The 57,671-nt window shown below is 49.1% G+C and carries 55 protein-coding genes and 1 riboswitch (1 of these 56 running past the window's edge); of the genes, 23 read left to right on the top strand and 32 right to left on the bottom strand.

Features of this window, described 5'->3' with window-relative positions; all coding sequences use genetic code 11:
• The 9 genes from ABF87_RS01845 to tsaE all read right to left on the bottom strand — a co-directional run.
• Window positions 1–590, bottom strand: the 5' portion of a protein-coding gene (locus ABF87_RS01845; RefSeq protein WP_160827431.1) for a phytoene/squalene synthase family protein. 481 nt of this gene lie to the left of the window's left edge; the window shows 590 of its 1,071 coding nt (coding positions 1–590); the start codon lies at window positions 588–590; the stop codon falls past the left edge of the window.
• Between the two features lie 58 nt (window positions 591–648).
• Window positions 649–1,902, bottom strand: a complete 1,254-nt coding sequence (gene lysA / locus ABF87_RS01840; protein ID WP_160827430.1) for a diaminopimelate decarboxylase — start codon at window positions 1,900–1,902, stop codon at window positions 649–651.
• A complete protein-coding gene (locus ABF87_RS01835; RefSeq protein WP_160827429.1) occupies window positions 1,899–2,027 on the bottom strand; it encodes a lipoprotein in 129 nt (42 codons plus the stop codon). Before ABF87_RS01835 ends, lysA begins: the two co-directional genes overlap by 4 nt.
• 224 nt (window positions 2,028–2,251) lie before the next feature.
• Window positions 2,252–2,896, bottom strand: coding sequence for an ABC-type transport auxiliary lipoprotein family protein (locus tag ABF87_RS01830; RefSeq protein ID WP_160827428.1), 645 nt, complete (start codon window positions 2,894–2,896; stop codon window positions 2,252–2,254).
• Window positions 2,893–3,792, bottom strand: coding sequence for an MlaD family protein (locus ABF87_RS01825; protein WP_160827427.1), 900 nt, complete (start codon window positions 3,790–3,792; stop codon window positions 2,893–2,895). The genes ABF87_RS01830 and ABF87_RS01825 overlap by 4 nt, the downstream gene beginning before the upstream one ends.
• Window positions 3,765–4,574, bottom strand: a complete 810-nt coding sequence (locus tag ABF87_RS01820; protein ID WP_160827426.1) for an ATP-binding cassette domain-containing protein — start codon at window positions 4,572–4,574, stop codon at window positions 3,765–3,767. Before ABF87_RS01820 ends, ABF87_RS01825 begins: the two co-directional genes overlap by 28 nt.
• A gap of 4 nt (window positions 4,575–4,578) precedes the next feature.
• Entirely contained in the window at window positions 4,579–5,709 is a 1,131-nt protein-coding gene (locus ABF87_RS01815) for an ABC transporter permease (RefSeq protein ID WP_160827425.1), read from the bottom strand.
• A gap of 166 nt (window positions 5,710–5,875) precedes the next feature.
• Complete coding sequence (locus ABF87_RS01810; RefSeq protein WP_240143474.1) at window positions 5,876–7,342, bottom strand: N-acetylmuramoyl-L-alanine amidase; 1,467 nt, start codon at window positions 7,340–7,342, stop codon at window positions 5,876–5,878.
• The gene (gene tsaE / locus ABF87_RS01805) at window positions 7,306–7,812 is read right to left on the bottom strand and encodes a tRNA (adenosine(37)-N6)-threonylcarbamoyltransferase complex ATPase subunit type 1 TsaE (RefSeq protein WP_275689394.1); all 507 of its coding nucleotides are present in this window, start codon (window positions 7,810–7,812) and stop codon (window positions 7,306–7,308) included. Before tsaE ends, ABF87_RS01810 begins: the two co-directional genes overlap by 37 nt.
• Between tsaE and queG the strand changes: the two genes are divergently transcribed.
• From queG to ABF87_RS01790, 3 genes are read left to right on the top strand one after another with little or no spacing between them, the layout of a single operon-like run.
• A complete protein-coding gene (gene queG, locus ABF87_RS01800) occupies window positions 7,807–8,910 on the top strand; it encodes a tRNA epoxyqueuosine(34) reductase QueG (protein ID WP_160827424.1) in 1,104 nt (367 codons plus the stop codon). The two genes, tsaE and queG, sit on opposite strands and share 6 nt — an antisense overlap.
• A 5-nt stretch (window positions 8,911–8,915) precedes the next feature.
• Entirely contained in the window at window positions 8,916–10,127 is a 1,212-nt protein-coding gene (gene purT, locus ABF87_RS01795) for a formate-dependent phosphoribosylglycinamide formyltransferase (RefSeq protein ID WP_160827423.1), read from the top strand.
• 27 nt (window positions 10,128–10,154) lie between these two features.
• Window positions 10,155–11,066, top strand: a complete 912-nt coding sequence (locus ABF87_RS01790; RefSeq protein ID WP_240143473.1) for a D-hexose-6-phosphate mutarotase — start codon at window positions 10,155–10,157, stop codon at window positions 11,064–11,066.
• A 97-nt stretch (window positions 11,067–11,163) separates the two neighbouring features.
• Here ABF87_RS01790 and ABF87_RS01785 read toward each other — a convergent pair whose 3' ends face one another.
• The 5 genes from ABF87_RS01785 to ABF87_RS01765 all read right to left on the bottom strand — a co-directional run bounded on the left by ABF87_RS01785 (window position 11,164) and on the right by ABF87_RS01765 (window position 13,678).
• A complete protein-coding gene (locus ABF87_RS01785; protein ID WP_205012646.1) occupies window positions 11,164–12,300 on the bottom strand; it encodes a pentapeptide repeat-containing protein in 1,137 nt (378 codons plus the stop codon).
• 122 nt (window positions 12,301–12,422) lie between these two features.
• A complete protein-coding gene (locus ABF87_RS01780) occupies window positions 12,423–12,677 on the bottom strand; it encodes a BrnA antitoxin family protein (protein WP_345789862.1) in 255 nt (84 codons plus the stop codon).
• A 13-nt stretch (window positions 12,678–12,690) separates the two neighbouring features.
• Window positions 12,691–12,933: a BrnT family toxin gene (locus ABF87_RS01775; RefSeq protein WP_240143472.1), complete on the bottom strand. Its 243-nt coding sequence runs from the start codon at window positions 12,931–12,933 to the stop codon at window positions 12,691–12,693.
• Between the two features lie 145 nt (window positions 12,934–13,078).
• Complete coding sequence (locus tag ABF87_RS01770) at window positions 13,079–13,378, bottom strand: addiction module antidote protein (protein ID WP_160827420.1); 300 nt, start codon at window positions 13,376–13,378, stop codon at window positions 13,079–13,081.
• 3 nt (window positions 13,379–13,381) lie between these two features.
• Window positions 13,382–13,678 carry a type II toxin-antitoxin system RelE/ParE family toxin gene (locus tag ABF87_RS01765; protein WP_160827419.1) on the bottom strand — a complete coding sequence of 99 codons (297 nt, stop codon included), beginning with the start codon at window positions 13,676–13,678 and terminating at the stop codon, window positions 13,382–13,384.
• Window positions 13,679–13,805: 127 nt separating this feature from the next.
• On the opposite strand from ABF87_RS01765, the gene ABF87_RS01760 reads away from it, so the two are divergent.
• Window positions 13,806–15,179 carry an SLC13 family permease gene (locus ABF87_RS01760; RefSeq protein ID WP_160827418.1) on the top strand — a complete coding sequence of 458 codons (1,374 nt, stop codon included), beginning with the start codon at window positions 13,806–13,808 and terminating at the stop codon, window positions 15,177–15,179.
• Here ABF87_RS01760 and ampD read toward each other — a convergent pair.
• Window positions 15,148–15,723: a 1,6-anhydro-N-acetylmuramyl-L-alanine amidase AmpD gene (ampD, locus tag ABF87_RS01755; RefSeq protein ID WP_160827442.1), complete on the bottom strand. Its 576-nt coding sequence runs from the start codon at window positions 15,721–15,723 to the stop codon at window positions 15,148–15,150. The genes ABF87_RS01760 and ampD overlap by 32 nt on opposite strands.
• 74 nt (window positions 15,724–15,797) lie before the next feature.
• Here ampD and tmk point away from each other — a divergent pair, with 74 nt between their 5' ends.
• Together tmk and holB are read left to right on the top strand one after the other, a co-directional pair.
• Entirely contained in the window at window positions 15,798–16,424 is a 627-nt protein-coding gene (gene tmk / locus ABF87_RS01750; protein WP_160827417.1) for a dTMP kinase, read from the top strand.
• On the top strand, window positions 16,417–17,466 hold the full coding sequence (gene holB / locus ABF87_RS01745) for a DNA polymerase III subunit delta' (RefSeq protein ID WP_160827416.1): 1,050 nt from the start codon (window positions 16,417–16,419) through the stop codon (window positions 17,464–17,466). Before tmk ends, holB begins: the two co-directional genes overlap by 8 nt.
• 7 nt (window positions 17,467–17,473) lie before the next feature.
• Here the strand turns inward: holB and ABF87_RS01740 are convergent, their stop codons facing one another.
• Entirely contained in the window at window positions 17,474–17,992 is a 519-nt protein-coding gene (locus ABF87_RS01740; RefSeq protein ID WP_160827415.1) for a heme-binding protein, read from the bottom strand.
• 85 nt (window positions 17,993–18,077) lie between these two features.
• On the opposite strand from ABF87_RS01740, the gene ABF87_RS01735 reads away from it, so the two are divergent.
• Window positions 18,078–18,791: a dienelactone hydrolase family protein gene (locus ABF87_RS01735; RefSeq protein ID WP_160827414.1), complete on the top strand. Its 714-nt coding sequence runs from the start codon at window positions 18,078–18,080 to the stop codon at window positions 18,789–18,791.
• Window positions 18,792–19,005: 214 nt separating this feature from the next.
• Window positions 19,006–20,178: a glycoside hydrolase gene (locus ABF87_RS01730; RefSeq protein ID WP_160827413.1), complete on the top strand. Its 1,173-nt coding sequence runs from the start codon at window positions 19,006–19,008 to the stop codon at window positions 20,176–20,178.
• A 47-nt stretch (window positions 20,179–20,225) separates the two neighbouring features.
• Here the strand turns inward: ABF87_RS01730 and ABF87_RS01725 are convergent, their stop codons facing one another.
• The 5 genes from ABF87_RS01725 to ABF87_RS01705 all read right to left on the bottom strand — a co-directional run bounded on the left by ABF87_RS01725 (window position 20,226) and on the right by ABF87_RS01705 (window position 25,568).
• Window positions 20,226–21,410 (bottom strand): iron-containing alcohol dehydrogenase, encoded by a 1,185-nt coding sequence (locus ABF87_RS01725; RefSeq protein WP_160827441.1) that lies wholly within the window; start codon window positions 21,408–21,410, stop codon window positions 20,226–20,228.
• A gap of 2 nt (window positions 21,411–21,412) precedes the next feature.
• Window positions 21,413–21,709 carry an antibiotic biosynthesis monooxygenase gene (locus tag ABF87_RS01720; protein WP_160827412.1) on the bottom strand — a complete coding sequence of 99 codons (297 nt, stop codon included), beginning with the start codon at window positions 21,707–21,709 and terminating at the stop codon, window positions 21,413–21,415.
• A 166-nt stretch (window positions 21,710–21,875) separates the two neighbouring features.
• Complete coding sequence (locus ABF87_RS01715; protein WP_160827411.1) at window positions 21,876–22,415, bottom strand: Slp family lipoprotein; 540 nt, start codon at window positions 22,413–22,415, stop codon at window positions 21,876–21,878.
• Between the two features lie 65 nt (window positions 22,416–22,480).
• The gene (locus ABF87_RS01710) at window positions 22,481–23,743 is read right to left on the bottom strand and encodes a folate/biopterin family MFS transporter (RefSeq protein WP_160827410.1); all 1,263 of its coding nucleotides are present in this window, start codon (window positions 23,741–23,743) and stop codon (window positions 22,481–22,483) included.
• A 10-nt stretch (window positions 23,744–23,753) separates the two neighbouring features.
• Window positions 23,754–25,568 carry an ABC transporter ATP-binding protein/permease gene (locus ABF87_RS01705; RefSeq protein WP_160827409.1) on the bottom strand — a complete coding sequence of 605 codons (1,815 nt, stop codon included), beginning with the start codon at window positions 25,566–25,568 and terminating at the stop codon, window positions 23,754–23,756.
• A 192-nt stretch (window positions 25,569–25,760) separates the two neighbouring features.
• On the opposite strand from ABF87_RS01705, the gene ABF87_RS01700 reads away from it, so the two are divergent.
• Window positions 25,761–26,171, top strand: coding sequence for a hypothetical protein (locus tag ABF87_RS01700; protein WP_160827408.1), 411 nt, complete (start codon window positions 25,761–25,763; stop codon window positions 26,169–26,171).
• Window positions 26,172–26,328: 157 nt separating this feature from the next.
• Here ABF87_RS01700 and ABF87_RS01695 read toward each other — a convergent pair whose 3' ends face one another.
• The 3 genes from ABF87_RS01695 to ABF87_RS01685 all read right to left on the bottom strand — a co-directional run bounded on the left by ABF87_RS01695 (window position 26,329) and on the right by ABF87_RS01685 (window position 30,456).
• On the bottom strand, window positions 26,329–26,631 hold the full coding sequence (locus ABF87_RS01695; protein ID WP_160827407.1) for a hypothetical protein: 303 nt from the start codon (window positions 26,629–26,631) through the stop codon (window positions 26,329–26,331).
• 47 nt (window positions 26,632–26,678) lie between these two features.
• The gene (gene ybaL / locus ABF87_RS01690) at window positions 26,679–28,400 is read right to left on the bottom strand and encodes a YbaL family putative K(+) efflux transporter (protein WP_160827406.1); all 1,722 of its coding nucleotides are present in this window, start codon (window positions 28,398–28,400) and stop codon (window positions 26,679–26,681) included.
• A 148-nt stretch (window positions 28,401–28,548) separates the two neighbouring features.
• Window positions 28,549–30,456, bottom strand: a complete 1,908-nt coding sequence (locus ABF87_RS01685) for a DUF3510 domain-containing protein (protein WP_240143471.1) — start codon at window positions 30,454–30,456, stop codon at window positions 28,549–28,551.
• Window positions 30,457–30,808: 352 nt separating this feature from the next.
• On the opposite strand from ABF87_RS01685, the gene ABF87_RS01680 reads away from it, so the two are divergent.
• A complete protein-coding gene (locus ABF87_RS01680; protein ID WP_160827405.1) occupies window positions 30,809–31,045 on the top strand; it encodes a DUF2798 domain-containing protein in 237 nt (78 codons plus the stop codon).
• Window positions 31,046–31,074: 29 nt separating this feature from the next.
• Here the strand turns inward: ABF87_RS01680 and ABF87_RS01675 are convergent, their stop codons facing one another.
• Together ABF87_RS01675 and ABF87_RS01670 are read right to left on the bottom strand one after the other, a co-directional pair.
• Window positions 31,075–32,394, bottom strand: a complete 1,320-nt coding sequence (locus ABF87_RS01675; protein WP_160827404.1) for an AAA family ATPase — start codon at window positions 32,392–32,394, stop codon at window positions 31,075–31,077.
• Complete coding sequence (locus ABF87_RS01670) at window positions 32,394–33,116, bottom strand: OmpA family protein (RefSeq protein WP_160827403.1); 723 nt, start codon at window positions 33,114–33,116, stop codon at window positions 32,394–32,396. Before ABF87_RS01670 ends, ABF87_RS01675 begins: the two co-directional genes overlap by 1 nt.
• A 364-nt stretch (window positions 33,117–33,480) precedes the next feature.
• On the opposite strand from ABF87_RS01670, the gene ABF87_RS01665 reads away from it, so the two are divergent.
• Together ABF87_RS01665 and ABF87_RS15205 are read left to right on the top strand one after the other, a co-directional pair.
• Window positions 33,481–34,383 (top strand): SPFH domain-containing protein, encoded by a 903-nt coding sequence (locus tag ABF87_RS01665; protein ID WP_205012645.1) that lies wholly within the window; start codon window positions 33,481–33,483, stop codon window positions 34,381–34,383.
• Between the two features lie 323 nt (window positions 34,384–34,706).
• Window positions 34,707–34,796: riboswitch (cyclic di-GMP riboswitch) on the top strand.
• An 88-nt stretch (window positions 34,797–34,884) separates the two neighbouring features.
• Complete coding sequence (locus ABF87_RS15205; protein ID WP_160827401.1) at window positions 34,885–38,646, top strand: M10 family metallopeptidase C-terminal domain-containing protein; 3,762 nt, start codon at window positions 34,885–34,887, stop codon at window positions 38,644–38,646.
• Between the two features lie 217 nt (window positions 38,647–38,863).
• On the opposite strand, the gene hemH is transcribed toward ABF87_RS15205, so the two are convergent.
• Both hemH and hrcA read right to left on the bottom strand, forming a co-directional pair.
• A complete protein-coding gene (hemH, locus tag ABF87_RS01655; protein WP_160827400.1) occupies window positions 38,864–39,949 on the bottom strand; it encodes a ferrochelatase in 1,086 nt (361 codons plus the stop codon).
• 77 nt (window positions 39,950–40,026) lie between these two features.
• Window positions 40,027–41,046, bottom strand: coding sequence for a heat-inducible transcriptional repressor HrcA (gene hrcA / locus ABF87_RS01650; protein ID WP_160827399.1), 1,020 nt, complete (start codon window positions 41,044–41,046; stop codon window positions 40,027–40,029).
• A gap of 273 nt (window positions 41,047–41,319) precedes the next feature.
• Between hrcA and ABF87_RS01645 the strand changes: the two genes are divergently transcribed.
• Together ABF87_RS01645 and recN are read left to right on the top strand one after the other, a co-directional pair.
• Window positions 41,320–42,192: an NAD kinase gene (locus ABF87_RS01645; protein WP_160827398.1), complete on the top strand. Its 873-nt coding sequence runs from the start codon at window positions 41,320–41,322 to the stop codon at window positions 42,190–42,192.
• Window positions 42,193–42,214: 22 nt separating this feature from the next.
• Window positions 42,215–43,900, top strand: a complete 1,686-nt coding sequence (gene recN, locus ABF87_RS01640) for a DNA repair protein RecN (protein ID WP_160827397.1) — start codon at window positions 42,215–42,217, stop codon at window positions 43,898–43,900.
• A 24-nt stretch (window positions 43,901–43,924) separates the two neighbouring features.
• Here recN and ABF87_RS01635 read toward each other — a convergent pair whose 3' ends face one another.
• Together ABF87_RS01635 and ABF87_RS01630 are read right to left on the bottom strand one after the other, a co-directional pair.
• Window positions 43,925–45,469: a fused MFS/spermidine synthase gene (locus ABF87_RS01635; RefSeq protein WP_160827396.1), complete on the bottom strand. Its 1,545-nt coding sequence runs from the start codon at window positions 45,467–45,469 to the stop codon at window positions 43,925–43,927.
• Between the two features lie 9 nt (window positions 45,470–45,478).
• Window positions 45,479–46,786 (bottom strand): amidohydrolase family protein, encoded by a 1,308-nt coding sequence (locus ABF87_RS01630; protein ID WP_160827395.1) that lies wholly within the window; start codon window positions 46,784–46,786, stop codon window positions 45,479–45,481.
• A 524-nt stretch (window positions 46,787–47,310) separates the two neighbouring features.
• Between ABF87_RS01630 and ABF87_RS01625 the strand changes: the two genes are divergently transcribed.
• The 3 genes from ABF87_RS01625 to ABF87_RS01615 all read left to right on the top strand — a co-directional run bounded on the left by ABF87_RS01625 (window position 47,311) and on the right by ABF87_RS01615 (window position 49,306).
• Window positions 47,311–48,063 (top strand): hypothetical protein, encoded by a 753-nt coding sequence (locus ABF87_RS01625; RefSeq protein WP_160827394.1) that lies wholly within the window; start codon window positions 47,311–47,313, stop codon window positions 48,061–48,063.
• 108 nt (window positions 48,064–48,171) lie between these two features.
• Window positions 48,172–48,729, top strand: a complete 558-nt coding sequence (locus tag ABF87_RS01620; RefSeq protein ID WP_160827393.1) for a HEAT repeat domain-containing protein — start codon at window positions 48,172–48,174, stop codon at window positions 48,727–48,729.
• Window positions 48,730–48,838: 109 nt separating this feature from the next.
• Window positions 48,839–49,306 (top strand): hypothetical protein, encoded by a 468-nt coding sequence (locus tag ABF87_RS01615; protein ID WP_160827392.1) that lies wholly within the window; start codon window positions 48,839–48,841, stop codon window positions 49,304–49,306.
• A 100-nt stretch (window positions 49,307–49,406) separates the two neighbouring features.
• On the opposite strand, the gene ABF87_RS01610 is transcribed toward ABF87_RS01615, so the two are convergent.
• Both ABF87_RS01610 and ABF87_RS01605 read right to left on the bottom strand, forming a co-directional pair.
• Window positions 49,407–50,069 (bottom strand): PEP-CTERM sorting domain-containing protein, encoded by a 663-nt coding sequence (locus ABF87_RS01610; protein WP_160827391.1) that lies wholly within the window; start codon window positions 50,067–50,069, stop codon window positions 49,407–49,409.
• 176 nt (window positions 50,070–50,245) lie between these two features.
• On the bottom strand, window positions 50,246–51,004 hold the full coding sequence (locus ABF87_RS01605; protein ID WP_160827390.1) for a hypothetical protein: 759 nt from the start codon (window positions 51,002–51,004) through the stop codon (window positions 50,246–50,248).
• Window positions 51,005–51,500: 496 nt separating this feature from the next.
• On the opposite strand from ABF87_RS01605, the gene ABF87_RS01600 reads away from it, so the two are divergent.
• The 6 genes from ABF87_RS01600 to ABF87_RS01575 all read left to right on the top strand — a co-directional run bounded on the left by ABF87_RS01600 (window position 51,501) and on the right by ABF87_RS01575 (window position 57,652).
• A complete protein-coding gene (locus tag ABF87_RS01600) occupies window positions 51,501–52,229 on the top strand; it encodes a hypothetical protein (RefSeq protein ID WP_160827389.1) in 729 nt (242 codons plus the stop codon).
• A gap of 228 nt (window positions 52,230–52,457) precedes the next feature.
• Window positions 52,458–52,928, top strand: coding sequence for a hypothetical protein (locus tag ABF87_RS01595; RefSeq protein ID WP_160827388.1), 471 nt, complete (start codon window positions 52,458–52,460; stop codon window positions 52,926–52,928).
• 161 nt (window positions 52,929–53,089) lie between these two features.
• Window positions 53,090–53,488, top strand: a complete 399-nt coding sequence (locus ABF87_RS01590) for a TlpA disulfide reductase family protein (protein ID WP_240143470.1) — start codon at window positions 53,090–53,092, stop codon at window positions 53,486–53,488.
• A gap of 34 nt (window positions 53,489–53,522) precedes the next feature.
• Window positions 53,523–53,774 (top strand): DUF4266 domain-containing protein, encoded by a 252-nt coding sequence (locus tag ABF87_RS01585; protein ID WP_160827387.1) that lies wholly within the window; start codon window positions 53,523–53,525, stop codon window positions 53,772–53,774.
• A gap of 115 nt (window positions 53,775–53,889) precedes the next feature.
• A complete protein-coding gene (locus tag ABF87_RS01580; RefSeq protein ID WP_240143469.1) occupies window positions 53,890–56,568 on the top strand; it encodes a DUF3570 domain-containing protein in 2,679 nt (892 codons plus the stop codon).
• Window positions 56,569–56,746: 178 nt separating this feature from the next.
• On the top strand, window positions 56,747–57,652 hold the full coding sequence (locus tag ABF87_RS01575; RefSeq protein ID WP_160827385.1) for an FAD:protein FMN transferase: 906 nt from the start codon (window positions 56,747–56,749) through the stop codon (window positions 57,650–57,652).
• Window positions 57,653–57,671 lie beyond the last annotated feature (19 nt).

The following is a 57,671-nucleotide window of genomic DNA, read 5'->3' as shown; positions in this document are numbered from 1 at the left end:
AATCCTTGCCCAAAGGATACTGAGAGCTTCATCAGTACGGGTTTGTGATGATTGATTGTCGGGGAATAATCACAAAATAGCTCGGTTAGCATCTCACCCACCACGCCAGCGACAAAATAGCAGTACTGATTCATGGCGGATAAGTCCTTTAGGCCAGCCAGGGATTCAGTTTCCTGATAGTCGGCCATTCCTTTTGCCATGATCCGGACACAACGTTCCAGTGCGGCGCGCTGCGTCGGATTGAAACTGTGCGTGATCCGGATGACAGCAGCGGTATTCTTGATTAAATCGTGCTCTGCTGGAATGGTGTGATCCGAAAGAAGCGGATATAAAGTTTGGGAAAATTCTTCTGCGCAAGTGTTTCCGCTGACGACTTCAGAAAACATTTCGGATAATTGCCGGGTTTGTTCTGATGTGAGTGCATTGTCATCTTCTATGGTGTCGGTAATGCGGCACAGTAAATAGGCGTTCCCAATGACACGGCGAAGCGCTTCCGGTAACTGCGGAATGGTCAATGCGAAGGTGCGGGATACACCTTGCAGGATGAAATCCTGATATCGCTCATCTTCAGTGCTAGGAAGGTTGGTCATTACGAATTCATCATCGAGTGTTCGGGCGCTGCCGGTTTAAGCATGTTTGTCCTCTTCATCACGGCAATAAGCACTCGGAGCCTATCAATTGCTCTGTTGTTTCACGCCGGCGGATCAGGTGGGTGATCGATCCATCGACCATGACTTCAGCAGCACGCGGTCGAGTATTGTAATTTGAGCTCATGCTCATGCCATACGCTCCCGCCGACATGACTGCCAGCAAATCGCCTTGCGCGAGATGCAAATTGCGATCATGCCCAAGAAAATCGCCGGTTTCGCACACCGGCCCGACAATCTGATAATTCGTCGTTGCCTGCATATCTTTGATAACGGGAAGAATGTCATGGTAGGCATCGTACAGCGCCGGACGCATCAGATCGTTCATCGCGGCATCGACGATGGCAAAATTACGCGCCGGCGTATGCTTGAGATACCCGACTCGGGTGAGCAGGATGCCGGCATTCCCGATGAGGGAACGGCCGGGTTCGATCAATAGACGCTGACTGACAGATTGAGTACTTGCGCATAGTGCAGAGACATATTCCTTGATGGAGGGAGGTGATTCGTTGCGATAGCGAATACCCAAGCCGCCTCCCAGATCCAGATGAGTAATGGTCAGGCCTGCTGATTGAACGGTATTCAACAAGTCGAGTAGCTTGTTGCTGGCCTGCATGAACGGCGTCAGTTCAGTTAATTGTGAACCGATATGACAATCCAGACCGCTAAAGCGAACATGAGGATATGCATGCGCAGACTGATAAATCCTCATCGCTTCATCAGAAGGAACGCCAAATTTATTCTCTTTGAGACCTGTCGATATGTATGGGTGGGTTTTAGCATCCACATCCGGATTGACGCGCAGACTGACAGGGGCAATCTTGCCCATGCTGTTTGCAACGTGATTGAGTGCCACCAATTCTGCCTCGGATTCGACATTGAAGCACAGGATGCCGATATCCAGCGCCATTTTCATTTCATCGATGGTTTTTCCTACGCCGGAAAAAACAGTCTTGTGCGGATCGCCGCCGGCTCTGATGACGCGCTGTAATTCTCCTCCGGAGACGATATCGAATCCGCTGCCCAAGCGTGCCAGAAGGTTGAGTATCGCAATATTGGAATTGGCTTTAACCGCATAACAGATCAGGTGGTTGCGGTCCGCAAATGCGGAGTCGAATTCTTGATAAGCTTGAGTCAGGGCATTGCGAGAATAGACATAGCACGGTGTTCCAAACTTCTCGGCAATCTGTTTTAAAGGAACGGATTCAATGAAAAGCTCATCATTTCGATAGATAAATTCAGGGAATCCACTCATTTTTTTTCAGTTTCATTGGTCGAAGCACGATTGGGTTCGTCAGTTTGAGGCAGATACAAAGGGCCTTTCAGACCACAGCCACTGAATAAATAAGTTGCAAGCAATAGAGTAATGAATAAACGCACAACGAAGGTCTCATCTAACGGTCATGTGCGGGATACTAACATAACAGGACACAAATTTAATCAAACTTGCAATGGAGCAGGTCTTGAAAAAAGGCAGGGTGAAGGTCATGCTCGGTGAAATGGTTCAACACGTGCAATTCACGAAGTGCACATGAGCATTTTGGCCTCGATGCCGAAAAACCTGATGTGCAGCATTGGTTGAACGAAATTTTTGCAAAACTTCTTCAATGATGTCTTTTGGCCGGAGCGGCATTGGGCGGTAATTGCAAGGCGAGCCATTCGATCAATTCATCGATTAATTGATCGCTGGCCGCGCTCAACGCAAACACTGCGCCTTCCGCGTTGGCAGACGATGATTCTTGCTGAGCCTTGAAATCACTCTGAGCAAGGATCCGCCGAGTGCTGCGTTCGATCAAACTGACGCGTATCGCAATCATTCCATGACTGTCATCAGGCGTATCAAATACTTGAACGAGCTCATCCAAATCAATATGCAGGGTGTAATCGGCGTTGGCGATCGTGTTGCTTTTGATCACTTGTCCTTGAGTATCCGTGATGATGCGGTCACGGATTTTGGAAGTGAGCATTGCAGCGGGGGGGGCAATCCAACGGCTGCTGGCATAACTATAGGATTGCGCTGGATTGTGATAGCGCAGTCGATAATGAATAGCGGTGCTATCGAGCCACGTGGGCACCGTGGCATCGGTAATCAACAGACTTTTTTTCTGAGTCTGAAATGTTTTTGGGTTCTGATGAGATGCAGATTGCTGACTGAAATCATAGGTTGCAATAGCAACGGGCGCTTTTTGAATCGCGGCGCAGCCTGAAAAAAAGCAAACTGCGCAGACGGTCATTACTATTTTTTTCATGGGCGATTCTCCATCGGCGATACGAAACCCGTCTCCCCCGGCCCTGGGGCGGGCGGAGAACGACCAAACAACAAGCTTTGCGGGTTTTCTTCCAGCGATTGCAACACGCGCTCCAGCTTGGTGGATGTCCTGGTCACACTGGTGCTTGCCCGCTGAATTTCAGGTAGGGTTGACGCCAATTCCTGCACACTCAGCGACAAATTCTCAAAAATGCCTTCTTTTTGATTGGCTTTTGCGACTGCGAGATTGATTTCAGCCAATAACTGATCCAGGCGCTTGACCAGGGTCGCCGATTCAATGGTGAGATCGGTGAAGGATGACATCACGGGTTGGGCGTTTCCGGTAATCTTATCGATATTGTTGGTGGCTTTTTCAACATTCTTGAGAATTTGCGAGACATGGGTGCGATTCTGATCGTCAAGTAATTGATGCAATTTCAGGATCAGTTGATTGACATTGCTGAGCAAGTCCTGACCCGATCCTGCAACTTCCTCGAGCAACGAGCGCCGCATCGGAATGCGCTCATCACTCGACAATTTTTCGTTACCCACTTCGTTGTCATTCAATTGAATATAGGCCAAGCCGGTGACGCCCTGATAACCCAATTGCGCGTAGACGGTCTTGCTCAAGGATACATTTTCGTCGATTAATACATGGATGAGTATTTGTTGCGGGTTTTCAGGATCAAATTGGATGCTTTCGACTTTGCCGATATTCACGCCGCGATAAAGCACAGCCGATTGCGGATTCAGCCCACTGACAGATTCTTTCGTAACGACCCAGTAGCTGTTGCGTTTGACGTTGTTTCCACTGAACCACATCGCGACCAATGCGATCGTGATACTGAGAAAAATGACAAACAATCCGGCTACGAGGGCATGGGCGCGGTTTTCCATGTGGACTCCGAAGGATTTCGTTGATCGAATTTATGCCGTATGCTTTTGAAATAACTGCTGATGAAGGGATGATGATGCTGGCAGACCTCGCTCAATGTGCCGGCGATGATCACATGTTGATCTGCCAGGACCGCAATGCGATCCGATAAGGCGACCAACGTATCGAGGTCATGAGTTACCATGACAATCGTTAAGTCCATTTCGCTGCGTAGAGTCAGTATCAAATCCACGAAGCTCTCGCTGAGTTCAGGATCCAACCCGGCTGTCGGCTCATCCAGAAACAATAGTTCTGGATCCAACGCAAGGGCGCGCGCCAGAGCGACACGCTTGATCATTCCGCCGGAAAGCGTAGCGGGCATTTTATAGGCATGCTCTGGTGCTATCGCCACCATATCGAGTTTGATCATCACCAAATCATGAATGACGGGTTCACTGAGCGTATGCAATTCGCGCAGAGGCAACGCGACATTATCGAACACGGTCAGTGCGCTGAATAATGCACCCTGTTGAAACAGTACGCCAGAGCGATTGCGAATATGTTTGCGCTGGGGATTGAGGCTAGCGCCGCGCGCAGGCTTACCAAAAACTCTGACACTGCCATGAGAGGGTTTTTCCAGGCCGAGCATCTGGCGCAGCAGCGTCGTTTTACCACTGCCTGAGCCGCCGATGAGCGTCAGAATTTCCCCGCGATAGACAGATAGATTGATATCTTGATGAACGACATGATCGCCAAAACGCGTCTGAAGATCCTTAATTTCAACGATGTCATCAGTTTTTGTCATGGGTTTATGTCAATCCTACATCGGAAAATAATATAGCGAAAATCGCATCAATGATGATCACCATCGTAATGGCGGTCACCACGGACGTAGTGGTGCCTTCTCCCAGGCTCTCGGTATTGGGCTTGATGCGCAAGCCAAAATGACACGCAATCAACGCAATGATCATGCCGCAGACGACGCCTTTGCCTAATCCAAGCCATAAATTGGCGATTGGAACTGAATCCGGCAGTGCAGTAATGAAATACTGATAACTCAATCCCAATTGCAATTCTGCGGCAACCATGCCGCCCATTAAGGCGATTGCGCTCGTCCATATCACCAGCAATGGCATGGCGATGCCAAGACCCAGAATTTTGGGCAGGATCAAGCGCTGGCTATGGGAGATTCCCATGACCGTCAACGCATCGAGTTCCTGAGTGACGCGCATGACCCCAAGCTGTGCGGTCATCGATGATCCGGAGCGGCCGGCTACGAGGATTGCTGCGAGCATGGGCCCAAGTTCTCGGATGATACTGATGCCAAGGATGTTGATAATAAAAATATCGGCACCAAATAATTGCAATTGCTTGGACGATAAATAGCTCAGCACAATACCGATCAGAAACCCGACCAGCGCGGTAATGCCCAATGCCTGCGCGCCGGTTCGAAACAAATTCGCTGAAATTTCACGCCAGGGAATATTTATGGGATGCCGAGCCAAGTAGATCGCATCCATCAATAACTGTCCGATCAGTGTCACCAGTCCCACGGCATGCTGCCATAGCACCAACGCCAATTCTCCGAGGTGTGTGACTGGCCGCAGAAAGCTGCGGTCACCGGTTTCCGGTGGAAGTACCGGAGCTTGCTCCAATCGCGCAATCATCTTTTCGTGCTCTGGGCGCAATACTAAACTTGCCGGACGTTGCTCCTGCCAGACGCGCCATAACATCGCGATGCCGGCAGTGTCGATATGCTTGATGCCGGTTAAATCCCATCGTATATCAGGTTTGGCAGCTTGTTGGATCAGTTCGTTCGTCAACGCGCCCATCACATGTTCCAATGCCATCAGCGTATAGTTTCCAACCAGTACGATGCATTCAGTACCGTGGTCATTTTTCAATCGATACCAGTGAGTCGTCGGCTTATGGGTATGCATGAATCCTTGATTATTTTCAACGGAGTATCTCGTCCTTTTCGCAGCAATGCGGCGTTTTATTACGGTCATGATAACGCAGTAAAAGGATTTTCTACCGGAATTTAGTGTAGTGCTTGCATGGCATCAATGCAATTGCGGGGTGCTGCCGCCGCGATAGCGTAACGATTTATTTGGCTTGCGCCATTTCGGCGCGAGTCAGCGCCGGATTGTTTGAAAAGTAATTTTTGATGCCCAGAAAAACAGCATCTGCCATTTTATTTTGATAAGCAGTGTTACGTAATTTCTCTTCTTCAGTCGGATTGCTGAGAAAAGCGGTTTCCACCAGAATTGATGGAATATCCGGCGATTTTAGTACTGCGAAACCAGCCTGTTCGACATTCCGTTTGTGCAGGTGGTTGATGTCACCCAACTGTTTCAGCACATGCTCGGCCAGTTTGACACTGTCGTTGATCGTAGCGCTTAATGACAGATCGAGCAACAATTCTTTCATGTCTTTTGATTTTGAAGTGATATCGATTCCACCCATCAAATCGTTGTCGACGCTGTTTTCCTTGTTGGCCAGCCAACTTGCCGAAGTCGAGGTTGCGCCGTGTTCTGACAGCGTGAATACCGATGAGCCCCGTGCATGGGATTTTGGATTCGCATCGGCATGGATCGATACGAACAAATCGGCATTGGCGCGGCGGGCATTGATGCGCCGTTGCGGGAGGGAAACGTAATAATCACCATCGCGCGTGAGCATGGCGCGCATTGTCGATTCCCGGTCGATTCGCTCCTTGAGTTTGCGCGCGATTGCCAAGGTAACGTCTTTCTCGTGCGTGCCCTGATTCCCAACTGCGCCTGGATCCTTGCCGCCGTGGCCGGGATCGATGGCAATCACGATTATGCGGGGGATTTTGAGTGGCTTACGGTTTTTTGCTAACGACGAACTGCTTGGTTGCTTGGGCTGAGGTGTCGCGGTCTGCTTAGTCTGACGAGGCTGGGTATCTTTTGCGGGATCGGGTTTCTGAGCCGGTTTGGCATTGTGGGCCAGCGAAGTCACTAACTCATCGAGAATATCGCTTTCATGATCCAGGGCCTTTGCAGAAACTGGAGGTGTTGGATTCACTTTGATATCGGAATTGATTTTAGCTGCTTTATCAGGGTGATAAATGTCCAGAATCAATCGATGCCCCAGATTTTCCTTCGGCGCCACGAGGAAAGCGCGCGGCACCACATGCAATTTCAAGTCGAAGACTAACCGAACCACATCAGGTTTGAATTGCCCGATGCGAATCTTTTGGATGAAAGGATCGATGGCATCGATTTTCTGCGGTAATGAGGCCAGCGTGGGCGTGATCTTGATATTGCTCAAGTCGATGATTACCCGATGAGGATTATCGAGCATGCTCAGCTCATATTGCAGGGGTTGATTCGATTCCAGAGTGACTCGCGTGTAATCCGGTGTCAGCCCGACTTGAACGGACTTGATCGCGGTAGGGGCAGCCAGTACCGGCTCAAAAGCAAACAGGATAAAGAGAAAGAAACAGATCGCGCCGAGAAAATACCCAGGTGAATGATGCATGGCTTTCGATATGGTGCGATCGCCATGAGGTGTTAGGACATTTCTTGAGTGTTCCACTGTTGTAGGCATTGTATCCCTGGTTCCGTGCTGGCCCGAATTTCAATACTTCGACCCTTGTCATGAATCTTGATCGTGATCTGGAGATCGGCTATTGGCAGTAAATCTTCAGCTTTTTCGGGCCATTCCACGATACAGATCGAGGCTGGATTGAAATATTCCCGGAAGCCCGCTTCTTCCCATTCCAGAGGATCATTGAATCGATAAAAATCAAAGTGATACAAGTATAACCTAGAAATTTTATAGATTTCAACTAAATTATAGGTGGGGCTTTTCACTACATGCTGATAGCCCAGGCCGTGTAGAATACCGCGTGCGAGTGTCGTCTTACCGGCTCCGAGATTGCCCTGTAAAAAAATCGTCAATCCGGGCTGCAGGAAGCGGGCCATCCGGTTACCCAAATCGAGCATGGCTGTTTCATCAGCAAGATAGAACGTTAATTTGTGCGCTGATTCAGGATCAGCAGAAGGCGTGTTATGCAAGAAAATACCTCGGAAAATAATGTATCGGATTATGCGTCGGTGGCGCTTTCAATTAAAACGTGGGGCAAAGAACTCGGTTTTCAAGATATCCGCATTGCCGATGCGCATGCGGATATGACCGCAATTGAATCGGGTCTGTTCAAATGGCTGGGTGAAGGATATCACGGCGATATGGATTATATGGCCAAACACGGCACCAAACGCACCCGGCCCGCGGAATTGGAACCCGGTACGCAGAGGGTCATTTCGGTATGCATGAACTATGCGCCGCCGTCCATCAAAAATAGCTGGGAAGTCATTCATTCCGGCGACCGGGCATTTATTTCGCGTTACGCGCTGGGGCGCGATTACCATAAAGTGATCCGCGCGCGTTTGCAAAAGCTGGCCGACAGAATGACAGCGCAGATCGGCACCTTTCAGTATCGGGTATTTTCGGACAGTGCACCGGTCATGGAAGTAGCCTGGGCTCAGAAAGCCGGCTTGGGTTGGCGCGGCAAGCATACTCTGCTATTGAATCGCCAGGCAGGGTCGATGTTTTTTCTCGGTGAAATGTATGTCAATCTGCCATTGCCGGTCGATGAGGAAACCGGAAACTATTGCGGCAGTTGCACCCGCTGTATCGATATCTGCCCCACTCAGGCCATCACTGCACCCTACCGGCTGGATGCGCGTCGCTGCATTTCCTATCTGACTATCGAGATGAAGGACAGCATACCGGAGCCGTTGCGACCGCTGATTGGTAATCGTGTCTATGGCTGTGACGACTGTCAGTTGATTTGTCCGTGGAACAAATACGCGAAGATTACACGGGAAGCTGATTTTCACGTGCGTAACGGCTTGGACGATGTATCGCTGATCGAACTGTTTGGCTGGGATCAAGCTACCTTCGAAGCCAAACTGGCCGGCAGTGCGATTCGCCGCATCGGCTATCAGCAATGGTTGCGCAATATTGCGGTTGGTTTGGGTAATGCACCGTATTCGACCGAAATCGTACAAGCATTGCAGGGGCGGGCAGACGACGCATCCGAACTGGTACGTGAGCATGTGCAGTGGGCGCTGCAGCAACAGGATCAAAAAAGAACAGCCAATCAGGAGTGAAACCTATGAAAACACCATCGGTCATCGGTACGCCGCTGAGTCCATCGGCGACCAAAGTCATGCTGCTCGGCAGTGGCGAACTCGGCAAGGAAGTCATCATCGCATTGCAGCGCCTCGGCATTGAAACCATCGCGGTCGATCGTTACGCCAATGCGCCGGGCCACCAGGTGGCGCATCGCGCACACGTGATCAACATGGCGGACGGTCAGGCGTTGCGTGCACTGGTCGAACAAGAACGACCCGACATCATCGTTCCGGAAATCGAAGCAATCGCCACGGATATGCTGGTCGAAATCGAGCAAGCCGGACTGGCCACGGTGATTCCGACAGCACGCGCTGTGCGGTTGACGATGAACCGCGAGGGCATTCGCTGTCTGGCAGCGGAAACGCTGGGGCTGCCGACATCGCCGTTTGCCTTCGCCAACAGCTTGGCGGAGTTACAAGCGGCAATCGACAATAAAATTGGCTACCCCTGCATCGTCAAACCGGTGATGTCGTCGTCCGGCAAAGGCCAGTCGCGCATCGATCACGCTGGGGAAGTCAAAGCAGCCTGGGAGTATGCTGCCAGTGGCAGCCGGGTCGATCAGGGACGTGTCATCGTCGAGGGTGTGATTCATTTCGATTATGAAATCACGCAACTGACCGTGCGTGCGCGGGATGGTTACGGCAATATCAACACACATTTCTGCGAGCCGATCGGCCATGTGCAGGTGCATGGCGATTATGTCGAAAGCTGGCAACCGCAAGCAATGTCGCCAGTGGCGCTACAGCGTGCACGTGAGATAGCCAGAATCATCACCGATGATCTGGGAGGACTGGGCATATTTGGTGTGGAATTGTTCGTGAAGGGCGATGATGTCTGGTTCAGTGAAGTCAGTCCGCGGCCGCACGACACCGGCATGGTCACGATGTGCAGTCAGAAGCAGAGCGAATTCGATTTGCATGCCCGCGCAATTCTGGGGTTGCCGGTGGATACAACATTGCTCGCACCCGGAGCCAGCGCCGTGATTTACGGTCAGATCGAAGCCACAGGCATTGCCTTTTCCGGCGTGGTCGATGCACTCAACGTGCCGCAAAGCGACATCCGCTTGTTCGGCAAACCGGAATCGTTCAAGCGGCGGCGCATGGGTGTGGCGCTGGCCAATGGCAACGATACGAACCAGGCGCGAGAGTGTGCCAAGCTTGCTGCCAGCCGGGTCGTGCCAATCAAAGATTAACTCTTATCAATCAGGAATAAAGGAAAAATGATGACTATTGAACAATTGAACGCCAATTTTGGTATCGCAGATCAACTGAAATTGATCGCCGGTAAAGGTGGATTACCGATGATTCAGATCGAAACCGCCAAAGCCAAGGCGCTGATCTCGATCCATGCCGGTCAGGTGCTGTCGTACCAACCCGCCGGTGAAGCGGAAGATGTGCTGTTTCTGAGTGAAAAAGCGTATTACCAGGACGGCAAGGCGATCAAAGGCGGCGCACCGGTGTGCTGGCCATGGTTTGGTGCTGATCCGGAAGGCAAGGGTCGTCCCGGACACGGTTTCGTGCGCAACCGGGGCTGGAATCTGGTGGCGACCGAAGCGCTGGCCAATGGCGACATCAAAGTCACCGTCGGTTTGGACGATACGCCGGAAACCCAAGCCATCTGGCCGCATGCCTTCAGTCTGCGCCAGGAAATCGTCATCGGCGATACCCTGAACCTGTCGCTGATTACCCGCAACACTGGCAAAGAAAAATTCACCATCACCCAGGCCTTTCACACCTATTTCAAAGTTGGCGACATTACCCGCGCAAAAGTGCTAGGACTGGCCGGTTGCGATTACCTCGACAAAGCCGGTGGCGGTAATGCGCAAAAACACCAGACGGGTGACGTCACCATCGGCGCCGAAGTCGACCGCATTTATCTGAACGTCGGCAATACCCTGACCATCGACGACGCAGCCCTCAACCGACGCATCCAGATTACCTCGAAAAACAGCAAAACCGCCGTGGTATGGAACCCGTGGGAGAAAATCGCCAAGGATATGGCTGATTTGGAAGACGGCGATTACAAGCGTTTGCTATGCGTAGAAACCACCAATGCTGCGAATGATGTCGTCGAAGTTGCGGCGGGTGGGGAGTGCCGGTTGGTGGCTAATTATCGGGTGGTGCGTGATTGATGAGCTGATTGTGAGTGATGTCAAGACCTGATGCCTTGGGTTCTTGACACCTCTGGTGAGGAGCCTAGGGTTCTGCACCTTGAGAAGCTGGTATAAGCTAAGATTGTTTACTGATTTGGTTAGACACTACCCAATCCATCTTTGATTGATCGAAATTAAGAGGTTCGAAAAATACAGCTTTTTCAAAAAATGCATTCTGAAAATTTGCACCTTCCAGAATTGCTTCTTCAAAATAAGCATTAAATATGCGTTCGTTTACAGAGTAATTTTCAGAAAAAGGATTTTCGGTGCAGATAACAACGTTTTTGAATGTAGCTCCAGTGAAGTCTACATCTTTAAGATTTGTTTTATAAAAAAGAACTCGCCCAAGATTTGTATCCCGAAAATCAGATTGATTTAGTTGAGTTAAATTAAATTTTGTAAGCTTAAAATTAGCATTTCTAAAATCAGAATTGGATAATTCAGCACCTCTAAAATTGGTTGACTCAAGAACCGCAAATCGAAAATTCGCGTTATAGAAAACGGAGCAATCAAAATTTGTAATCTTCAAGTTTGCATCTTCAAAATTTGCTGCTAAACAAATAGAAAAGCTCAGATCAGCTTCAAGCAAATTTATTCCTGAAAAATTAGTGCCGTTTTCGTATGGAATGCATTTTAGACTCATTCGTCTCAGTGGAATCCAATTTTTATGAGTGGATATTTTTATGTGATGAAGAGATTTAAAAAAATTCAATTCTTGAATAAAAATATCGTGTATAGCACTTATAGCAGTTGGAATTTGTATTCTTTCGCCTTGATCAATAGATGCACGAATCGATTTAAATGATATGTCTGCCTCTTCAGAAGTTAATCTCCAAGAAGAAAGAACGCTACGATAGATTTCCATTGCTGGACGAATAAATCGCTCGCCATATTCACCCTTCACATATGGCAACAATTGATAAATTGCTGCCGTTTGTAGAGATACCTTCTCGCTATCGCCGGTTGCCCATTGTTCCAATTGGTGAAAATCTGATTGTCGAATATTTTCTTCAACGTGTTCTTGGTCTCGTCGTTTATCAGCATTGCGAAATATCCAAATAAAATAAGCAATGGGCGCAGCAATCACCATTGTAACGGGCGCACTGAGCCATGAAATATTAGTCAAATTCTTGTCATCAATAAAATTAATAATTTCTTCGTAGAAACAGAGAAGAAATACCATTTCAATGAAAGCAACAGCAGCTATTATCAATACGCGATTTCTCAGAATTCTTGTCAACATATCAACTTAATAACAAACCAAAAGAAACCAAGGTACCAGATCTTGACATCACTCATTCATGAAGATGAACAACTTTTCGTTCCATCTGACGGTCATGAACGATGCTCCCGTATCCACTCCATGAGTGCTTCATCCATGCGCGTTTGCCAGCCGCTGCCGGTAGCGCGGAACGATTCGACCACTTCACGTGATAAGCGGATGGTGATTCGTTCTTTGGTTACCGCGGCGCGCGGGCGGCCTACGCGCTTCAATTTCGCAAACTCGGCATCGGTTAGGGGTAAAGCATCCGGATCGGACAACGCGGCTGCGGTGATGGCGGCATCTTCTTCCGGTGTTGGTAGATACACTTTTTTGCCTGATTTAGTCTTGAGATACATAGCGTTTAACCTCTCTAGCATTTGCCTTACGCAGGCTAATAACGCGACGATAGTCGCCGAGGTCGGTGAATACCACATAAAATAAGCGTGTTTTGATGAGCGCAAGGGCGATGATGCGTACTTCACCGTATTCCATGCGCGTATCCTGCCATAAATTGAGCAGATTCCCAGTCAAGCTCAGAAGCCAGCGCCATCGATACGCCATGTTTGGCGATATTGATAGCATCTTTGTCGGGATCGAATGTGATTTTCACCTACATAATTGTGCATACAGAAATAACCTGGATCAAGTTATTTTTGTATGCACGGCAAGGGATTGCGTTCTGATATCACTTATTCATGAAGATGAGCGCGGTTGGAGTGACACAAACTCAGTGCCCGGCTGTTTCGACATGCAGCTTCAATCCGAGCGCCTTAATGACTTTCAGGATCGTGGAGAAGCTAGGGTTGCCGTCTCCGGACAAAGCTTTGTAAAGACTTTCTCTGCCAAGTCCGGTATCGTGCGCAAGCTGAGTCATGCCGCGCGCACGGGCTATGTTTCCAAGCGCTTTGGCGATAAAAGCGGCATCATCGCCAGCTTCTTCCAGGCAGGCGTCGAGGTAAAGTACTATATCTTCCTCAGTTTTGAGGTGTTCGGCGCTGTCCCAGCGTCGCAATTTGATTTTATCCATGGGTTATTCCTTAATTTTGCGCGCCAACTCAAGCGCTGTTTCTATATCCCGCTGCTGTGTCGATTTGTTTCCACCGGCCAGCAGCAAAAATATTTCCATGCCAACTTGTTTGTAATACACGCGATATCCAGCGCCAACATGAATGCGCATTTCGGATACACCTTCGCCAATCGGGCTGCAATCGCCAAAATTGCCATCTTCCGCCCGGTCGATTCGCGCCTGAATCCGCGCTTTTGCTGTTCGATCCCTCAATTCATCGAACCATTTATCGAAAACTTCTGTGGTTTGAATCGTATTCATCGGCAAGATTGTATCCCAATTTATACAGAAAATAAATTATTGGCATCAATGACTGGTGAGAAGCCAGGGTCATGTTTTAACATAACGGTCATGCAATGACCGAAACATCAAATTGAAATCTTACACAATGCTTAAAATTTCCTGGTCACTAATCTTTGGACCTTTATTAGCCTTTATTATTGCCATCAGCATGAACGCCTCCGGCTGGGACATCCAAGCATGCTGGGTCGGCGCAATTGTTACCTTATGCGTCGTTTGGTGGATTTTTGAGCCGATTCCGATTCCGGTGACATCGATCATTCCACTGGCGGTGTTTCCGTTGGCAGGGGTGTTAACGAAGGAAGACATCGCAAGAGCATACGGTGATGATATGATCTTGCTGATGCTCGGTGGATTCATGCTTTCAGCGGCGCTGGCGCATTCTGGCGCGCATCACCGCTTGGCGCTCGGATTGATTCGCATCGTCGGCGGGCATAGCAGCCGGCGCATCGTATTGGGGTTTTTATGTGCTTGTGCATTCATCAGCATGTGGATTTCCAATACCGCAACGACGTTGATGATGCTGCCGCTGGCGCTGGCAGTGGTCGATCAAAGCAGTGACAAAAAATTGGCCATCCCGCTGTTATTGGCGATCGCTTACGGCAGCAGTATTGGCGGATTGGGTTCGCCGATCGGCACGCCGCCGAATTTGGTGTTCATGCGCGAATACGAGGGTTTTACCGGGATCACCGTCAGCTTTACCCAGTGGATGGGTTGGGGCGTGCCGGTGGTACTGTTGATGACGCCGCTGGCCGGTTTGTGGTTGACCCGGCATTTGCATTTCAAGGGTGAATTGACGATGCCGCCAGCAGGGCCGTGGCGTGCGGAAGAGCGGCGCATGTTGCTGATTTTCGGGTTGACCGTACTGATGTGGATCACGCGCAATGAACCGTTCGGCGGCTGGAGTACTTGGTTTGATTTGAAAGGAGCGAGCGATGCAACTGTGGCGTTGATTGCCGTAGTCGCGATGTTTCTGATTCCCAATGGACGCGGTGGCCAATTGCTGGATTGGAATACCGCCGTCAAGGTGCCGTGGGGCATCCTGATCCTGTTCGCGGGCGGCATTGCGATTGCGCAGGCGTTTCTCGAGACCGGGTTGTCGAAAGCGATCGGTGAACATTTGGCGATTCTTTCCGGTTTGCATCCGCTGATCATCATTGCATTCGTTGCGCTATCGGTTACTTTTCTTACCGAAGTAACGAGTAATACGGCAATCACCGTTTTGTTGATGCCGATTTTTGCACCCGCGGCGGCAGCGGCGGGTATCGATCCGGCGTTGCTGATGCTGCCGGCCGCGATGGCCGCCAGTTATGGTTTCATGATGCCGGTGGGTACGGCGCCGAATGCGATCGTGTTCGGCACCGGTGTGGTGCCGATCGGCAGCATGGTGCGCGAAGGGCTGACGCTGAACTTTATCGGTGCTGCCGTCATTACGTCGGTGTGTTACTGGTTGATCGCCTGATCAAGTTGCGTGGCAAACCGCTGCCGTATCTGTCCCAATCGAAGCAGGACCCCGGATCGGTTTTGCGGCCAGGAGCGATATCCGCGTGGCCGGCGATATGTTCAATCGGGTAGTGATCGCATATACATCGCGTCAGAGAGAGCAAGGCGGAATATTGCGCATCGGTAAACGGTGTGTCGTCGGAGCCTTCCAGTTCGATACCGATCGAGAAATCATTGCAGCGTTCCTTTCCTTGCCAGCATGAGGCGCCTGCATGCCAGGCCCGTTTGAGGCAAGGCACGAATTGGATGACTGCGCCATCACGGCGGATGAAAAAATGCGCCGAGACTCTCAAATCACGTAAGTTTTGATAATACGGATGCGCATCGGGATCGATTTGATTGGTGAATAGTTCAATGACGCCATTGCCGCCGAATTCATCGGGTGGCAAGCTGATGCTGTGTATGACCAATAAACTGATGGCCGAGCCCTCCGGCCGCTCGTCATGATTCGGAGAAAAAATGAACTGAGCGGTGTCAAGCAGGCCGTTGGCGTCGATGGGCATAAAAAAGTAACTAAAAACAGAAGATTCATTCATGGTAGCCTATCTCGACTTTATTTGAAAACCGGACATCACCTATGGAGCAAGGCAAGTTCATTACGTTGGAAGGTATCGATGGCGCCGGAAAATCGACCCAGCTTGCGTGGATCGTCGAGCTTCTGCAAGAGGCAGGTTGTCCGGTGATTGTCACGCGCGAACCGGGCGGAACACCGTTGGGCGAGCAATTGCGCGCATTATTGCTGGACAAATCGATGGCCATGCACGCTGAAACCGAAGCGTTGCTGATGTTTGCCGCGCGGCGCGAGCATGTCGATCAGGTCATTCAACCGAGCCTGGCGCAAGGCCAGTGGGTAGTATCGGATCGTTTCACCGACGCCAGTTTTGCGTATCAGGGCGGCGGCCGGGGATTGGATATGCATAAACTAGAAGCCCTGGAGCAATGGACATTGGGAACATTGCAACCCCATTTGACCATGTATTTCGATGTGCCTGTGGAAGTGGGTCAGTTGCGTGTCAATCAGGACAGGGACAAGGATCGTTTTGAAAACGAGCAGGCCGAGTTCTTCCGGCGTGTGCGGGCGGCTTATTTGGACAGAGCACGGCAATTTCCCGAGCGCATCAAGATCATTGATAGCAGCCAACCGTTGGCAGACGTCAAAATGGCGGTTGAACGAACGATACGAGCGCTCATTTCCGATGGATGACATTTTTATCTGGCAGCGCGATCTTTGGCAAAAACTGACCAAGCGCACGGAATTGCCCGGCCATGCCCTATTGCTGAGTGGAAAAAAAGGCATCGGCAAATATCATTTCGCGCGCTGTCTGGCCAAATCCTTGTTGTGCGCAGCACCTACGGCAGACCGTAAAGACCGCAGAGCTTGCGGCCAATGCCATAGTTGCGGTTGGTTTGAGCAGGGCAGTCATCCGAATTTTTATGCGGTGTTGCCGGAAGCGCTGGCGGTGGAGGCTGCTGAAGCGGGTCAAAAAGACGATCAAATAGAAAAAAATGCTGAAACTGGCCCTAAAAAAAGTGCCAGCCAGCAGATTGGCATCGATCAGATCCGCAAACTGAACGATTTCGTTTACCTGAGCGGCCATCAGGAAGGTCACAAGATCGTGCTGATCTATCCGGCGGAAGCAATGAACCCAGCGGCAGCCAATGCGTTGCTGAAAAAGCTTGAAGAACCGCCCGAGCATGTCGTGTTCCTGCTGGTGGCGCACCAGGCGCAGCATCTGTTACCGACCATCCGCAGCCGCTGCCAGACTATCGCGATGCCGATACCCGACGTGGCCACGTCCGTGGCCTGGTTAACTCAACACAATGTGCCCGATCCCGAAGCCAACCTTGCGGGGGCAAGTTTTTCACCGTTGTCCGCGTTGTTGTTCAACGAAGCGCAACAAGCCGGTTATTATGCGCAATTCATTCAACTGATCAGCACTACCAAGCGATTGGATCCGGTCGCTATTGCCGCGGCCATGCCGCAAGCCGACCTGGCCTTGACCGTTACCTGGCTGCAACAATGGTGCTACGACCTGATCAGCTACCGCAGCACCGGAAAGATCCGCTATTTTTTAAATCATTTGATCGCCATCAAAGCTGTGAGCGCACGTATGGATCTGCATGCGTGCCTGGTTTACAGCCGGACTTTGAATTCCCGCCGGCAACTGGCGCATCATCCGTTAAATGCGCGTTTGTTCCTGGAGGAATTGTTCATTGAGTATACGGCTATGATCGAGCGGAAATGACGCGGCGTCATTTTTTCTCATAGGTATCGTCGGCTTTGAGTACTTTCAGCGCCGCGCTCGCGCAGACTTCGTCAAATTCAATGCCCGGTGCACCGCCGACACCGATACCGCCGACTACTTCGCCACCGATTTTGATCGGAAAGCCGCCGCCCAATAACAGGATGTTGTCATTCAGGCGGGACAAGCTGTGCAATTCGGGTTTCTGGGCAATCAACACGGCATATTTATGTGTCGAATCGCGCAAGCTGTTGGCGGTATAGGCTTTGCGGCGGCTGCTGTCCAATGTATGCGGCCCGGCGCCATCGGCCTTCAGTTGCACTTTTACCAAACCGGATTGGTCGACGATCGCGACGCTGACTTTAAATCCATCATCGTGGCATTTTTTGATTGCCGCCATCGCCGCCTGGGTCGATAATTCCAGCGGCAGAACTTTTTGCGACGGAAAATCCTGAGCGAATACTTGACTGGAGATTGCGCCGAGCGTTGCAATGACAAGTGCAAGTGGTTTCAATATCTTTGGTGTCATGATCGAGTCCTCTGGTCAATTGTTATGGGTGTTTACACTACGACGAACACCGTGATTATCACTACTTTTACATTGAGGTGGCAATATGATTACAACAACGATCGATTATCAAGATGGAAGTACCTTACTGGAAGGTTATCTCGCTTATCATGAATCGACGCAACCCAGACCGGTAGTGCTGGTGGCGCATGACTGGAGCGGGCGACGCGAATTTGCGTGCAAGGCGGCTGAGCGGATTGCCGACATCGGTTATGCAGGGTTTGCGCTGGATATGTATGGTAAAGGCATCGTAGGAGCGGATGGCGATGCCGAGAAAAATGGCGCGCTGATGAGTCCGTTGGCTGCGGATCGCGCCTTGCTGCGCCGTAGGATCAATGCTGCGCTGCAGGCTGTGCGGCAATTGCCGAATGTCGATGCTACCCGAATCGCGGCGATGGGTTATTGTTTCGGGGGCATGTGCGTACTGGAATTGGCGCGCTCAGGCGCAGATGTTCGTGGTGTCATCAGCGTACATGGCATTTTTGCACCGGGAAAAATTGCCAATGAGAGAATCACTGCCAAAGTGCTTTGCCTGCATGGTCACGATGATCCGATGGTGCCGCCGGAACAGGTGCTCGCGTTTGAGACCGAAATGACGCAGGCCGGCGTGGATTGGCAAGTGCACGTCTATGGCGGCACGATGCATGCCTTTACCAATCCGAAGGCCAACAATCCGAGTTTTGGAACGGTCTATCACGAAGTGGCGGCAGACCGGGCTTACCGCACGATTGCGGATTTTCTGATCGAGATCATGGGCTGATTCGTAGCGGCGTCAAAACCCAGAAAGGGCTGAAGTAAGAAAACGCGGCGCTGAAGAGTAGCATCTTTACTGGAAATCAAATGACTGTGAAAACGGTTTTTTCAAGGGATGCTCAACCGATGAAAAAAAACCGATAGGGTAGACAATTCGCTCCCCCATCCTTTCCCCAACCTGATCCTGAATGATCAGGTGCATTCACAAAGGAGACTGCGAAATGAAATCTACCCTGAGGAATTTATCAACAATCCTCTTCTTCCGTAATATCAATTTGGCTTTGCTGTGCCTGATCTGGGTGACGGGCTGGCAAGGCGCTGCTGCGTACGCCCAGGTGAAATGGCATCCTGGGCATTACTATAGCGCAATGTACGGTGCTAAAAAAAGCGCGTATACCTCTGCTTCCAATACTATCTATCAGGAGCTGGAAAGCAATTCTGCTTTAGCCGGTATTCAAATACGGTTCAAGTGGCCCGAGCTTGAGACGGCTAAGGGCGTTTATAATTTCAAGGAAATCGATGAACATCTGGAGCGCCTGTCCACGATGGGATCACGGCAAAAACGCTTGTTCATCATCATAGAAACCAGGACATTCGATACCAGCACCAAGCTCGTGCCGTGTTATTTGACGACCAGTAGCTGCTCGGGTTATTCGGACACTTACGAAGGCGGGATATTTCCCTACAAAAAAACCGCGAAAGGGCAGCATTTCGGCAACGGCATCCGGTTATGGAATGACGCCGTGCGCAACCGCTTCGTCAAATTGATGCAGGCGTTGGGTAATCGATATAACGCCCACAGTCATTTCGAGGGGATTGGTCTGGGTGAGACATCGATGGGTATACCGCTGAATGCCAACGATGTCAGTGCCGCCGATATCGACCGCTATTACGCCGCTCATCTGTATATTCAAGAAGCAATGACTAAAGCATTTCCCAATACCATCACTGTGCAATTCACCAATTTTCCGCGCAACCGTCTGGCTGGTTTCATTGCTGGATTGCAGCTCAGCGGCACTGCGCTGGGAGGTCCGGATATCCTGATCGACGATCCCGGGTTGAATGCGATCAATATTCCCAATCAGCAGGACGGTGCCTACAGTTATTACCCCAGACTGTCGGGTTCAGTGGCGCTGACGCCATCGGTGATGCCGAGCAATTATCTGAACACGTCCATGGATGAACGAGTGGCGTCGCGCCAGCCGAGTATCGATGAATTGCTGGATTTCGGCCGGGAACGATTGATGGCCACGCACTTGTTCTGGTCGCGCGATAAGCCCGAGCATTACAAGGAAGCTTTCGCTAAATTGCAGATGCTGAAGAACAACGGCGACTCGAGGGTCGAGCTGCAGACGGATTGTCCGTCGACCTATGGAACCTGCATCCGCAATTGAGAAAACGACTGCCACGCACGGATGGGGTGCGTGGCGGTGCTTCGGTATTACAATCGCTCAAGCAGAATATGTTTGAGTTCTTCATCGGTCAGAACGATGGGATTGGTCTTCATGCTGCTGCCGCGGCAATGGGCGATGACGTGATCCAGTCCGGCCTCGTTGAGGCCATAATTCGATAAACGCGGCAGGGCAAGCTCATCCGTCCATTGCGTCAATAGATCGGTCAATGCTGCAAAAGCAGCGGCGGACGTTGAGAATGATTGCTGACATAACACTTCAGCAACCTGCGCATATTTTGCCAATGCCAGATTGTCCGGTTGCCGCGCCAGCATGCTATGGATATTGACTTGCGTTGCCGACGCGACCAGCGTTCCGCATACCACGCCATGGGGAATCGGATAAAATGCACCCAAGGGTGAAGCCAGGCCATGCACCGACCCCAATCCGACCTGCGCCAGCGTTATTCCCGACAGCAATGCCGCGTACGCCATGTTTTTGCGATGTTCATCCAGCGTCCCGGTTTGCCGGTAGAGCGGAATCAATGCGTGCCGCACGGCTTGCAGCCCGCTGATCGCGAGTGCATCGGTGAAGGCATTGGATTTTAAGGAAACATACGATTCCAGCAGTTGTGTCAATGCATCCATGCCGTTGGCGGCGATGACGTGCGGCGGGCAACTGGTGAGCAAATCCGGGTCGACAATGGCATATTCGGCGACCAGCTTGTCATGCCGGAACGATTTTTTGAAGCCGTGTTCTCCCTGCGTGCTGAGCACTGCATTTTTGGTAGCCTCGCTTCCCGTGCCTGCGGTCGTCGGCACGGCGATAAAGGGTACGGCCGGGCCTTCGTACGGCAGTTCCGGGCCGACGCCTTCCAGGTAGTCCATGACCGAACGCTGCACCTTCAACAGACCGGCGATGGCCTTGGCAGCATCCAGCGCGCTTCCTCCTCCGATGCCCACAACGACATCAAACATTTGATCCGCATGCGTTTGGACGAGTTGATCGATCAGAACGGGCGAGGGTTCTTCGGCAATGGTGCAGTGCTGCCAATACATCGATCGCTGTGCCAATTGATCGAGAAGAAATGGCCAATGATGAGTTTGACTGAGTGAGTGCGCACCGGTAACCAATAAAATGCGCGAACCGAAGCGAGCGATGATGTCCGGAATCGTTTTGAAAGCGCCGGTGCCGAATTCGATGCGCGGCAGGCGCGCAATGGAGAAACCAGAAATCATCAGCTGTTCGGATATACACCGTGATGAACGACACCGTGACGGGGTTCGGCCATCCAGTCAGCGACGGTATCGCGCCATGCCAGATAGTGAACTGTTTGTTTATGCGCGGCGGCGTCTTGCGGGGTTTTATAGGCTTCGTAGAATACGAATTTTGCCGGATCATCGGCTGCTTGCAGAATATCAAATCGAATATTGCCAGGCTCGCGAATGGAATTTTCATGATTTACCCGGCACGCTTCCTTGAAAGCGTCGATTTTTTCCGGTTTCACGGTGGCATGGACGATAGTGACATACATGGCGTAATCCTCAATTGATCGGGTTGAATGGTGTGCCGTGCCGTGTCCCGTGCGACAAGGCTGGTGAGGATATTTTACTCTCGAATGCTCATTACTTTGTAAGACATCTGAAGAATTTTATCGGGCGAGGGTTATTCGTCAGGGTGCTCATAGATGATTTTCCGTTTTACCACCGGAAGTAAGGCCCGTAAAATCCACCGCGATAAATCGGGGCATAGCCTGGATAGCCGTAATAAGGATAAGGCCCATATTGCCGGGAGTCATAGTAATCGGTGGGCCACAGATAGAGGGCGTTGGCCATTACTAACGGCACATGAATAAGCCGTTTGCCGACGGTGCGTTCAATTTTTTCACTGAGGACGCCAGCGACGGTGATTTCCTTATCCTTCGCATACACCGCAGGATCCAGAAATTCTGCGCTCTTGATCACGAAACGGCCTTGACCGGTTTTGCGTAATTGAGGGCGGCCGCTGAAATCAAGCGGATGGAAAACCACTTGTATCAGACTAGAATCTTCATCATTTTCCACATCGATGATGACACCGCCCCAGCGCACCGGCATACCTTGGTATTGACTGATGTCGCGAGTTACCTGATCGTAATCGAGTTGCACGGCGGGCGCATGCTCGACCGCCGGAGGAAGTCCGGTACATGCTAATAAAAGCAGGAATGAAAGTGGCGAAAAAAAATGCCGGTATGTGGTCATCGCATTCCCCCGCGCGTGATATTGCGAAAAACCTGTCACGATATTTATTTTGATCGATGGGTATGTCAGTTAGTTCGATACTGCTGCAATGCACGCGATTCGATCCGCTCGATATGAATCAAGGGTACCAGAAACCAGATCGCGGCGGTGGCGATGGTGGAAATGATGACCAACCAGGTATAGGCAAAGGAACCTTCACCGAGTTCGGTATATAAATGCGCGCCGATATTCTGCGATGCCAGTGTTCCCAAGTTGAAAATTGCCATCAGCAGGGCAAAGAAGGTGGCTTCGGCGCGGGGCGGGCAGGCCCGGGCAGCTAGATCCAGAAATGCGAGCGTCGTCACCATGCCGGTAATACCCCAGATGATATGAATCACGAGTGCGGAAATTTCTCCGCGATATGCCAAGTAGGTGAGCAGCATAATGACCGACAATCCTATCGCCAGATTGATCAGACGCCGCAGCGGCATGGATCGCGAAAGCGGCACATAAATCAGCGCGCCGATAATGCTGGCGGCCGAATCGACGGCATTCAGAATGCCGATGTATTGCTGGCTGAAACCCAATTCATCGGTTTGATAAAACAAGAAAGCCGGGCCAAAGGAGGGGCTGAAATTGAATAAGAAAATGAATGCAGCCACCAGCCAAACCGAGCGCTCTCCAAAGCCGGCGCGCAGAGCGCTCCATACTTCGGAAACATTGCCTTGTTTGGACTCAACAGGTTTTTCATAGACGAAGAAGACCGCCATGAAGAGCACGATCAACGGAAACAGCGCTGAAGCCGCAAAAGCGACTTGCAACTGACGGTGCTCAGCAAAATATCCGCCCAGTAACCCCACGACGATGGCGGCTGCGGTCACGGCACTCCACTGCACCGACTGAAAAGCGCCGGTCAGGCCATTCAATTTGCCATTTTCGACCATCAATGCATCTGTCAATACGTCGTTATACGCCAGGCCCAAACCCATCGTGGTATACAGCACAGCCAGTTCCCAGTATGAAAACTGCGCCGATAATCCTGCGACGACGCCAGCCACGCAGGCCAAAGCGGAAGTCAGCAACAAATAACTTTTACGATGCTGGCCAAACAGCGGTAGAAAATCCGAGATCAGTCCATACAGAGGCTTGAGAAACCATGGGATCGACGTCAACAGGAAAAATGTGGCGATATCGTCGGCATTCAAACCCTGGTCTTTAAAACTGATCGTGATGACTTGAACGGGTAGGGCGGACATGCCTTGGGCAAAGTACACGACCACGAACAAGAGCGCCAGACGCTGCGATTCCGCCGTTTTGAACGGGAGCAGATGCTGCAGCCAGTTTTTCATGTGTCAGCTATCATGCTGAGGGAGGAATTGCGAGATGATGATGTCTATTGATTTCTTCCTGCTGCTGCAGTTCCCACATCTGCGTATACACACCATGCGCTGCCAGCAATTGTGAATGATTGCCGCGTTCTATGATGCGGCCGTTTTCCATGACCAGGATCTGATCGGCATCGGCAATCGTGGATAAGCGATGAGCAATCGTCAGCGTTGTGCGGTTCAAGGCGATGCGCCTGAGTTCGGTTTGTATGCGTTTTTCGGATTTGGAATCCAATGCTGATGTCGCCTCGTCAAAGATTAAGATATCCGGATTTTTCAGAATGGTACGAGCGATCGCCACGCGCTGTTTTTCACCGCCGGACAATTTCAGGCCACGCTCGCCGACGATCGTCTCATACTGTTCCGGCAGACTTTGTATGAAATCATGAATATGCGCAGATTCTGCTGCTGCATGAACTTCTTCCGGCGTTGCCTCCGGCCGCCCGTAGGCGATATTGTAGTAAATAGTATCGTTAAATAATACGGTATCTTGCGGCACGATACCGATCGCAGCGCGCAGGCTGTGTTGGGTGACGTCGCGGATATCCTGATCATTGATCAGGATTTTTCCGGATTGCACATCGTAAAAACGGAACAGCAGCCGAGCCAGGGTTGATTTGCCGGAGCCGCTATGACCGACGACTGCGATATTTTGCCCGGCGGGAATATCGAAGCTGACGTCAAACAATATCTGCCGATTGGATTCATAACCGAAATTGACGTGACTGAACCGAATCGTGGCATTGCGGGCGTCCAGTATCCGCGCGTCGGGTATATCCTGGATTTCCCGATGTTCGTCCAATAGCGTGAACATGCGCTCCATATCGGCCAGCGAATGCTTGATTTCCCGATAAACAAATCCAAGAAAGTGCAATGGCATGTACAGTTGCAGCATGAATGCATTGATCAGCACCAGGTCGCCCAGCGACATGCTGCCGGCAATGACCTTGTCGGCAGCCAGCAGCATCAGCAAGGTGACGCCAACGGCAATGATGGCGCTCTGTCCGGCATTCAGGGTGGCAAGCGACGTTTGGTTGCGCACGGCCGCTTTTTCCCAGGATTGCAAATGGGTATCGTAGCGCTGCGCTTCCCAAGCTTCGTTGCTGAAATATTTGACGGTTTCGTAATTCAAGAGGCTGTCGATTGCTTGCGTGTTGGCTTTTGAGTCCATGTTGTTCATCGTGCGACGAAAGATCATGCGCCATTCCGTGACGATCAGCGTGAGTGCGATATACGCCAGCAATGTCAACAGAATGATCACCGAAAACCATGGATCATACTGGTTGATCAAGATGGCGAGCACTAAACCGATTTCCAGCAGTGTCGGCAGGATATTGAACAGCATGAAGTTCAGCAGGAATGAAATGCCGCGCGTCCCGCGTTCGATGTCGCGCGAGACGCCGCCCGTCTGCCGTTCCAGATGAAAACGCAGCGACAATGAATGCAAGTGGGTAAATACCGTATTTGCCACCCGGCGTATGGCACGCTGAGTCACTTTTGCGAAAACGGCATCGCGTAATTCTCCGAACAACGTGCTGCAGAGACGTAGCACGCCATAGCTGATCAGTAAAAACACCGGTAATGTCAGGGCGGCGCGAGGTTGATCCAGCGCGTCGACGATTTCCTTCAGCACCAACGGTACGGAGACATTGGCCAACTTAGCGAGGATCAGCAAACTGAGCGCCAGAATGACTCTGATCTTGAATTCCCACAGATAGGGCAACAGCGTCGCCATCGTTTTCAGGCCATTGCGGACGGGGGCAGGTTTTTCGAGTCGAGTAGGGCGCATGCGACGAATCAGAGAAGATGGAATGGCATCATGAACGAGCAGCTAATTGATGTGGTTTATTCGAATTGATCGAAGGAAATATGTTAACGGACTTGAGTTCTTCGGATAACGACGGTAAGGTAGCACACATATCAAAGACGTTTGGTCAAATAAAATGGTGTGAAATTCTAAACGATGCTGATGGGGGGAACCATGGAAATTACTTGTTATCGAGATCCTGAAATTAACCGGGAGTCGCGCCATTTACCTGCAACCACATACAATCTGGCCGTTACGCTGTTAGCCCGCTGCCCAACCCGCCATTTGTTCGTTCCTATTCGCAATATGCAGTACATGGCGATTCTGGATAGTGAAGAATTTGTATTTATCGATGGAGAGCGTAAATGCTGGATCGATATTTCCTGGCAGAATTTCAAGCCCCAGGCCCGCGATGCGTTGGATCAACCCGTTGCGTATGAAGCCGTTGCCTATCGTGATGATATGGCTGAAGTCATGTCACGATTGCAGAGAGAATTTCCAGTTGCGTTACAGACATTGGTCAGCAAGACCAAGCTGGATGGCCCAGCCCGGATCATCAATTTTCCTGCGAAAACCAAAAGCTGAGCATGCATTGAAATTCTGAAAAGATCGTGATCGGCGCGCAGATAGGCGGGATCGGATTCAGCGGCATGGCTTAGAATGCCCTTCGAGCCTTTTGAATCTGATCTCGACACGATCGAAACGAACCGGGTCGAGTGCAGCGGTTTCCTCCAAATTTTCTCTAATCTTCATCCGTCAAATCGGTGTCCCAGCCTTTTTTCTTGGCTTCTTCGATAGCCTGTGAATATAAACGGCTATGCCGCTCGCGCAAGTCGTCAGGTAAGCGGCTCGGCAGATGCGCATAGGGTTCCCAGGCATTGTGTACCTTTTCGTAGAGTACTTGCATTTCTGCACCGCTCCAGCCCGAGCAAGTTTCTGTTTCCGGCAGAATACCGAACACCCACGCGTCCCGCACGATGCGTCCGAGATGCGTCAATCCCTCATTCTTATCTTGATCGATGCCCACATATTGTTGTCCTGTCATAGTGTCAATTCCTTATCAAATGATTGAGTCGTGTAAATCATCGTGCGTCAAAGCGCTAAGTCAGCTTGTAATCCCGATTTTGCATTGAATCGGTCGAGAATGTGATGCGTCATGCTTTTGGCGAGTTCTTCCTCGCCAAAGAAAACCGTTCCCATGCTGTCCTTCCGCAACAATTTGGTTTCATCTTCGCTGCGGGTACGCAATACGATTTCGATGTCCGGATTGAGTGTGCGGGCGGTGTCGATCATCTGCCGGAGGTTCAATGGATCTCCGGTAGCGATGACCAGCATGTCGGCATCGGTGATATGCGCCTGTATCAGCACCGAAGGTTCAGTCGCGTCGCCTGACACCGCATTGATGCCTTGTTTGCGAAGATTCTGGACGAGTTCACGATTCTGCTCGGCAATGATATAGGGAATATCCCGCTCGGCCAAAGCCTTGGCGATCTGCTGACCCACATGGCCGTAGCCGACCAGCACGACCTGGCCTTCGAGGAATTTGCGTTCGGTGCTCATCGGCAGCTCGGCGAAAGGATCGTCGCGATTTTCATATTTACGCGCCAGCGCAGAATGTTTCAGCATCCAGTTCTTGAACGGTAAGATGGCGGCAAAGGCGATCGGATTGAATGCGATCGAGATCAAAGCACCAGCCAGAACCAGGCTCATGCCTTCCGCCGGCATTAAGCCGAGCGACAATCCCAAACCGGCAAGAATGAACGAAAACTCGCCGATTTGTCCCAAGCTGGCGGCAACGATCAGTACCGTATTGAGCGGATAGCCCAGCAGGAACACCAGCAGCATTGCGGCCAGGGATTTACCGACGACGATGATGGCAACCACGCCCAGGACTCGTAAAGGCTCATCGACGAGCACCGCCGGATCGAATAGCATGCCGACTGAAACGAAGAATAGCACCGCAAATGCATCGCGCAATGGCAGAGATTCCTCGGCAGCCCGGCGACTGAATTTCGATTCGCGCATCACCATGCCTGCAAAGAATGCACCCAGCGCAAATGACACGTTGAACAAAGCCGCGGCGCCGTAAGCGATACAAATGGCCACCGCTACCACGGCCAATGTGAACAGCTCCCGCGAACCCGTTCGGGCAACCTGCCATAATAACCATGGCAATACCCGGCGGCCTACAATCAGCATCAGCGCGATGAATGCCGAAACCAGCATCAGCGTAATTCCAATCGTATACCACAGTGGTTCCTCCGCAGGAGTATTTCCATTCGTGCTACCCAGCATGGTGGCAAACGAGGGCAATAGAACCAGGATGAGTACAGTGACCAGATCCTCTACGATCAACCAGCCCACGGCGATCTGGCCATTCATGCTTTCCAGGAATCCGCGTGATTCCAGCGCCTTCAGTAGCACGACCGTACTGGCGCAGGATAATGATAAGCCCAGCACCAGTCCCGCACCGAGATCCCAGCCCCACCATGTGGCCAGGGCCATGCCCAGGGCAGTTGCCACCGCCATTTGGACTATCGCGCCGGGCAGGGCGATACGCTTGACTGCAAGCAGATCATCCAACGAAAAATGTAGACCGACGCCAAACATCAATAACATGACGCCGATTTCAGATAGCTGAGAAGCAATCCCGATATCGGCCACAAATCCGGGTGTGGTTGGGCTGATGGCGATTCCGGCGAGTAGATAACCCACCAGCGCGGGGGTTTTCAGCCGTTCAGCGATAAAGCCAAAAATCAATGCCAGGCCGAAACCTGCGGCAATCGTGGTGATCAAGACAATGTTGTGATCCATATTGGTTCCAATTCTTTCTTGTTATGTGCTGACTTAACGGATATCTTGCTCAGCCGGCCCGGTTGAAGAGTAATAATCAGCAATTCGTGCAAAAACCTGTGCAGCGTTGATGCATGAGAAATAGCCGAAACCGATTGATTGACTAACTTTAGTGTGCTTCCGATGCTTCCGGTATTTCCACAGGCATAGTGCCGGATAGTGTATCCGATACTGGGTGGTTATTTAATAATTTCTCAAATTCGCTACGCTCTTCGTCGATAGCCTGCAGAATTTGACGTTTGAACTCTTCCCGGGAAAAAGCTTCCTCAAGCATCAGCAGTAGCTTTTCCACGGTCAAGCCGATGGTGATCCCGCCAAGGATACCGCCAATGGCCGCACCGATTGCAGTACCGATCCCAGGAATGACCGAACCCAGCGCCATCCCCGTGGCAGCACCCGCGGCGGCTCCGCCCAAGGCACTCACCGCTTTACCTGCCGTGATTTTAATCAATGCTTGTGCGCCAAGCTTGATGATTCCTTTGCCGGCTACTTTTGCGGTGATCTTGCCGGCAATGGCACCCGTAATCGCGCCGGCTGTACCGATTCCGCCCGAGATCAGCATGCGGTGTTCAAGATTGATGATGACGCTATGTACCGGTGGTTCTCTGAGCGCATTCAAAGAGGCATGCCGGATGATGTCCAGGTGAGTATCCTCGTTCGGCACGATCTGGTTGTCGGTCAGAATTTGTTCGACCTTGCGCAGATGTTCAGTGCGTAATTGTTGGTTGTTGCGCAATATTTCCTCTATCGATTGTTGCACCGGGCCAAAGACATTTCCTTTCATCAAATAATGCTGCAATTTCTCGGTCATCCAATGTTCCAGCATACCGGTCGCCAGCGCTACGATGCGTTCATATTCGCCGGGTAGACTGTAATACCAGTCGAGATAGTCGTCCACGTTCTCTGTCATGTGTTGGAATCCAGCGGAACTTGTTTGACGTAATTTCTCCAACGATGATTCCAATTGGCGGATGCTATCCAAATAGGCCTGTTCGATTTGTTCGGTGGTTCCAGGCTTATAGTAGTGTTCGCCGATCATTTCGACGGTCTCGACCACGAGTTGTTGCGATTGCTGAATTTGCCTGATTGTTTCCGGATTGGCCCGCAACCAGGCATCCATATAGACCGTCGACGGCACATACACAAAAAATATGAAGAATGTCGCGAAGGCAGAAGTCACTGCCCAGGCCCACGGTGAGGTGGGAGGGGGGTGATCGCTATCCTGGATGGGTGCAAAAACCCGGCGGTATTCCGCAACGGGAATCATGAAACTGGAAATACCCAAGGATATGTTGTAGAAAAACACCGCGCTACCCAGAAAAAGGATGCCCAGATAAAGGCTGTCGTTCAGTGTATGCAAATTTCCCAGCGCATAGCGCTTCAATCCTTCCGCAAGCCCCAATAATCGATTGACTTCATGGATCAGCATGCTGTTGGATGTTCCGCTCAATTTCTGGGTTTCCGATATCACCGCTTCTGTCAGGCTGGCATATTGCCGGCTGCGGTCGGCATGATCGGAAGCCACCAAGAAAAGCAAGGCCAGTATCAGCGATGTTAGCCACCGAGACCACGTCAAGGATTTATGCACGGCGATATACGGCTTGTATTCGCGGCTGGCCATTGGTAGGAAAACCGCGTGACTGATTGCAAATACCGGAATGGCACAAAATATGACGACCCATTCCTGTTTTTCAGCCGAACCCAGATAAAACAGCAACAGGAATGAAAATACCACTGACCATAGCAGCCATCCGATATAGGCGAGGATGCGCCGGGTGAACAACCAATGCAATATGCCCAGCTTTCTGAATTGGCTGGAGAGGTAAATTCGCCGGATGGTTACGGCATATAATGCGGCAAGGTAGATGGGTAAGCCAAAAAATACCGTGATCAGCAAGACAAACCAGAGTTGCTGATCTGGAATCATGCCGCCCAAGAAAAAGGCAAAAGCCAACCAACTGGCAGAAAAAAGCACATAACTCAGAATCCCGGTAACACTAAAACTTTTGAGTGCCATGAAGTCCACAGTGATTCCTTTGCAGCAGACGCAGAGAGATGCGATCCATTGGTGAAAAAATTAAACTAGAATAGCTGGCTATAGTAGACTTGATTCGACGAGTGACTGTCAAGCGAGTTATTCTGTAAGCCTATGAATAGGTTAGTGATATTTTTGTGGATGTAAGGCTATGTCAGGTGGTTCTGGATGCATGTGCTCCTGCAAACTGAAGAGTATGGCCAGACAGTAGCGCAGAAATGGATAAGAACCGACTGGAATCCAATCGATCGACGGGACACCGGATATACTGGGTTTTCGTGTGCCAGTCAGCAGATGAAACGAACACAGATTTGGATTTGAATATAGCTCTGAAATGAAGCAGACTTTTTTGGTGCATTGCGTATATTGCTTGATCATGTCGGCAACGATGACAGGGTGTGTGTCGGCAACGGTAACGGCGGTGAATCTGGGTTTTTCCAGTAATTTTATCGGTGAATGGCTCTACTCATGGAGTATTGCTTTTCCGATCGGATTTGCCGTCTTGTTGATTCTGTCACCGCTTTTCAAGCGTTTGGTGAATGCCTTGTTTCATCCGTCCCGGACACGATGAAAAGTACCCCGTCATTCGCAGCAGCGCTGCTAGAAACTGAATAAATCGATCATGCAGCCAATAAAACCTACTGAATCAGTGCGATGACAAAAATAGAACAAACTGATGATAAACGTTATCATCGAGAGGGTCAAAAATGTCAGAGGCAGTTTCAGATTTCTTTGCTGGTATTTTTCCTTAATGACGCGGGCGATATTTTCATATGAGGATTCTGTGACATTTACCCGGATTCTGGGGTCGTCGGGGATTTCATCTACGACGCTGTTTACCCGTTGCCTCAGTTTTTGACTGATCGGCGTGACGGTTGCTTCTTGTTCTTTGAACGGGGTTGATGTTTCGGGTGGAGGAGAGAAGTGAGCCGGTGCTGCGGGAGACGGTGATTCGAATTGAGGTGTTTCTTCAGGCGTCATTGCGGGATGTGGTTGTTCCGCCGCCGGTGCAGGAGCTGCCGTAGCTTGTTGTTCAGATGCTGCATCCGCTTCCTGGTTTTTTCTTTCCTTGCTTTTTAAAGAAATGATGTAGTGAAAAACATCGGTCCTGAGTCCAAGTCGTTGCGTGGCTTCATAAATATCATGGGCGTCAATTGCGTGTTTATCACGTTCGTAAGCGACACTGAAGGCCCGATCGCATAACGAATTAATGGTTCGAGGTGTTCCTCCGACATGAAATGCGATTGACAGCGCTTCCCAACCGGTATCCGCGATCAGATCTGGTGTGCCGCCGGCAACTTTGATGCGGTGCGAAATATACCTGCGCACGGCATCGGCATCCATTTTACCCAGCGTTTCGAGCGCGGCGATCCGTTGTCTGAAGGGTTCCATTGCCGGCTTGTTGATCTTTTCCATCAACTCTTCCTGGCCCAGCAGCAATAGCTGAATGAGCTTCAAGGATCCCTCTTCCAAATTGTTCAGCAGGCGTACGCCATTGATGACGTCATCGGACATTAGGTGGGATTCATCGATGATGACCAGGCATTTTTTTCCTTCCGCGTTGATCTTCAGCAGTGCGTTACGAATATCCCGCATGACAAACGTTTTTTCTGATGAGGAAGGTTCCAATCCTAGTTCCTGAGCAAGAAACAAATAAAGATCGTTGCTGCTCACCGGGGGCTCGGCCATCCAAATCAATTGAATGGTTTCAGGGAAGTCGGCTTTGATCATCTGACTGAGCGTCGTTTTGCCCGATCCCATGGGGCCGGTTACGACCACGAGTCCTCGGCCGCTCTGCAAGGAGCCAGAAATCTGCTTGCGAATACGCGCATGATCGCCCTGATTATAAAAAAATTGGGGATCAGGTACATTCTCGAATGGAAGCGCGTTCAGGTTAAAGTGCTCTGTATACATATGCATTAATGTTCCCCTTCTTTTAGCATTAGCTTGACTTCTACTCTTCGGTTTCTGGCTCTGCCTTCTTCGGTTCGGTTGGTATCGATCGGACGGCTATCACCATAGCCGACAACGGATATTCGTTCTCGAGCAATCCCTCGCGAAATTAAAATTTTGGCAATCGCATTTGCTCTGCGGACGGATAGATTCATGTTATTTCTACGTTGATGGCCGGTTGGAACACTGTCGGTATGCCCTTCGATTAGAATGTGGCTATTAGGAAATACCGATATCTCGCTGATGAGTTTTTCAATTTTAGAAGCCGCTGCTTCACGGAGGATATCTTGACCTGATCGAAATGCTTTGCCATCCAATGTGGTCAAGACGCGGGAGTGAAGTTCGGCGGGTGCTGCTTTTGGAGGTGGAGCGGGGATGGAGGACTTTTCGATGGGTGGGGTTGTGTCAGCCTGTGGCGATGCGATTGCGGTTGGTGGAATGACGGGTGTGCTGTTGTCAGTGACCTGAGATTGGGCTGGGCTATTGACCGTTTCTGTTTCGGAAATTCGATTGTGTGCATTATTCTGCAGAGATGAGGGAGCGTCGGCCGAAGGTTCGTTAGTCAGCGGTAAATCAGTAATCGGAACATTGATGGTCGATGCCTGAGTTGGAAGCTGCAGGGCTTTATAAAGAATCACAGCCGAAAATGTAAAAAAGAAAGCAGTAAGTCCAATAACGATGGAACGCATAATTAAGTACTCGAATGAATTGGGTTTAAACGAAAGCAGGTATCAATGGACTTAAGTTTAAATATTTTAACGTATTGAATGATGCCTTGCTCATATGAATACGGTTAATAATCAAGGGTGTTAGAATTGATGTGCGAATCTTCTTTCCGACAGGAAAAAAATAACGTTGCTTATAAGAAAGTGAAGATAACAGCGCTTTAGGCATATTGTAAGTTAGAAAAAGCTTCTTTTTCAATGTTTATTCCAATTTGACAGTATTACTGCCAGCCATTACATTTTTAAAAAAATCGACGACTCAATCAAAATCATTGTCGATAAATGTTATGCAAGTATCTATTTTTATTTTATTTCTTGGAGAATGAGCTTGAGCCAAAAAAGAGGCAGCAGCGCAATTGGAACCACTGAACACATCATCTCCGGCGCCAATGGGTGGGTGTTGTTAATGATCCTGCTTCCGGCGTTCTTATTCGCAATTTTTTTAATCATGACACCTGGCAGCCCCATCAAACTGATTGGCGGAGGATTTCTCCTGGCGCTGGCGTTATTTTGCTTCAAGGGGTTTTTTACACTTGAACCAAATCAAGCCGCTGTCATGATTTTTTTTGGTAAATATGCAGGTTCCGTTTGCGAGAGTGGATTCTTTTGGGTCAATCCATTTTATAGTAGAACACGCGTGTCTTTGCGGATAAATAACTGGAATACACCGGTACTGAAGGTGAATGATGAGCGCGGCAGCCCGATAGAAATTGCCGCTGTGATTGCGTGGCGTGTGCAGGATACCGCTCGGGCAGTATTTGATGTCGAGAGTACTTTGAATTATCTTCAAATTCAAAGTGAATCTGCGGTTCGACAAGTCGCCAGTAGTCATGCGTATGATGAAAATGAAATGATTGGCGCAGAACGAAAAAAAAGCTTGCGTACCGATTTGGATGCTATTGCGGAATTACTGCGTGAATCAATCCAGCAACATGTTGATGTTGCAGGTATTATCATTGAAGAAGCCAAAATTGCTCACCTTGCCTATGCTCCGGAAATTGCCAATGCGATGCTACGCCGTCAGCAAGCCGAAGCGGTAGTGATGGCGCGCCAGAAATTGGTGGATGGAGCCGTCGGTATGGTTGAAGGAGCGCTGAAAAATCTTGAAGATAAAAACATTGTGTCATTAACTTCCGATCAACGTGCTGTGCTAGTGACTAACATGATGACGGTGCTGTTATCCGAAACCGGTGCTCAGCCGGTTATTCAAATGGCTCAGTCCACTCAATAATAATCTTTGAGCATTTAAATGTATCGAACGACGTTTGGGAAAGCGAAATCAGACGAAAAGCGTAATTTTGAATGAGAAATGAATGACTTGAGTCTGATTTCACCATCGCAGTAATCCCATAAGTTTTTTGACAACTTTTCTAAAGATTTATTGATTCTCGTCGATAATGATTTGAAATCTGTCAATGCGATCTTAAAACACCGACTTGTCAGAAGCATCAACTGGTAAGAAAAAATATCGTTGAATCAATCTATTGAACTTGAAATGATATTCGACTGGTAATGACGATCGAATAGAGTTTTATAGAGAGTAGCATCAGTAATTTGATTAAAAGGCAAACGGGAGGAGACTCCCGGACGCAAAGCCGAGGGCCCTAACCAATGGAAATTTGGAAGGGTGGCCGGGTTGCATCGTACCAACAGATGATCAAGTCCATTGATTTCCCATTGGTTCTCTCGCACTCCTCGCTTTGCTGATTTTATACACAGAGAGGGAGGAGTAATGGCACTATCGTCATGGACACAACAGCAAATTCTCGATCAACTTGACTCAGGTTATCACTGGGGCAATGGCAACATAACCTATGCCTTTCCCACAACGACCAGCGGTCTGTATGGTTCGCAGGAAGCTTCCGGTTTCCAGGCATTGAATGCGCTTCAGCAATCCTTTGCGGAAGTGGCGCTTCAAACCTGGGATGATCTGATTCTTCCAGATTTGCAGAAAACCACATCGACATCATCGAACATCGAATTCGGAACGTCAACGACAGGCGTAAGCTACGCTCACGCCTATTTCCCTTCGATCGGAAGCGTATGGTTCAATCGCGCGTATGCCGATTTGATGACGCCCCAAGTTGGGAAACATTCCTTTCTTTCTTATGTGCACGAGATTGGCCATGCGTTTGGGCTAGACCATATGGGTAACTATAATGGTTCCGGTTCGTGGACACCCTCGAGTTTTGAAGACAGCGGTGTCTATTCAGTGATGTCTTATTTTGGACCGAACTGGGGTTCAGGCCAAAGCAGCGGAGAGGGTTTAGTAGCCTGGGCAGATTGGGTGGGTACGAATGGCCAGCTGTATTCGCCACAAACGCCCATGCTCAATGACATCATGGCGATTCAATCCATTTATGGAGCTGAAACAACTACCCGAAGCACCGATTCAATTTATGGATTTGGCAGCAATATCAGTGACAAACTCTCAGTCATTTATGATTTCTCCGTTAATCTCAATCCGATCATCACCATTTATGATTCGAACGGCATTGATACCTTGAATCTATCGGGATGGTCTACGGCCAATACCATCAATTTAATGCCGGGCAGTTATTCCTCAGGGAATAATATGACCTATAACATTGCCATTGCGTATACCAGTGATATCGAAAATGCGACGAGTGGTTCCGGCTCAGATACGATCACTGGGAATCTACTCGGCAATCGATTGGATGGCGGAGCGGGAAATGATGTCATTTCCGGAGGAAATGGGGATGATACATTAATCGCTGGCGCTGGAAATGATACATTGGATGGCGGCAATGGAGCGGATTCCATTGTATTCTCAGGGGCATGGTCGAGTTATTCGTTTTCTGCCTCAGGAAATCAAGAATTTACTTTTGTCAACGGGATAACCGGCTCAGATACGATCCGAAATTTTGAAAATTTCATTTTTTCCGATGTTACCAAGTCGCTGAATGAACTATTAGGAACCCCACCTACTCCTTCTTTACCGGTGGTTTCAATCAGTGCTGATTCAGCATCGCTGGCGGAAGGGCATAGCGGAACGACTGCTTATGCATTCACCGTCAGTTTGAGCGCCGCCAGCGCAACGTTGCAAACTATCGATTGGGCAGTGTCAGGATTTGGCTCAGCAGCGGCGAATAGCGATGACTTCGTGGCTACATCAGGCACTGTGACCTTTCAACCTGGGGAAACTTCCCAAGCTTTGCAAATTCTGCTGTCAGGCGACACAACCTTTGAATCGAATGAAGGTTTTACCGTGACATTATCCAATCCATCAGCAGGATTGATAGCAGGCACGGCGACGGCAAATGGCGCCATTCTGAACGATGATGCCTTACCTACTGACGACGATTATCCGTTGGCGACCAGTACCAGTGGCGTGCTCACTGTCAATGGTGCGGAATTGTCGGGTTCCATCGAGAAATCGAATGACGGCGATTTATTTAAAGTAAGTTTAATTGCCGGAACCACGTATGTATTTAATCTCAACAAGGTTGGTGGTGATCTGAATCCATATCTTGAGCTTTTCAATCCAAGTTTGTCTGGCGTGGCCTTCAATGATAATGCTTATTCCGGAACAACCAATTCGCAAATCATCTATACCGCTCCTACAACAGGAACTTATTATTTGGCCGCGTGGGATTATTCGTCCGCAACAGGAACCTATTCAATCAAGGCTACGACCTTTAAGGGACAGATACTGAATGGCGATAGCGGAGCCAATACACTGGTCGGCACGATCGGCGATGATTCCTTATTTGGATTGGAAGGCAATGACACATTGAATGGGAATGCAGGGGCAGATTTGCTTGATGGAGGGTTGGGACTCGATTCACTGACTGGTGGAAATGGCGATGATACCTATGTGGTCGATAATACTCTTGATAAAGTGATCGAGACGGCCTCGACAGGCGGCATCGATCTTGTGAAATCTTCGATCAACTATACGCTTGGCAATAATGTCGAAAAATTGGTGCTCACTGAAACAGCACATATCCGAGGAACGGGAAATACTCTTGCAAACACGCTGATCGGTAATGCGGGAGATAATTTACTGAATGGAAAAGCGGGGATTGATAGTATGGATGGCGGTGAAGGGTCTGATATTTATCAGATTGATCTTGCCACGGATCATCCAGCGGCTGAAATCTCCGATAAGGGAGGTTCGGGTATTGATGAAATTCGCTATGCCGCAACGGCTGCCGGTACGTTGAATTTATTTGCCGGAGATGTCGGAATTGAGCGGGTAGTTATTGGTACAGGGACTAATTCAAGCGCGATATCAACTGGCACTTTGGCGCTGAACATCAATGCTTCGGCAATGCTCAGTCCTATAACGATGATTGGCAATTCTGGCGCAAATAGTTTAACCGGCACCGCATTCAATGATGTTATCGAGGGCGGCGTTGGGAATGATCAATTGATTGGTGGAGCCGGAGATGATCAATTGAGTGGTGGGGCAGGTAATGATCTCTATATCATCAATACGAGTTCCAATCATGCAAAAGCAGAAATTTCCGATAGCAGCGGTACTGATGAACTTCGCTTTTCTTCGACAATCGCCGGCGAAACACTGGTCGTTTTCGCAAGCGACATTGGCTTGGAAAAGGTCGTCATCGGAACAGGTGGTTCTGCCACTGCGGTTTCAACTGCGCTAGTTGCATTGAATATCGATGCGTCACTGGCGACTAATGGACTTGCATTGGTCGGCAATGCGGGTAATAACAATCTGCTGGGTACAGCATTCATCGATAATATTTCAGGTGGAGCCGGTAATGATGTCATCGAAGGCGGTGCTGGAAATGACACTCTCAATGGTGGACTTGGAATGGATACCTTAACGGGGGGTGCGGGAGATGATTTATATGTAATCGATAATGTTTCCGATCAGATCAACGAAAATGCGAATTCGGTAGTTAATGGAAATGATTCAGTACAGACCGGCGTGAGCTATACATTGCCCGAGAACGTCGAGAATCTGACGCTCACGGGAACAATTGCTATTTCGGGGAGTGGCAATGAAGCAGCCAACATTCTGACAGGAAACAGTGGGGTTAATACGCTGACCGGTGAAGCCGGAAACGATACCCTATGGGGACTGTCTGGCAATGATATTTTAGATGGTGGCAGCGATAACGATGTATTGGCTGGAGGTGCTGGCAATGATGAATTGACGGGCGGTGACGGGGCCGATATTTTTTGGTTCAATACCGCAGCCAATGCAACCTCAAATAAAGATATCGTCGTTGATTTTGTGTCTGGCGTAGATAAGTTGCACTTCAGTAAATCGATACTCTCTGCAGTTGGCGTGACAGGGCAATTCAGCGCTACGGATGTGCGATTCTGGGCGTCGGATACCGGTGTTGCTCATGATCTGGATGATCGGCTCATTTATAACACTACAACCGGAGCGCTGATATATGACAATAATGGAAGCAAAGCGGGTGGGGGCATATTGCTTGAAACGTTGGGTGTAACTTCACATCCTGAACTTGCGGCAAACGATATTTGGATTGTGTAAGGAATTTGTGAAAACTGCCGTACTCGGTCATGCGGCGTGCTTAAATCAGGCATTAGATTCAAACTGTTCATTGATCATTTATGAACTCCGCTTTCAACCTGATTTGCCTTGCTTGACCGGGATTCGTTATCTCTTTCAGATTTTCGCTCCATTGAATCATTGCAATCTCTGCCAGAAGGTCGATTTTCCTGACTGCGCAGCGATGAAATTCGAATATTCAATTTTTGGCACCCATTTCAAGTGCACGTTTTCTGGATAATAGGCAAGCTTCTTCGGAAGTTTGCCTGTCCAACCATCCTTGTAAATTTTGGCAGGTGATGTCTGCCAACGCTTGAATCCAGTCATTACGTTCATTGAGACAGGGTATGTAATGGAATTCTTTTCCGCCTGCGTTAATGAACGAGTCTTTTACTTCCATTGCAATTTCTTCCAGAGTTTCCAGACAATCCGCCACAAATCCAGGACATACGACATCGACGCGACGCATATGCGTATTGCCCAATTCCATCAATGTCGTTGCAGTATAAGGTGTTAACCACTTGGCCTTGCCAAACCGGGATTGAAAGCAAACGGCGTATTCGTTGGATTGTAAGGACAAAGCTTCAGCCAGTAATCGTCCGGTTTTCTGGCAGGCGCAATGGTAGGGATCGCCCTTATCAAGACTGGTGCGAGGCGTGCCGTGAAAACTGATGATGAGTTTGTCGGGACGGCCATGTATATTCCAATGATCGCGGATATTCTGCGTAAGGGCAGCAATATAACCTGGGTCATCGTGATACTGTTTTATGGTGCGGATGGCTGGTTGATTGCGCATCGTTTTCAATGCTGCAAAAACGCTATCCATGGCGGCTGCGGTGCTGCTGGCAGCGTATTGGGGAAATAAAGGCAGGATCAGAATCCGCTCGCATCCCTGTGCCTGCATCTTCTTCAAGATCGATGCAACCGAAGGGTTACCGATATTCATCGCATACTCAACCACAGGCGGGTGGGTCAATCGCCGGCTTAGCGCCTCGCGTAATAAAGCAGTTTGCCGTTCGGTATGGACTTTGAGGGGAGAACCTTCGGGCATCCAGATTTTGGCATATTTTTCTGCCGATTGTTTTGGTCTGAATGGCAGGATGAAGCCATGCAATATCGGCCACCAAAACAGCTTGGGCAGCTCGATGACCCGGGAATTGCTGAGAAATTCCTTCAGATAAGGGCGTAGAGCGTCCGCCGTTGGAGCATCTGGAGTGCCCAGATTGATTAACAAAACACCCGTTCGCTGTGGCGATCCGTGTCGATAGATAGGTTCAGAAGTCATAGACGTGATGGTCTGATTTTAGGTATGGCTGTATGAAAAAAAGAATGTTGCTGGCTGATTTGCAAATATCAAAGTGATTAATGCTGAGATAATCCGTTCGAAAGAAGTTTTGCGGTGATGTCGACAATGGGAATGATGCGTTCATAAGACATGCGCCGAGGACCAATGACCCCAACAGTGCCGAGTACTTCTCCTTCAATTCCATATGGGGCAGTGACAAGGCTGAATTCTTCCAATGTAGCAACATCCGATTCGCCACCGATAAAAATTTTTACCCCATGCGCTTGCCGGCTTAATTCAAGTAACTGAAGCAACTTGGTTTTACGTTCGAATAATTCGAAAAGTTTTTTCAAGCTGAGTAAGTTTTCTGTCAGATCATTGACATGCAGCAAGTTATGTTCGCCGGCCAGAACGACAGCTTCACTGCTTTCATCAATGGCATTTCCACCGACCTCGATCGCCGCACTCATGAGACTGGTCATTTCGCTTCGCAATTGCTTCAGCTCGACATCCAGTCGGCTACGTATTTCATTCAGGGTGCAGCCGGCATAATGCTGATTGATAAAATTACCCGCTTCGATCAGATCAGATTGCGAATATGAGTTTTCAGTGAAGATGATGCGATTCTGAACGTCACCTTCAGGGGTCACGATGATCAGCAGGATACGTTTTTCTGATAATGCCATGAATTCCACATACCGGAACACGGCGCCCTTACGTTTTGGCGTTATCACCACGCCGGCAAAATGCGTCAGTTCCGAAAGCAATTGCGAAGCGGCATTGATCAACCGGGAGGGATTGTCCGGATGCAATTGATTTTCCAAATGATTGATTTCTACTTTGTCCAGGGTCTTAACAACGAGCAAAGTATCGACAAAGAACCGATAACCCTTAGGTGTGGGGATTCTTCCTGCTGACGTATGCGGACTCGCTACCAAACCCATTTCTTCGAGGTCAGCCATGACATTTCGAATTGTTGCAGGACTCAGATCCAATCCAGAAAATTTCGAAAGTGTACGCGAACCAACCGGTTGACCTTCGTGAATATATCGTTCTACCAGGGTTTTTAATAGTATTTGAGCACGTTCATTTAACATAGCGCATTATGTACGATTTGCCGGCATCATTGTTGAGTTAGGAGGATTGATTTTGCCTTATATATGCTAAACTTTCTACAGTGAAGCATATCTTTGTTCAGTTCGGAGCAAGTGATGAATAGATGGTTCTTTGGACGTTAATTTCAAGTTCTGGGAACTACGGATGCACCATTTTTACAGAGCAGAAGTATGTGTAGTGTAGCGTATATTGGGCAGGCTTTCTGCGTTTCCCTCTTTTGATCCAATTGCTGTGATCATTGATACTTTTTAGAAATGAACTCGCCATTTTCGACCATTGCTCTGATCGGTAAGCATAAGAATCCAGAGATTGCAGTGCCACTGCTCAACCTTGCAGATTATCTGGCAAAAAGCAACTATACCGTCTTGTTGGATCATCTAACCGCGTCCCAGGTACATACCGATCGATATCCCGTCTTATCGTTGGAGCAGATTGGCGAACAGGCTGATCTTGCGGTAGTTATCGGGGGCGATGGAACGATGTTGAACATCGCGCGGATGCTGGTTTCCTATGATGTGCCACTGATTGGCATCAACCAGGGAAGGCTGGGATTTCTCACTGATTTGTCTGCGGAAACGATGTTTGAGGCGCTTGATGAGATTCTGGCAGGGCATTACAGCACTGAGCGCAGGATATTGTTATATGCTGAAGTTATCCGGAGTGGAACCATTGTCTATAAAAGCCTGGCATTCAATGATGTGGTGCTGTACCGTGGCATGAGCAGTGGGATGATTGAATTTGAGGTCAAGGTGGATCGTGAATATGTAAACACGTTGCGTTCAGATGGCTTGATTATATCGACACCCACTGGATCCACGGCTTATGCTTTATCATCGGGCGGGCCCATTCTGCATCCAAGTCTCGAGTTGATCGCGCTTGTTCCGATATGCCCGCATACCCTCAGCAATCGGCCCATTGTCATCGGGCCGGAAGCGAGCGTCGAGATTCAATTGCGCAGTTCCGCTTATGTGCGCATGAATTGCGATAGCCACTCCTGTTGGGATCTGGAACAAACCGATAGCATCATCGTTCGGCGTTTTCCCAAAACAGTTCGATTATTGCATTCAGTCAATCACAGCTATTACCGCATGCTCAGGGAGAAATTAGGGTGGAGCGAATTTCCGTGAGACCGGTCAATACTCAACCTACATGCTCAAACATTTAGGCATTAAAAATTTTGTCATCGTGGATCAGGTTGACTTGGATCTCATGCCGGGATTTACAGTGGTTACCGGAGAGACTGGGGCGGGTAAATCCATCGTGATCGATGCGCTCACACTCGCTTTGGGAGAGCGCGGAGATATCAACCAGATACGGATGGGGTGCGATCGCGCAGAAATCGATGCTCTCTTCGACATCAGCCGGCTGCCAGACTTGAAGCATTGGCTGCGGGAGAATGATCTTGACGGTGATCCCGATCTTTGCCTGTTGCGCCGTATCCTTGAAAACTCGGGGCGTTCGCGCAGCTATATCAATGGACATGGTGTGACACTCCAGCAACTGCGCCTTGCTGGAAATTTTTTGATCGATATTCACAGTCAGCATGTCCATCAATCGTTGCTTCAGAAAGATATCCAACTCGAATTGCTCGATGCTTTTTCTGGCTGCGCCGAATTGGCGCGTACGGTCAAGGCGACCTATCAAAGCTGGCAATCCCGCCAACGGCACAGAATAGCCATGGAACAGCAGATGGAGGAATCTCGACTCAAGCGCGAGCAGCTGGAGTGGCAGGTACAGGAGTTATTCGACCTTAATCTTACGACGGATGAATGGCACAAGTTACAGGTTGATCATAACCGATTGTCGCACATGGCAACGTTGCTGGCTGCAGCGGATAGTGCTGTAGAAACGTTATCCGAGAGCGAGTCGGCTGTACTGAAAAAAGTGGATGCCATCACTGCGCAATTACATTCTCTCGTTGACTATGATCAACAACTTGAAGCAATTACTGATTTGCTTGACTCAGCAAGAATTCAATTGCAGGAGGGAGTACGTGATCTGAAGCATTACCGGCAGGGCCTGGATCTGGATCCACAAGCCCTGCAGGATATGGAAAAGCGATTGTCGGCCATTCACGCGCTGGCACGAAAATATCGCACATCGGCAGAAGAATTACCGCCATTGCTTGATAATCTCCAATGTCAATTAGAGGCGTTGGATTCTGAATCCGATATCAGTCATCTGCAGGCACAAGAAATTGCGGCTAAAACAGAGTATGTGGCACTGGCCAAACAATTAAGCCAGGTGCGTCAGCACGGTAGCGAAGCGCTGTCGCACCAAGTCAGCGCCGCCATGCAGATGCTGGCGATGTCGGGTGGACGATTTGCAGTGACACTGACGCCGAGCGAGCAAGGCAATGCTCAAGGCTTTGAGCAGATTGAATTTCAAGTTTCGGCCAATCAGGGTTTACCCTTACGGCCTCTGGCGAAAGTTGCCTCGGGCGGCGAGCTATCACGCATCAGTCTTGCAATACAAGTGATTTGCAGCAAGTTAGGCACGGTACCGACATTGATTTTTGACGAAGTCGATGTTGGGATTGGTGGGAAGGTGGCAGAGATCGTCGGAAATTTGCTGAAAAAATTAGCCAATGAGCGCCAGGTGCTGTGCATCACGCATTTACCGCAAGTGGCGGCAAGCGGAGATCAGCAGTGGCAGGTTATAAAATCAGCAGACCTGGCAGAAAATCAGCCGATCTCGAGCACGATCAAGGTACTTGATCAGCCAGAACGAATTGAAGAAATCGCCCGTATGCTGGGAGGCGTGAAGATTACCGAAGTCACCCGTAAGCATGCGGCTGAAATGTTGCATCATGCCCATCATGCAGCATCCGAATAACCCAGTTTTTCAAGGCCTCACTCATTAGCGGATGAAATGTCGGGTACCCAACGTATCCACGATCATTCGCCGATAATGCTCTGATTTGCGCATCTGTAACAGTTCCAATTGACTGAGATTGTCGGTCAGCACGATCCCCCGTGATTGATCGACCGATAACATCCGCTGCTTTAACCAATCATGATGTTTCTTTGGCAATTCGTTTTGGGCAAGATTGATGTCGTGATTGGTCGCGAGAAAAATAAAATCGTTGAAATCTGCACCAAGGTCAGAAATAAATACTTGCTGATAGGGAAAAACTTCAGCAATCGTTTTTGATACCGATGCAAGCGCGGCATTTTGACCGTTCTCGAAGAAAGAAACAAAATTCAGTGCCAACATACCCTGATCGTTCAACAGAGACCGCAATTGAGCGAGCGTTTCAACCGTGAGTAAATGTGTCGGCTCCGAGCCGCCGGTGAATACATCCAATATGATCAAATCATAGGGGCCTTTGAGTTTACGGATTTCGTAGCGGGCATCGCCAATGATGACGCGGCCACTTGGCTTGAATCCAAAGAAACGGGTTGCTGCCTCAGCTACCGCCGGATCTATTTCCAACGTATCAGTGGCGATGCCATATTCTTTCAGCGTCATCGCCATATGGCCCGCGCCTTGGCCGATCAATAAGGCATTTTTCATCGCTGGCGCTAATGCCGGAAGGTGTCCGACGATTTTTTGATACGTGAGGAGGTTTTCGCCGTGACTGATGCTGGCTGCCCCTATCGTCGATGCATCGACAGTCAATAAGCGAATGTTCTCTTTGGGTTTGTCGATCACTCGAACCCAGCCATACAAGCTTTCGCGTTCGAATAAAGTCTTGAACGTTTCGCTGGATTCGGGCTTGCCAGAATTGGCGATTTGCGGAAATAACCCGATACCGATCACGACCAATAGCGTGGTGGGAATCAGAGACAATGTGGATTTTTGATATTTTCGCTCGATCACCGTGATGAGTATCGCCAGTATCAGCAATGCGATGCCCAAGCCGATGAAAATTTCGCGGGAGCCAATCAGTGGAAACAAATAAAACCCTAGGAATAAGGTTCCGATCACGCTGCCAACGGTGCTGACCGCATAAATGGAGCCTGTGTTTGTGCCTACATTGGCCAGTGCCGAAGTCGAAAGCTTGACTGCAAATGGACCTACCATGCCCAACAGGATCAAGCTGGGTGAAAATAAAATCAGCGTGCTGATAAAGCTTCCCAGGCGCAATCCTAATGGATCGGTTGCCAATAGAATTGGGCCTGTCAGCCAGGGAATGATGAGCGTCAAGAAGCCAGCGGCTGCAATAATCACGGAGAGTCCCGATCGGGCCCGGTCTGCCAAGATTCCGCCGGCATAATAACCGATCGCCAATGCAATCAGCGTGACTGCTATGAGGGAAGTCCATACATACAGACTGGCGCCATAAAAAGGCGCGATCAGGCGGGTTCCGAGCAGTTCGATGACCATTACCGCCGCGCCGGTCAGAAATACCGTGCAATGCAGCCAGATTTTTTCAAGGAGTTTTGAAGGAGATCGATTCATGGTGTGCCTTTAAGGATTAGCTTTGGTTTTCTTGAAGTTGTTGACTATGAAGTGGCCGCCGGAAATGACCAGATCCGGATATTCCAGTAATTTGAATCTCAGAAATGGATTGCCACGCACGGCAATGATGTCCGCAGGTGCGCCCGGCGAGAGGGTTCCCAACAATGGTTTTCCTAAATTTTTTCCGGCCTCTGAGGTGGCTGCTTTGAATACGTTCAGCACATCGGCGAATTCGATAGCTTCTCCGCTGGTTAAATGCAGCATCATGCTCATTTCTTCTCCATTGATGCCCCATGGCACATTGTCATGGCCAATTTCAGAACCGTAGATGAATTTGGAACGCGTATCGGGATTATGCGCAATGAGGTGAGAAAGCTTATGCACGTTAGCATGGATGCCAGTGCAAGCCGATAACGTATCAATGGTCGTTACGAAGGTCACATGCTGAGCGACGGCGCGGTGCAGCAATTCATCGCGAATTTCCGCGCAAGGTATATGCGCCCATTCGTCGACACCGCCATCGAGTGCAAGCTCGACCCCGGTATTTTCACCCACATGGACAGCGACTCTGCGGTTCAACGAATGTGCTTTGGCAACGATTGCTTTGACGATGTCAAGTGACAGCAGCGGCCAAGGTGTGGCAGGGGGTGTGCCGTGGCCATGACTGGACATCCATGGAGCCCCGGTTTCTCCTCCGAGTTCCAGCGAAAGCTTGATCAGCGCTGAACCTCCATCCACGAGATCTTTGACGACTTTTTGCGCTTCTTCGGCGGTCGACACGACAATACCGATATCACCATATTGATCGGTGGTTGCATGATCGCCATGACCGAAAATATTCAGTGGATAGCCCCCACTCGCTTGAATGATCGGGCCAGCGTTGATCAGGCGTAAGGTGCCGGCGCCGCCTGAGGGTTTGAGCAGAGGGCCGCCTGTATCCCGTGCGGTGGTAATACCGTGCTTCAATACGATTTCCGCAGGTATATTCTGGAACGTCAGATGAGCGTGCGATTCGATGAATCCGGGCAATATCGTGGCATCGCCGAGATCGACGGTGCGGCTGCATTGCTTGCTCAACTGGATTGCATCGCCGGTCTGAATAACTTTATTGCTCCTGATCAATACTGCTGAATATTCAAGCAAATTGAAACCATCGAATACACGATCAGCCACAAGGACGTAACAGTTCTGATTTCGTGAACGACTGGCAGCGTTGTCCGGTGCTGAGTTGGCATGGTTGAATCCGCACAGCAATGTGAAAGCAGAAAAAGTTAACAGTGATTTGGCATGGAATAAAAAATTTTTTTGAGTAATCATTTTTGTAATTTGATAATTTTTGTATTTATTTATAAAAAATGATTTTAACCTGCTGGTTTGACGAGGATCGAGATGGGAAGGAAATTCAACGTGCGCAAATTTCGATGTTCAATCTTGAAGTTCAATCTTTCTGCAGATTTCTATCGATTGATATTCTAAGTAAGAAAGCGGCTGCTGATAATGCGGCAAATTGTCGCAGTCATGTGGGAAATCAAGTAGTGAAGATTTTCGAGCTGATCGGTAAGCGATTGTTAATTTTGCATACTAGAAAAATCAGGCGTAAGAAAATAACCCTTATTTCATGCGTGCCTGCGACATTTTGCCGCATTGTGTTTTGGTGGATTAAAAAATATGATTGGCGCCGAAATCAATTCTTTTTATTTAGGGAACATCTATCAATTGTTCAGTCAGGGAAAATGAAAAGAATCGGTTTCGGGTTGCTTTTTGAGATCCACCTCAAAAAGCAACCTCTAGTGAGAAGCACAAAAATAATTCATTAAAAAGTTAAAAGGGGTTTTCTTAACATGATTAATAAAAAATTCAAGCTTTCAACCCAGGCAGCAGTCGCTGTTGCATTACTGGTGGGCGTCTCACAAAGCGCATTTTCGCATACTCGCTTGGATATACCAACGGTTGTGGAAGGGGTTAGAGTCACCAATAACGTCGTTATCGGCCATAGCTGCGGAGAAGGCAAAAATACCATCGCCAGCACAGTCGTTTTCCCGGATGGTGCGGATTCCATCATTAAAGTCAATGGCGCCCCATCAAATGACACAATTGACACTTATGTATCTAACTATGGAAATTTATTCCAAAAAATTCTGGATCATAGCGTCTACGAATCAGAAGACGAGAAAAAAGATGCTAACGGCAACGTCGTTGGTTTTTGGGTGAAAGACGGAAAAATGCCAGAAGGCTATACGGTATATCTGCCATTCCGTGCAAGCGCCATGTTCATCGAACCAACCTCCTGCGCACGCAGTGTCAAAGTTGTTCTTGGCATTGCAGATATTTGTAAAGTGACACCCATATCAGGATTCGTTGATGGAGTACTTGAAACATGGACTCCTGCTGTAGGTTCAAATTACGACGGTGTCGGATTGGGCGGATACAATTCACCAGCCACCTATACTGTAACTCGTGATGCCACGAATAATCCTCTGGATGCAGCATGCGGTGATGGCGTAGATGTTGAAATCATTCCTTCGGCTGCGCAGCTCAATCGCGACATGCCAATCAAAAGCTCTAAAGGCAAACAGTACTGGCCAAAACATTAAGCTAAGCTGTTCGCTTAAGAGTTTAGGCAGTTTCTAAATTGAAGATGAAGTGAGAACGGGAGCTCTCACTTCATCTTCAATTCTCTTTTTTATCACTAAGGAGTAATTATGCGAATAGTAAAAAAACCGGAAATGGGTATACCGATCCTGGTCATGATGTCTTCGCTTGCGGTTGCCGCCGGTAATGTCTTGGCGAATGATGCCAGCAATGCAGATAGCCGGGCAGTATTCAACAGTCTGGAATCATTGCAAATTAGCTGTAACGCCAATGAGAGTCAAGAGTCGAACCGGGAATTATCAGCCAAACTCATGAATTTGGCTTCCTCGAATAATCCCCTGGATCGGGTTAGCGCGCTGTCTCAACTCGCCGGTAAAGGATCAGTGGACGCTAATATCGTACAAAAAATCCTGCAAGCGGCGCTTCGCGATCCGGATTCGAATGTCAGAGCACAGGCGGTATATGCGCTTGCTCAGCAGAATTGCGCTGATGTGCCTTTGATACTTGAACAGGCTCTGCAGGACAGCGAGCTTTCAGTGCGTTTGATGGCAGTGGATAGCCTCAGTGCGGATGAAAAAGGTGCCAGCCTGCTTGAACAAGCGTTGAGCGACGAAGAAGAGGCCGTCAGAGAATTGGCCGCCATGAAACTCGAAACGTCGTCGAAGTAGTGACATAACTCGATCGAACTGATAATTCTCCATAAAATCATCGATTTTTGTTGAGAATCCATTGTTGTTCAGAATAGGTATCACAACCTAATAATTAAGGAGCATAAATATGAAATTTTCAGGATTGAAAAATACAGTGGCTACAGTATTGGGTGGATTAATGATCAGTCAGGCAGGCGCAGTGCTGGCTCATAACCAAGCAGGTAGCTTTACCACAGGCTTGGCTGCTGGCATTGATTTTTATCAAGTTTCCTGTTTCGATGATGGCGCCGGCGCACCTTCCTATGCCGAAGCACAAGTCAAGGATATGACAGCAAATTCCTCTAAAGTCGGCATCGTTTTGCAAAAAGGCACCACGCCATGCACAGCCAACAAATGCGCGCAAGCCAGCACCGATACTACCGACACCGACGCGGCGTACAGTCCGCTGATAAGAGTAACGCAAGGTTCGGGTGTTTATAATTTATTCGTGTCTCATAGTACTGCGGGAACCGATAGCTATGATGTTCAGGTGCATTGCAAAACCGCAACTAATGTTCATACAGGAACGAGCGTTTCTTCCAAGCAGCAACAATAGTAATTGTGCTCTTGCAGTAGCATTATTATCATCGCGTTTAAAGCAAAATCCCAATGAGCATTGCTCATTGGGATTTTTTCATTGACAAAGATAGAAAGCTTTATTGCTGGATTGCTGCCGTGCCTGTCTGGCGTTTTTGAAAATGCGTCATTCCCAATAATCCCAAACCAGCTAATAGCAGCGCATAGGTATGGGGTTCGGGAACCGCCGTCACCAGTGCGGTCTGCATGCTGTCAAAATAAATGCCATCATTGGGCGCCGAACCTTGAAAAGTGATGGAAGTGAACTCCGTGGTATCAATCAAACCCACAAACGCCTGATTATCTGGTGTGCCGGTAAAGCCAGTGAATAGCGTTGCCGAGTTACCGTTGGATAGGGTGGCGCTGAAATCCGTTGCGCCGCGCGTGCCCAGATCGCCCACATCGATTGCGAATGCCGTGATCGGCGATGAAAAAGTGAACGTAATGCTGTCGGGAGTTGAAAAATACACCCCGAACGAACCATCCGTCGGCATTACGGTCGAGGTACCAAAAAAACCGGAGCACCATTCTGAACCGTCGCAAGACACTTCAACCGTAGGAAATACAAGTGGTGATGAATTGTCGACAGGGGGTTCTTCAAAACTTTCAAGAGTAGTGGTGGCGCCGCCCAGGGCGGAAGTAAACGATGCTTCATCGAGATACGTCATCGTGGCAAAAGCGCTACCAGTGACACTGCTCAATGAGAACACACATGCATAGGATATGAATCGATTGGTTATCATTCTTCCTCCATATTTAAGAAATGAAAGGTAGGGAGCCTTTGAAAAGAAAGTGAGCAGCGATCAAGCTAGGCGAACCAAATATATTAGGCAAAAGACGGTTACTGGTTGACTGTAAATGAGCCTCTATATTTGGTTTCACCGGGCTTGACCGTGTGCAATCGTCACTTGAGGGTTTCTTAAGGTTGTGGCCAAATCTGCGTGCCATCGAAAATAATGGGCATATCGCGATCAATCTGAGCAGCAGAAGGTCTTACGTATACATGTAATCCTTCACCACAGGTTTCTGGTAGGGGATTGACTGTCAAATCCCGATTTATAGTCAAAAAAGCTGGAGAATTGAAGGCATGACCACCCTCTACACCATCATATTTGGAACCGACAGCGGGTGTCCATAAACTTACTGCTGTGTCATCATTAATATCGGTGATTGGGGTTATTTTGCATACATCAACGATGGCCACGTCGAACCGTACGCTTTTAGCGCATGAACTAGGTTCCACAAAAAGGGCGCTAATGGTGAAAGGGATATATGCATTGAGATTAGCGGCTACACCCTTTCCGCCGCCCGACCAAAATCCTACGACATTACCAAGGCTATCGGTTTTTTCATTTTGCTCACTGAATACCGAACGATTTTGCAACAATTGAATAGCGTTACCCCAATTTATGAAGTTAGAGAGAGTGCCAGTATATGGATCGGTACCACCTGCCTGAGTGGTGCCCGTGGTGATAGTCGAATCAATGCCATCAGGTATAACGACGCTGGTGCCGATCACTGGCGACTCACCACAACCGTGGCCGATCACAATATTATTGCTGCTTCTTTTTTGCTCGGTTATTTGTGGGACTTCCAAAACTGTGTGAGCCTGTGCATGTTGAATTGCAGCCAAAATTATTATCATGCTTGATGTTAGTAGTAATTTACGTATGAGCATTACACATTCTCCGATTGAATATTATTGTGATATAAAAAACTGTATGCAGAAAAGAAAGAAGTGAGAAAGGCTGATAAAACTTCAATTGAGCGCACGGGTATTGTCATCAATAGTTCCGTGAATGGCAATGCGGCAAAATGCCGCAGTTGGCAATGATTAGAATATATTGTCGATGAATATCTCATTTAGAAAGTTTTAGAAAAAATAACAAGCGTTGGATAAGTAAGAAGAAATCAAGCGAAAAACACGATATTTTTCTAATAAGGTTTGAGTGGCGGATTATGCGTATAGGGGTGCGACAATTTGTCGCATTGATATTTCAAAAATGGCAACAGATAATCAAGTTACAGAGTAGAGAATATAGAGTAGAAGAAGAATACATTCCATGCACTGGAGAGATTAAATTATTAAAAAAACAATGTAATTAACTTATTTTAAGTTTTATTGATTAGCGGTTATTTGGAAGTAAAAATTATTTAGAAGAAGGGGGCAAAAAATGTGTAAAAAACAAGGATTAAAATTTTTGGCGGTTTCAATGGTCAGTATGGCTGCAGCAATAGGGGGAGTAAGCGTGTTGGCGCATACGACGCTCGAGCTTCCAAGCGTTCCGGAAGGTGCGAGAAGCTCCAACAATATCATCATTGGCCATGGGTGTGGAGAGCACAATGTGATCGGCACCAGCGTTGTGTTTCCCGATGGTGTGGATTCTACGATTACCGTTGACGGACAACCTCATACTGGCGCTCTGACTGATTTTGCCGACTGGGGAAATTCAATTCAAAAAAACTATAGCCGGGCTATCTTCAATTTTGAAGATGAGAAGACTGATGCGAACGGTAATGTCGTCGGTTTTTGGGCAGGCGGTGGAAATTCTTTGCCGCATCATTTGAATGGATATATTCCCTTCCGAGTAGGAGCCATTACAATTAAAACTGATTCATGCGCCGCAAGTGTCAAGTTTCATGTATCGATCGTGGATGTTTGTGAGATCACCGCGATTTCCGGATTTAACGATGAAACCGTCAATAAGTGGACATTGGCCGGATTGGGCACTCCCTATGACAGCACAGAAGATGGCGCTGCTTCATTGACCATTACCCGTACCAGCGCATTACCGGAAAGTTGCGGAGGAACTGGAACCGCTGTTGAGGTCAAACCATCGGCTGCACAGCTCAATCGAGATATGCCTATCAAGTTTGAAGGCAATCAAGTTTGGCCTCAATAAGAATGTAAGAATAGGTTTTGTAGATAATACAATTTTGTTACGAAACCTCGCTCTCCCTCCTTCCTTATCGGAGCGAGGTTTTTTTAGAAACGAGCCAAATGTGTTAAATGAATAATGGCAGTTGTGGGAGGCTCATGTTGAATCTTGGTTTGAGAAATTGAAATAAATGTACAAAAAATCTAACAATAAAAACAGTAACTATTAATTGACAATTAAGGAATTAGAATCATGAAAAAAATAATGAATACGCTATTGGCTACTGGTTTTGGAATAGCTTTGTTAGGGTATATGACTTTATCAAGTGCTCATGAAGAACCTAATATTCCGATGGATGTGAATAGTGATAATGCCGGTTTCATCGGATATGCAGTTGTTAATTGCAGTAATCTTGTGGGAACGGATATTGCCACGGATTATTTTGTTGCACAGGTCGAAGATCTTTCGCCACCACAGGATAATTTATTTCTTAGTGTACAAGTAATTAAAGATCGCCTTGCTGCTAATGCTACTGATCCAGTCTCTGGTGATGGAGAACCTGGCCCTGAGGCTCGAGTGTATGGCGGTAATGGAAACTATCTAGTGTTAGTCAACAAAACCGCCGCTGGGATGCGCACCTTTAATTTTACTTACCATTGCAAAGCGATTGCGAATGATGTGCACACTGAAACAAGTGCACCGAATGTATTGTACTATCAATAATTATTGAGTTTGATGCTCGAATCTGTATTCGTTTAGGATTTTATGTAGGTATTGATATGATGGATAAGTTAATTGTTTTTCTTTCGTGTATACCATTACTGCTCTTAGGCGGATTTACATCTCATGCAGAGCATTTAGATCAGGCCTCAGAGTCGTGCCAATTGACTACATTGGATGGCAAATCAACCTTTGCTCTGCAGGAATTGAAGGGAAAAGTGGTGTATATGGATTTCTGGGCATCCTGGTGTCCGCCGTGCGTTAAATCCTTTCCGTTCCTGAATCAGCTCGAACATGAATTGAAGGATAAAGGGTTGCATGTGGTTGGTATCAATTTGGATGAAAAAATTGCTGATGCTCAGGCATTTATTGCGAATAATCCTGTTGATTTTTCGATTGTAGCCGATGGCAATAAGCAATGCGCCAAAGTATTCGAATTAATGGCGATGCCGACGTCATATCTGATCGACAAGAAAGGCAATGTACGGCATATTCATCAGGGATTTCGCTCGGATGAATCACAGCAATTACGGGCATTGATCACGCAGTTATTGACGGAATAGTCCGAGGTATGTTGATCTCATTGAGAAATAATCAATGGTTAAGAATTGCTCTTCTCTTTCTAAGCTGAAGATATTACCTGTTATCCTGCAAGCGTTGATATTGAGTATCGTCTTTACAGGATGCGCGAATGTAGCTCCCTGGGAGCGCGGTAACCTCGCCCAACCGCAGATGGAATTGGAGCCGTATCCACTGCAAAGTGAAATCCAATCGCATAATTACAGCAGTCGTGAAGCGGCTCCCAGCCATAAATCCACATCGGGGGGCGGGGGCTGCGGTTGTTATTGAGCCAAATCTCCATCCCTAATCCTTCACCCAGCAGGAAGGTGGATTAATCAGGTAAAAAAGGTAAGTCATTTTGCATCGAAATAAAAAGCCGCAGTGTTACCGTGGCTGCCGGAAGTTGTCTGATCATTCATCAGGATCAGCGGTACATTCCCAACATGCGCTTCATGCCTTGACCAGCGCGGCGTTGGTATTACCCGGATTGTTATTGTCACCGGGACATGCCAGCGCGAAAGAGCGCATCAATTTCCAGTACAGCCGCTATCAGGAAGGCGAGCGCAATCTCTATGGTGCGCCGCACAGTTTGAAGCCCATCACTGCGGATGTTCTGCACGGCAGCGGGTTATTCTCATTGACCGACCGCACCACGTTTTCGTTCAGCTATACGCAGGATACCTGGTCAGGTGCGACGCCGATCACCTCAACGCCATTGGCCACTACCGGCGGGAATCGTGCATATTTTGGTAAGGGCGGGGTGGTTGCAGGTGCTTCTCCGATACTCCAGAGCGATGTGCTGTTGAATCGCGATTTGACCCCCATTGGACGGGATCTGTTCACTAAGCAATTGACCGGCGATGTCGATCCTCGCTCGGTATTGGTCATGGTGTCGGCTTCACCGGAAACGCGTCGTCAGGCCACATTTGGTTTGAGCCACGAGTGGAACGAAGCCGCTATCAATGTCGCGGGTGGTTTTTCGCGCGAGCGCGACTACAAATCCAGTTTCGGCAATATCGGCGGCCGCCTCGATTTCAATCAGAAGTTGACTACGGTCAAATTCAATGGCGGCTATACCTTCAGTGAAATTGGTGCCATCCTCGATCATGATTCATCACCGTATATCAATAAGGATGCGTATATACAGAACATCGTACGCCGTGGCAGTTCAGAGATTTTACGGGATGATCGGCAGGATTGGGTTGCCAATGTTGGACTGACGCAGGTATTGACCAAGAATGCATACATCGATGCCAGTATCGGCTATACACACAGCAGCGGCTTTCTGGAAAATCCGTACAAAGCGATGTCGTTCATTTTCGTCGACCCGGCCGAGTTGAACAATGGTCTATCGACACCGGTTACCGGGAGAGTGCGCGCGTTCATCGAACAGCGGCCGGGTACTCGTAACCAGGTTGCGCTCAATGCGAAATATGTGCATTACATCAGTCCGTTCAATGCAGCTATGCATCTGGGTTACCGCCTATCGGTCGACGATTGGGGCGTCAATACGCATACATTTGATGCCAGTTGGGTGCAACCGCTTGGCAGCGGCTGGACGTTGACGCCGCGGATCCGTTACTACTCGCAGGATTCAGCCAGTTTTTATCGGCCTTATTTGTTCACTCAACAAACTTATCAAAAACCCCAGATTGATAGCTTGGGACGAGAGATTTATTTCAATCCTACCAATCCTGACGCCTTATATTTTCGAAGTGGCGTGTTTGGCTATGTCGATCAGAATGGCAATGCGATTGATGATGCAGTGGCCCAAACCTTGCAGCCTAAATACGTTCCTTATCAATTGCCGAAAAATTTTTCCAGCGACCATCGCCTGGCAGGATTCGGGGCATTGAGCGGCGGCGTGGTGCTGAGCAAATTATTGGCAAAAGGCGTTGCACTCGAAGCCGGTTTTGAATATTACACGCGTGCCGGTTCGATGCAAATTGGCGGGGGCGGCAGTAGTAGCTTTACCGATTTCGATTATTATGTCGCGAATGCGGCAGTCAAATTCGATATCGAACCCGTCACTTCTTCACCGATGGGTGGCCAGGACAGTTCCGCGATGTCTCATAACCATGCTGCATCGCATCACCATCACACGATACCGCCTGCCGGAATCATGTTTGGCCATATGCTCGATAAAGCCGGGGATTTTATGGCGGGCTACCGGTTCATGTATAACTGGACTGGCGGAAACATGATGCATGGTACTCACAAAGCAGCTGATCAGCGCATCATCGACCAAGGATGCAGTGGTCAGGATTGTCAATTTACGCCTGCCAATATGGACATGCGCATGCACATGATCGATCTGATGTACGCGCCGACGCGTTGGCTGAATGTGATGTTGATGCCGACATTCATGGATATGGATATGAATTTGCGAGAATTATCCGGTGTGAAAGATCCGCTGCGGTCAGCCGCACATAGTAGCCATGCTGGTTTGGTGCACGAAACTGGCGCGTTGAGCGACACATATTTCTCCTCTCTGGTTAAATTGCTCGACATCTCAGGACACCGTATCCACGTCAATCTTGGCCTGAGTGCGCCCACTGGTAAAACCGATATTGAAATGCGCCGCACGCATACCGAGGAAGGTGGATTGATTCATTTTGGCATGCAATTAGGGAGCGGCACCTGGGATTTCATGCCGAGCCTGACGTACGTCGGAGAGAGAAGCCGTTGGTCATGGGGCGCGCAGTTGAGTGGCATCAAGCGCCTGGAGGAAAAGAACAAATCGGGTTATCGCCTAGGTGATATGGTACAGGCGACGACCTGGGGCGGATTCGATCTGACGCATTGGCTGACCGCCACCGTGCGCGGCGCATATACCTGGCAGGATAGGATTCATCGGGATTTTGACCAATTCAACGCGCGCATGGGCCCGATGGATTTTCCATCGAATTACGGTGGGCAATTCTGGGACATGGGATTCGGCGTCAATGCCAGAATCCCAGCCGGCCGATTCGCCGGCAACCGCTTCGGCATAGAATGGTTGCAACCGATCAGCAACGATTTCAACGGATTCCAGTTGAACCGCCAGGGATCTTTGGCAGCGACTTGGAGTTACCATTTTTGACCCTAATAGTTTTATTTTGATATTTTCGCCAAGATTGACAGTTGTGTTTATCTATCTCAGTCTCTTCTGATCCAATGACCTTATCCTGCCAATTATTGATTTAATGGCATAATGGCAAAGCATTATGCAGATCGTCATCTTTTAAAAATCCTCAGCGATATCAACATATCGAGCTGATATGGCTCACCTTAATTACTACCACTATGACTTCAAGGCGATGGGTTCGCCCTGCAGTATCCAACTGTACGCCAGAAATTCCAGAATGGGCAGACGGGTAGCCGAGGCGGCGATGGACGACGTGCATCGTTTGGAGGCGCGGTATTCGCGTTATCGGCAGGATAGTTTCTTGTCGAAAATAAACCGCGTGGCTGCGCGCGGCGGGACTATCACGGTGGATGACGAAACAGCCGGATTGCTCGATTACGCTGCGACCTGCTATGAACAAAGCGATGGGTTATTCGATATTACATCGGGAATTTTGCGTCGAGCCTGGGATTTCAAGTCGAATATTATTCCGGGTGACGAGATGATTCAGTCGGTACTTGAGAAAATTGGCTGGCACAAACTGAGTTGGCGACGACCACGGTTGGCGTTCCCAGTGCCGGGGATGGAGATTGATTTTGGCGGTGTGGTCAAGGAATATGCCGTTGACCGGGCTGCTTCGTTGTGCTGGGAAGCAGGTATTCATCACGGCATCGTAAATCTGGGCGGAGATATCAAGGTGATTGGCCCGCATGATGATGGCAGTCCGTGGCGGGTCGCGGTGCGGCATCCGCGCCAGCCTGGTGGGGTATTGAAAATGTTATTGCTGCATTCGGGCGCATTGGCCAGCAGCGGTGATTACGAACGCTGCATCACGCTTAATGGCGTGCGCTATGGCCATGTATTGAATCCCAGAACCGGCTGGCCGGTGAATTATATGGCAGCGGTGAGTGTGGTCGGTGAATTTTGTGTCGTTGCGGGCAGCGCATCCACGATCGGGATGCTCAAGGAAAAACAAGGCGCGGAATGGCTCGATTCGCTGGGTTTACCGCATCTTTGGGTGAATGTCGACGGGGAAGTCGGTGGATCACTGAGCAGTTGACCTGATCTGGCTTTTTCGA

Origin of the sequence: Nitrosomonas sp. JL21, assembly GCF_009833095.1 — a bacterium.
Taxonomy (GTDB): domain Bacteria; phylum Pseudomonadota; class Gammaproteobacteria; order Burkholderiales; family Nitrosomonadaceae; genus Nitrosomonas.
This window is presented reverse-complemented; position numbering and strand designations above follow the sequence as displayed.

What these genes read in the sequence shown, in the direction of transcription:
- lysA (WP_160827430.1), bottom strand. Translation starts at nt 1,902, where the DNA reads ATGAGTGGATTCCCTGAATTTATCTATCGAAATGATGAGCTTTTCATT.
- ABF87_RS01830 (WP_160827428.1), bottom strand. Translation starts at nt 2,896, where the DNA reads ATGAAAAAAATAGTAATGACCGTCTGCGCAGTTTGCTTTTTTTCAGGC.
- ABF87_RS01825 (WP_160827427.1), bottom strand. Translation starts at nt 3,792, where the DNA reads ATGGAAAACCGCGCCCATGCCCTCGTAGCCGGATTGTTTGTCATTTTT.
- ABF87_RS01820 (WP_160827426.1), bottom strand. Translation starts at nt 4,574, where the DNA reads ATGACAAAAACTGATGACATCGTTGAAATTAAGGATCTTCAGACGCGT.
- ABF87_RS01815 (WP_160827425.1), bottom strand. Translation starts at nt 5,709, where the DNA reads ATGCATACCCATAAGCCGACGACTCACTGGTATCGATTGAAAAATGAC.
- ABF87_RS01810 (WP_240143474.1), bottom strand. Translation starts at nt 7,342, where the DNA reads ATGCCTACAACAGTGGAACACTCAAGAAATGTCCTAACACCTCATGGC.
- queG (WP_160827424.1), top strand. Translation starts at nt 7,807, where the DNA reads ATGCAAGAAAATACCTCGGAAAATAATGTATCGGATTATGCGTCGGTG.
- purT (WP_160827423.1), top strand. Translation starts at nt 8,916, where the DNA reads ATGAAAACACCATCGGTCATCGGTACGCCGCTGAGTCCATCGGCGACC.
- ABF87_RS01790 (WP_240143473.1), top strand. Translation starts at nt 10,155, where the DNA reads ATGATGACTATTGAACAATTGAACGCCAATTTTGGTATCGCAGATCAA.
- ABF87_RS01775 (WP_240143472.1), bottom strand. Translation starts at nt 12,933, where the DNA reads ATGCTATCAATATCGCCAAACATGGCGTATCGATGGCGCTGGCTTCTG.
- ABF87_RS01770 (WP_160827420.1), bottom strand. Translation starts at nt 13,378, where the DNA reads ATGGATAAAATCAAATTGCGACGCTGGGACAGCGCCGAACACCTCAAA.
- ABF87_RS01765 (WP_160827419.1), bottom strand. Translation starts at nt 13,678, where the DNA reads ATGAATACGATTCAAACCACAGAAGTTTTCGATAAATGGTTCGATGAA.
- ABF87_RS01760 (WP_160827418.1), top strand. Translation starts at nt 13,806, where the DNA reads ATGCTTAAAATTTCCTGGTCACTAATCTTTGGACCTTTATTAGCCTTT.
- ampD (WP_160827442.1), bottom strand. Translation starts at nt 15,723, where the DNA reads ATGCCCATCGACGCCAACGGCCTGCTTGACACCGCTCAGTTCATTTTT.
- tmk (WP_160827417.1), top strand. Translation starts at nt 15,798, where the DNA reads ATGGAGCAAGGCAAGTTCATTACGTTGGAAGGTATCGATGGCGCCGGA.
- holB (WP_160827416.1), top strand. Translation starts at nt 16,417, where the DNA reads ATGGATGACATTTTTATCTGGCAGCGCGATCTTTGGCAAAAACTGACC.
- ABF87_RS01740 (WP_160827415.1), bottom strand. Translation starts at nt 17,992, where the DNA reads ATGACACCAAAGATATTGAAACCACTTGCACTTGTCATTGCAACGCTC.
- ABF87_RS01735 (WP_160827414.1), top strand. Translation starts at nt 18,078, where the DNA reads ATGATTACAACAACGATCGATTATCAAGATGGAAGTACCTTACTGGAA.
- ABF87_RS01730 (WP_160827413.1), top strand. Translation starts at nt 19,006, where the DNA reads ATGAAATCTACCCTGAGGAATTTATCAACAATCCTCTTCTTCCGTAAT.
- ABF87_RS01720 (WP_160827412.1), bottom strand. Translation starts at nt 21,709, where the DNA reads ATGTATGTCACTATCGTCCATGCCACCGTGAAACCGGAAAAAATCGAC.
- ABF87_RS01715 (WP_160827411.1), bottom strand. Translation starts at nt 22,415, where the DNA reads ATGACCACATACCGGCATTTTTTTTCGCCACTTTCATTCCTGCTTTTA.
- ABF87_RS01710 (WP_160827410.1), bottom strand. Translation starts at nt 23,743, where the DNA reads ATGAAAAACTGGCTGCAGCATCTGCTCCCGTTCAAAACGGCGGAATCG.
- ABF87_RS01705 (WP_160827409.1), bottom strand. Translation starts at nt 25,568, where the DNA reads ATGCGCCCTACTCGACTCGAAAAACCTGCCCCCGTCCGCAATGGCCTG.
- ABF87_RS01700 (WP_160827408.1), top strand. Translation starts at nt 25,761, where the DNA reads ATGGAAATTACTTGTTATCGAGATCCTGAAATTAACCGGGAGTCGCGC.
- ABF87_RS01695 (WP_160827407.1), bottom strand. Translation starts at nt 26,631, where the DNA reads ATGACAGGACAACAATATGTGGGCATCGATCAAGATAAGAATGAGGGA.
- ybaL (WP_160827406.1), bottom strand. Translation starts at nt 28,400, where the DNA reads ATGGATCACAACATTGTCTTGATCACCACGATTGCCGCAGGTTTCGGC.
- ABF87_RS01685 (WP_240143471.1), bottom strand. Translation starts at nt 30,456, where the DNA reads ATGGCACTCAAAAGTTTTAGTGTTACCGGGATTCTGAGTTATGTGCTT.
- ABF87_RS01680 (WP_160827405.1), top strand. Translation starts at nt 30,809, where the DNA reads ATGAAGCAGACTTTTTTGGTGCATTGCGTATATTGCTTGATCATGTCG.
- ABF87_RS01675 (WP_160827404.1), bottom strand. Translation starts at nt 32,394, where the DNA reads ATGCATATGTATACAGAGCACTTTAACCTGAACGCGCTTCCATTCGAG.
- ABF87_RS01670 (WP_160827403.1), bottom strand. Translation starts at nt 33,116, where the DNA reads ATGCGTTCCATCGTTATTGGACTTACTGCTTTCTTTTTTACATTTTCG.
- ABF87_RS15205 (WP_160827401.1), top strand. Translation starts at nt 34,885, where the DNA reads ATGGCACTATCGTCATGGACACAACAGCAAATTCTCGATCAACTTGAC.
- hemH (WP_160827400.1), bottom strand. Translation starts at nt 39,949, where the DNA reads ATGACTTCTGAACCTATCTATCGACACGGATCGCCACAGCGAACGGGT.
- hrcA (WP_160827399.1), bottom strand. Translation starts at nt 41,046, where the DNA reads ATGTTAAATGAACGTGCTCAAATACTATTAAAAACCCTGGTAGAACGA.
- ABF87_RS01645 (WP_160827398.1), top strand. Translation starts at nt 41,320, where the DNA reads ATGAACTCGCCATTTTCGACCATTGCTCTGATCGGTAAGCATAAGAAT.
- recN (WP_160827397.1), top strand. Translation starts at nt 42,215, where the DNA reads ATGCTCAAACATTTAGGCATTAAAAATTTTGTCATCGTGGATCAGGTT.
- ABF87_RS01635 (WP_160827396.1), bottom strand. Translation starts at nt 45,469, where the DNA reads ATGAATCGATCTCCTTCAAAACTCCTTGAAAAAATCTGGCTGCATTGC.
- ABF87_RS01630 (WP_160827395.1), bottom strand. Translation starts at nt 46,786, where the DNA reads ATGATTACTCAAAAAAATTTTTTATTCCATGCCAAATCACTGTTAACT.
- ABF87_RS01625 (WP_160827394.1), top strand. Translation starts at nt 47,311, where the DNA reads ATGATTAATAAAAAATTCAAGCTTTCAACCCAGGCAGCAGTCGCTGTT.
- ABF87_RS01620 (WP_160827393.1), top strand. Translation starts at nt 48,172, where the DNA reads ATGCGAATAGTAAAAAAACCGGAAATGGGTATACCGATCCTGGTCATG.
- ABF87_RS01615 (WP_160827392.1), top strand. Translation starts at nt 48,839, where the DNA reads ATGAAATTTTCAGGATTGAAAAATACAGTGGCTACAGTATTGGGTGGA.
- ABF87_RS01610 (WP_160827391.1), bottom strand. Translation starts at nt 50,069, where the DNA reads ATGATAACCAATCGATTCATATCCTATGCATGTGTGTTCTCATTGAGC.
- ABF87_RS01605 (WP_160827390.1), bottom strand. Translation starts at nt 51,004, where the DNA reads ATGCTCATACGTAAATTACTACTAACATCAAGCATGATAATAATTTTG.
- ABF87_RS01600 (WP_160827389.1), top strand. Translation starts at nt 51,501, where the DNA reads ATGTGTAAAAAACAAGGATTAAAATTTTTGGCGGTTTCAATGGTCAGT.
- ABF87_RS01595 (WP_160827388.1), top strand. Translation starts at nt 52,458, where the DNA reads ATGAAAAAAATAATGAATACGCTATTGGCTACTGGTTTTGGAATAGCT.
- ABF87_RS01585 (WP_160827387.1), top strand. Translation starts at nt 53,523, where the DNA reads ATGGTTAAGAATTGCTCTTCTCTTTCTAAGCTGAAGATATTACCTGTT.
- ABF87_RS01575 (WP_160827385.1), top strand. Translation starts at nt 56,747, where the DNA reads ATGGCTCACCTTAATTACTACCACTATGACTTCAAGGCGATGGGTTCG.